Source organism: Sphingobium sp. RS1 (genome assembly GCF_056156825.1).
In genome coordinates this window covers 2,365,184-2,421,528 of record NZ_JBLZXE010000002.1, presented here as the reverse complement: position 1 = coordinate 2,421,528, position 56,345 = coordinate 2,365,184, and the positions used below count along the sequence as shown (strand labels likewise).

The window sequence follows — 56,345 nt, the reverse complement described above, 5'->3', positions numbered from 1 at the left end:
TCGGAACGAACCCAGAGCGGTTCGCTTGTCATGTCCAGCGTCAGCCCGGCCGCGCGCGCCACCGGGGCGAACTCCACCCGTAACGTGCCAAGCAGCATGTCGAGGCGGAAGTCGCTGATTTCCGGCTGGATCGCGCCGGCATCGAGGCGGCTGATCTCCAGCAGCGCCTCCAGCAGATCCTCGACCGAATCGAGCGCGGTCGATGTCTGGTTGACGAGCGCGCGGGTGGGCAGCGCCAGCCGCCGGTCGCCCAGCGCCGCGACGAAGAGACGGGCGGCGTTCAACGGTTGCAGCAGGTCGTGGCTGGCGGCGGCAAGGAAGCTGGTCTTCGACAGGTTTGCCTTTTCCGCGGCCGTCTTGGCGTCGCGCAATTGCCCCTCGATCTCGCGCCGCTCGGCGACTTCGGCGCGCAGTTCGGCGGTGCGTTCGGTTACGCGCCGTTCCAGCGTTTCGGCAGTTTCCTGCAAACCAGCCTGCGCGCGCAGCATGTCGGTGACGTCGGTGAAGCCGATCACCTGCCCGCCGCGATCCAGCGCGGTGCTGCGCAGTTCGAAATGGCGGTCGCCGGCCGCGACAAGGGCATGGGCCGGTTCGCCGGGCTGATCGCCGCGCCAGTCGAGACAGCCCTGATCGGCCATGCCCAGATGGTCGCGGCACCAGGTGAGCAGCGCGGCGTGGCTGGCGCCGTCCTGCACCCAGTCGTCGGGCAGGCCCAGAAGATGCTGCAACGCTTCGTTCCATGCGGCGATGCGGCCCTGCGGGTCGAACAGGCACACGCCTTCTGACAGGTTGTCCAATGTCGATTGCAGCACCAGATTGCGCTCGGCCAGTTCCAGCGCGCGGTTGCGGGCATCCTCCGCCTTGACTTCGGTAATGTCGGTATAGATGCCGACGATCCCGCCTTCGCTGGTGCGCAATTCGTTGATCTGGACCCAGCGCCCGTCCGCGAGCGCCTGAACATGCCCGCCATCGGCGATGCTGTGGCGCGCCAGTCGGTCGGATACCCAGCGATCGGGGGCCACTACTGATCCAAGCGGCTGATGATAGGCCGCAGCCAGGCGGGCCACTTCCTCGAAGGACAGGCCTTCGCGAACATGGTCGGCGATTTCCGGCCAGAAGCCGAGATAGGCGTCATTATACAGGACCAGCCGATCCTCGGCGTCGAACAGGACGAAGCCTTCGTTGATCGAATCGATCGCGTCGCGCAGCCGCCCCTGCGCCGCATCGGCGGTGGCATGGGCCTGCGCCAGGTCTGCATTGGCAGTGGCCAGTCGGCCCAGCGCATCCTCCAACTCCATGGTCCGGTCGCGCACCATGGCTTCCAGCGTGATCGCGGTTTCGAACATCGAAAAGGCATTGCCGGCCATGTCGCTCGACCGTTCTACCCGGTCGATCAATGCCGCATTGATCTTGCGCAACTTGCGGTTCTCTTCACGCAAGCCATCCAGTTCGTCGTCGCGTTCGGCCACGCTCATCGTCCGATCGCAAGCCCGCTGAACGTCTGGTTGACGTGCAGCGCATGATATTGCTCGCCATAGGTGTTGAACCCGATCACGCGGTGGCGGCCGTACAGTTCGGACACGGCACGCGTGATTTGCCGCTGCTGCGCGTCGATGCGGTTAAGCACGCAATCGAAGGCGATGATCCGGTCGACCTGTCCAACATGGGCGCCGATATCGGCGAACATCGATTCCATGCCGGCGATGCGGTCGATCGGTTCGCCCACGGTCAGCACGATGCCTTCGTCGATGGCGCAATAGAAGGTCAGGCTGCCGTCCGCATTGGCGCTCTGGATCGAGCGGACATGATAGTCGCCGCCGGCCCGCACCATAGGGGGATGCGCGGCGTAGAAGGCCAGCCCCAGCTCCTCGCCGGCATGCCCTGCCAGCCGCAGATATTCCTGTGCCGCTGGTTCGGCATTGATTTCGGTCACGATCCGGTCCTGCGGGATGGCGCCGGTGACGACCATCTTCGCGGCGCCGGGGCGATAATGCTGCGCCTTGAACACATGGATTGGCCGCGGCGTGGACAGGATGGCGATCACGGCCGCGCGCGTGTGAAAGCGGCCGCCCTCGAAAATCGCCGTCTCGCGAAAGGCGAGGCCGTCGCCGGACGACCCGCCGATCAGCGGAATGTCGCCCAGCGCATCCTGCATCGTCATCGTCAGCAATTCCTCGCGGTGGGACAGGCCATCGACTAGGAAGAGCGCGACATGATTGACCTTGTCCCCCAGATGGCGGCTGTCGCGATCGGCGATGGCGGCGAGTGCACGAATTTCCTCCCGTGCGGCGACGGGGTCGAAGGCGTCGATATCGTCGAAGATATGGGATGTCAGGTGAAAGGCGTCGGCCGGAAAGCCGATGACGCTCAGGCTGTCCTCGTCATAGCCGGCCTCGGTCAGTTCGCCCGAACTGGTGCAGCCGATCGCGACGACCTGCTCGCTGTGGCGGTTGACCGCGCGGGCCAGGGCATCACGATCGAAGCGATGGGAGCAGAACAGCAGCGTGCCCGCCAGCGGGGTGTCCCCCAGCTGCCGGGCAACCTCCGCCATCGCTATGGCAGGATCATGCGAATGGCTTGATGCAAAGCCGATCTCCGACGCCAGCATGGTCATGCTTCTCTCCCCATCGCCTCCCCCTTTTCCGGGGGTTATGCACTGTCCTGCGCCCCATTGTCATCCGGGGAAATTGCGTCATCTACCCGACGAAGGCGTTCCCTCTGGGCGGATCGCCGGCCGCTTCCAGTCGGGCATTTTCGTCGTCGTCGAATATGCGGGACCGGACGATGAAACGCACGCCTTCCGGGCTTTCCAGCGACATGCCTGCGCCGCGCCCCGGCACGACGTCGATCGTCACCTGGGTATGGCGCCAATATTCGAATTGCGCCGCGCCGATCCAGACAGGGATGTCGCCCGCGACATGGCCCAACAGCACATCCTGTCCGCCGACCTTGAACTCACCGCGGGGGAAACACATCGGCGCGGAGCCATCGCAGCAGCCGCCCGACTGATGGAACATCAGCGGGCCGTGCTTGTCCGTCAGCCGTTGCATCAGTGCCTCGGCGTCTGCCGTCGCCAATATCCGTGGTGGAAGTGCCGTCATGTCTGACCTCCGGTCCCTCGAAACAACGGTGCGGCGGACACCGGGGAAAGGGTGTCCGCCGCCGTCGAAGGCGTGTTGGAGAGGGAGAACGCCTTCTGACGAACCGTTCGCCGCTTTAGAAGAAGCCCAATGCCTTGGGACTGTAGCTGACCAGCAGATTCTTGGTTTGCTGATAATGATCCAACATCATCTTGTGGGTTTCGCGGCCGATGCCCGACTGCTTGTAGCCGCCAAAGGCTGCGTGGGCCGGATAGGCATGGTAGCAGTTGGTCCAGACGCGACCCGCCTGGATGGCGCGGCCCATGCGATAGGCGCGGCTGCCGTCGCGGGTCCAGACGCCCGCGCCCAGGCCGTAGAGCGTGTCGTTGGCGATGGCGAGCGCTTCGGCTTCATCCTTGAAGGTCGTGACCGACAGGACCGGCCCGAAAATCTCCTCCTGGAAGATGCGCATCTTGTTGTGGCCCTTCAGCACGGTCGGGGTCACATAATAGCCGTCGGCCAGTTCGCCATCAAGCGATGCGCGCTCGCCGCCGGTCAGCAGCTCGGCGCCTTCATTGAGGCCGATCTCGATATAGGATAGGATCTTTTCGAGCTGGTCGTTCGAGGCCTGCGCACCGATCATGGTGCCGGGGTCGAGCGGGCTGCCCTGCTTGATCGCCTTCACCCGGGCGATGGCGCGTTCGATGAACTTTTCGTAGATGGATTCCTGAATGAGCGCGCGGCTGGGGCAGGTGCAGACTTCACCCTGATTGAGGGCGAACATCGCGAAGCCCTCCAGGCACTTGTCGAAATAATCATCGTCGGCGTCCATGACGTCTTCGAAGAAGATGTTGGGCGACTTGCCGCCCAGTTCCAGCGTGACCGGGATCAGATTTTCCGAGGCGTACTGCATGATGAGGCGGCCGGTGGTGGTTTCACCGGTGAAGGCGATCTTGCTGATGCGCTTGTTGGTGGCGAGCGGCTTGCCCGCTTCGACGCCGAAGCCGTTGACGACGTTGAGCACGCCAGGCGGCAGCAGGTCGCCGATGATTTCCATCAGCACCAGGATCGACATCGGCGTCTGTTCGGCAGGCTTGAGCACGATGCAGTTGCCCGCGGCCAGCGCGGGGGCGAGCTTCCAAACCGCCATCAACAGCGGGAAGTTCCAGGGGATGATCTGGCCGACGACGCCGAGGGGCTCGTGGAAGTGATAGGCGATCGTGTCATGGTCGATTTCCGCGATCGAGCCTTCCTGTGCACGCACGCAGCCGGCGAAATAGCGGAAATGGTCGATCGCGAGAGGGACGTCTGCATGCGTCGTTTCGCGGATCGGTTTGCCGTTGTCGATCGTCTCGGCCATCGCGATGAGGTCCAGATTGGCCTCCATCCGGTCGGCCATCTTGAGCAGGATATTGCTGCGCTCGGTCGGCGAGGTCTTGCCCCAGGCGTCCTTCGCCTTGTGCGCGGCGTCCAGCGCCAGTTCGATATCGCCGGCGGTGCCGCGCGCAATCTTGCCGACGACCTGACCGGTGACGGGCGAGATATTGTCGAAATATTCGCCCTGCACCGGGGCGACCCACTGGCCGCCGATATAATTTTCATATTGTTCGCGGATCAGCGTCTTCCCCGCGAAACGCTCCATCACCTGCTGCAACATGGCTCTACTCCCGAATGATATGCGTCTGAATGAAAGGGCCGAAGCTCACTTCACCTTGGCGAGCGCGGCGGTCATGCGCTTCGCGGCGAAGGGCGGCAGCTTGACGGCCTTGGCAGCGGCGATGTCGGCCGGCGTCACCTTGCCCACCTGCACCAGCGCGACCATGCCCATCGAATAATGGGGCATGCACTTGATGCCGTAGAGGCCGCTCTTGCTGACGGTCAGCACCGCTTCCTTGTTCATCACGCCCTTCATCGGCGTGGCGCCGGCGGGCAGCATGTTGGCCATGGTTTCGGCATTATGGCTGGCGTCGGACGGCTGGAAACGGATCGTGTCGCCGGGCGCGGCCTTCACATAGCTGGGCTCGAACACCATGGCGCCGTCGGCCCCCTGATTCTTCATGTGGACGATGATGTCCTTGGCCGAGGCCGGCAGCGAAACAGCGAGGGCAGCAGCGGTCAGCAGGCAGGCCGGAATGCGCAGGTCAGTCAAATCACTCTCCATGGAATCGTACGGCTTGGTCCGCCGGATTGGGGAGAGAGTGCGACCACAGGAGGGCTGCGCACAATTGACCTTTGGTCCTATGGGGCGGTTCCGCCGTCGGGATCGACGCGGGAAAGTGGCCGGTTGAGGTCGGTCCAGCCCTCGACTCCTTCGGCCAGCCACCAGATATTGGCATAGCCCTGCGACCGCAGCCTTTTGGCCGCATTCCAGCCCATCCAGCAATCCGACCGGCAGAAGAGGATCAACATCCGGTCGCGCCGCCCCTCGGTCAATCGGGCGATGCCCTGCATGAACCAGTCGCCGATGCCGGGGGCCAGTTCGCCCCGCCCGGCTTCGGGGAACCAGTGGGCGCCGGGAATGGACGCATGCGCCGTTGCGAGCCGCCAGCGCCCGTCCGCTTCCCTGTGGCCGCCCTCGGCCGGCAGCACGTCGATGAAGAGGGCATCGCGGCCGGGGCGCAACTGGGCGGCGGCTTGTTGGGCAATGCGGCCGACGCCCGGTGGCGCCTGATGCACCGGCGCGCGATAATGGGCGATGCGATAGCCGTCCGCATTGAACAGCGCGTCCTGCGCCAGCGCGGGCGCGTGCAGTAGCAGGGCGGCGATAAGGACGCCGATATGGGCAGGGCGCATGTCTCTCTCCCGATACGACCAACGGCCAATGGTAACCTGCGACGCAGGAGAATAGACCCCACCATAAGGGAGAAGGATAATGCAAAGGCAGGCAAGCCTTTGGGTCGCGATCGCCCTGGTGTCGGTCGCGGCCGATGCCGGGGCGACTACGCCCGCTGATCCGCTGGGATCGCCGATGTGGGGCGCGCATGCCCGCACCCTGTTTGGCGATGATCCGGTGCGGTTCGATCCGCGGGTGAAGGTCGACTTTCCGATGATCGCGGAGAATCAGCGGTCCTTTCCGGTCGCGATCGACGCTCGCGCCATTCCCGGCGTCACTCGCATGGTGCTGCTGGTCGACCTGAACCCCATACCGATCGCGATCGATTATCGCCCGACCCGTGCCGCAGCCTATGTCGCGACCCGGATCAAGCTGGACCAGCGGACGCCGGTGCGGGGCGCGGTGCAACTGGCGAGCGGTGAATGGCTGGTGTCGGGCGGCTGGGTCGATGCGGCGGGCGGGGGATGTTCCGCGCCGCCGGTCAGCCGGGTAAAGGGCGACTGGGCCGATCATCTGGGCGAGATACGGGGCGAGGCCTGGCCGATGCCGAACCATGTCAGCCGGGTCAGGCTGAACTTCCGACATCCGATGGATACCGGGCTGGTCGACAACATCGCCACCTATCATCTGGAGGCGCTGAGCGTGAAGGCGGGGGAGCGGGTGCTGGGCGAGATGGCAATATGGGCGGCGGTAGCCGAAGACCCGGCGATCACGCTGATAGTCGATGGCGGCGCGGGGGAGGCGCTGCGCATCGAGGCGCGCGATACCAATGGGCGCGAATATCGGGCGGCGCTGAACGTGGCACGGCAATCGCCGATGCCGGGTGGCCGATGATCCTGTCGCGGCGATCATTGCTGGGGAGCATGGCGGCGCTGGCGACAGTGCCTGCGCAGGCGGCGGATTATGCGATCGTGCCGGAGCCGATCGGAGCGGGTCTGTGGCTGGTGCGCGGCGCTGACGAAGCGATTGAGGCGGGCAATGGCGGGGCGATCGCCAATATCGCGATCATCGCCACGCCGGCCGGGACGGTGCTGTGGGAATGCGGGCCGTCGGTGCGCTATGCCCGCGCGCTGCGGCAGGCAGCGGAGCAACTGACGGGCAAGCCGGTGGTGCGGGTCTATGTCAGCCATCTCCATCCCGATCATGGCATGGGGCTGGCGGCGTTCGACCCGGCCATCGTCGCGGCGCTGCCCGGCACGATCGACGCGCTGCGGGCGGAGGGGCAGGGCTATGCCGATGGCATGTACCGGCTGCTGGGCGACTGGATGCGGGGTACGGACCTGGTCCTGCCGGGAAGGGTGATCGGGCAGGGGGAAGAGGATTTTGGTGACCGGAAACTGCGGCTGCTGGCTTTGTCGGGGCATAGCCGGGCGGACCTTGCCCTGATCGATGCGCAGACCGGGTTGCTGCTGGGCGGCGACCTCGTCTTTCACGACCGGGCGCCGAGTACGCCGACCGCGGACCTCACCAAATGGCGCGCCAGTCTGGATCAGTTGAAGGCGTTGCCGCACAAGGGGGTGGTGCCGGGCCATGGGCCGTTCGACGCGGACGGGACGGCGGCGATCGACCAGACGCGCGACTGGATCGACTGGCTGGAAGCGACGCTGACGCAGGCGGTGCAGGGCGGGCTGGACATGGTGGAGGCAGGGGAACTGCCGATTCCCGAGCGCTTCGCGAATATGGCGGCGGCGCGCTACGAGTTGCAGCGCAGCGTGTCGCATCTCTATCCGGGGCTGGAAGCGATGCTGATGCCGCGGGTGGATGTGCCGTAAATGCGACAGCGAGTTGGACAGGTGTTTCGGTTTTTCTGAAATGCAAGCCGTTGTTAAACAAGGGCATTCAGGATGGCATGCGTTGGGGTTGTACGCATGCTATCCTATTTTTCTTTATAATCAATGACTTGAATTGCTTCAGAAGCGCGCCTTCATGCCGACCTGCCACCGGCGGGGTACGCCGGGGCCGTAGGCGCGGGGATTGGAGGCGTCGGGGGCTTCGTCCAGTTCGATCTCGTCCACCTCGCTGAAAGTGCCGAAGGTGGCGTAGCGCCGGTTGAAGGCATTGCTGAGCGTGCCGAACAGGCTGACGCCCTTGATGAGGTCCACGCTGGCGCGCAGGTTGACTACTGCATAGCCGCCCAGCCTTGCCTCGTCATTGCCTTCGTCGCCGATCAGATATTGGCCGGAGCGAGCGAGCAGATCGCCGCCGATGGCCCAACCCTTGCCTGCATAATCCAGGCTGAGCGTCGCGCTGTGGCGGGGGATGCCGGGCAGGCGGTCGCCGCGTTCCACCGCGATCAGGCCATCTTCGTCCGCCGACGGATTGGCGGGGCTGGAGAGGGTGAGCGGGGCGCGATAGCTGGCGTCGGTGAAGGCGTAGCTCAGGCCCGCTGTGAATCCGCCCCGGCTGGCGCGCAGGGTGGCTTCGATACCCTGCCGCCGGGTCATGCCGATATTGCGGAAATAGGCGCGGCCCCGGATTTCGGAGGCGACATATTGGATGTCGTTACGATTGTCGGTGCGATAGGCCGACAGCAGCCAGTCGAGGGCGAAGCCGCCGACCTGCCCCTTGCCACTGGCGCCTGCTTCCCAGCTTTTGGCGACGACCTGCTTCAGCGGCGGATCGGCGATGAAGAAGTTGGTGAGGCTGCATGGCGCATTTTCGTCGGCGCAGGAGAGTTCGGCCGGGGTCGGCACGCGGTTGCTTTCCGCATAGCCGGCGCGCAGGCTGACGCTGTCCGACAGGGCATAGTCGAATTCGATGCCGGGATTCAGCCGTTCGAACCGATGGCGGCCGTTCAAGGCCGTGCCGATCTGGTCCTGCATGACGATGCGGGCATTGTTGTAGCGCAGGGCGATTTCGGCGGAGAGGCGCGATGTGATCGGCAGGCGATCCTGCGCGAAGACGCCCCAATAATCGGTATGGGCGACAAGGCCGACCGGGGCGATGGCATTATCGTCCTGCACGATGATCGGGCCAAGACCATCAACGCTGCGGTCGTCGGTCAGGGCACCCAGTTCCGTGGAGGTGTCGAAACGGGTGCGGCTGCTGTCGTAGCTGAAGCCCAGGGCGAAGACATTTTCGCCTGCGCCGAGCGTGCGCTTGTCGATCAGTTGCACCAGCGCGCCCATGGCCCGCGTGGCGGTGCGGCCCCGGTTGAGCACGCCATAGCCTTCGCCATCCAGCGTATCGACAATGGGGTTGCCATCGGCGTCGGTCAGGACGGCCTGTTCCTCGTCATCATCGTCCGCGCTGACGGTTTCGAGGCAGACGAAGCCGGCATCATCGTCATCCTCGCACCCTCCGATATCGGCGGCATCGCCATTGACGGTGCGCAGGGTGAGTTTCTGGGCGTAGAGTGTGCCTTCGATCCGGGTGGTGTCGGACAGAGCGACCCAGGGGTGAAGGCTGACCCGGCCAAAGCGGCTGCGGCTGTTGTCGGGCCAGGTGAAGACGGCGCGGCGGTCAGCGGCCAGCAGTTCGACCGGGGAGACGCCATTGCCGGTCAGGTTGGTGTTGGCGCCGACGACTTTGAGATGCAGGCCGCCGGTCGCGGTGTCGAAGCCGAGGTCGGCATAGCCATTATAGAGGGTGGAGGGCGAATGATCGCGCCAGCCATCGTCATGCGTATATTGGAAGGCGCCGAAGGCGCTCCAGTCACCCCCCCAGCGTTCCATGCGGTGCCGCCCGCCACGCTGGCTTCCATCATGCCGAAGCGGCCGTGGGAGAGGCTGGCCTCCAGCCCCGGATCGCTGGCGCCGGTCTTGGTTTCCAGCGTCAGCGCGCCGCCAAGGGCATTGAGGCCGTAGACGGCACTCTTGTCGAGCAGGTTGACGCTGCGGATCGCGGCTTCGGGCAGCAGGTCGAACTGGACGGTGTCGCCAAAGGGCTGGTTGAAGCGGGCGCCGTCCAGATAGACGGCGATGCCCTGCGACTGGCCCTGAAGCGGGGAGGCGGTGAAGCCGCGATAAACGAGATTGGGTTGCCAGGGGTTATTCTGCGCGTCCTGCAACGTGACGCCGGCGAAATTGCGGGTCAGGGCGCCGAGGAAATCGGGGCTGCCGGTGCGGCTGATGTCGGCTGCGGTCAGGGTCAGCGCGTCGTCGATATCGACCGCGCCGCCCGGCGCGGTGACGATGATCGGCTGGCGGGGGCTGTCTGCCTCATCGGGGGTTTGCGCCCATGCCGCGCCGGCGGTGAGCGCCATCGCGCTGCCCGCCAGAAGCGTCACCAAAATCCGCATGCTCGTCCCTCTCCCCGTTCGTCTTTGGCGGGAAGGGTAGGGGCGGGCCAAGCGGCGCTCCATTATACCTTGGGTCGAGAGCCTCTTACGCCGCCTGCGCTTTCAACAGCTTGTCGATGGTCAGGGGATAATCCCTCAAGCGAAGACCGGTGGCGTTGTAGAGGGCGTTGGCCACCGCCGCGCCCGCGCCGCATATGCCGAGTTCGCCCACACCCTTGGCCTTCATCGGCGAGCTTTTGTCGTCCAGTTCGTCGATGAAGAGGACGTCCTGTTCGGGTATGTCGGCATGGACCGGCACCAGATATTCGGCCATGTCATGATTGACGAAGAAGCCGAAGCGGGTGTCGACGTCCAGTGCCTCCATCAGCGCCGATCCCGCGCCCATGGTCATGGCGCCGATCACCTGGCTGCGTGCCGATTTGGGGTTGAGAATGCGTCCGGCGGCAAAGGCCCCGCCCATGCGGCGGATACGGACTTCGGCCGTGTCGATATCAACGCCGACCTCGCAGAAATGCGCGCCGAAGGTCGCCTGCGCATAGCGTTTGTCGAGATCGCCGAAATCGATGCTGTCTTCGGCCCACAGGCCATCGCGTCCGGCCAGCGCGGCGAGCGTTTGCGATTTATTGTCCAGCTTGATGAGGCCATCCTCGAACAGCGCCTGATCGGCGGGGTAACCGGCCTGTTCCGCCAGTTTCGCACGCAGCGACATGGCGGCGGCATAGACGCCCGCCGTGCTGCTGTTGGCGCCCCACTGGCCGCCAGAGCCGGCCGAGACGGGGAAGCGGCTGTCGCCCAGGCGCACCGTCACCTGATCGAGCCGGACGCCCAGCATTTCCGCCGCCGTCTGGCCGATGATGGTGTAGCTGCCGGTCCCGATGTCGGTCATGTCGGTTTCGACGATGACCCGGCCCTGATGATCGACGCCGATCCGCGCGCCCGACTTGCCGACCAGATTGTTACGGAACGCCGCCGCCACGCCCATGCCGACCAGCCAGCGGCCGTCGCGCACCTGCCCCGGCTTGGGGTTGCGCTTGGCCCAGCCGAAACGGTCGGCGCCGGCGCGCAGGCATTCCACCAGCTTGCGGCTGGAAAAGGGGCGCTGCGGGCCGGCTTCGGGATCATATTGAACATCGTTTCGGATGCGCAACTCTACCGGATCGACGCTGCAGGCTTCGGCCAGTTCGTCCATCGCCACTTCCAGTGCGAGCAGGCCGACCGCTTCGCCGGGCGCGCGCATGGCGTTACCTTCGGGCAGGTTGAGCGTCACCAGCCGGTGCGCGGTCATCCGGTTCGGCCCGCGATAAAGGAGGCGGGTCTGCTGCGCCGCCGTTTCCGGCCCGCCGCCGGGCAGGTCGCCCGACCAGACTTCATGGCCGATCGCGTCGATCACCCCGTCCTTGTCCGCGCCGATGCGGATGCGCTGGATCGTGGCGGGGCGGTGGGTGGTATTGTTAGGAATCTGGTGCCGGGCGAGAGCGACCTTGACCGGGCGGCCGACCTGCTTGGCGCCCAGCGCGGCGAGCAGCGCATCGGCGCGCAGGAACAGCTTCGACCCGAAACCGCCACCGATATAGGGGGAGACGAGGCGGACCTTCTCCCTGGGGATGCCCAGGGTCTTGGCCACTTCGCCCACGCCCCAGGCGATCATCTGGTTGGAGGTCCAGAGCGTCAGCCTGTCGCCGTTCCAGGCGGCGGTGGTGGCGTGCGGTTCCATCATCGCATGGCTGTGGTCGGGCGTGGTGTAGCGCTGGTCGATCTTCACGGCCGCCTTTGCGAAGCCGGCATCGAAATCGCCTACCTTCGTGTCGGCGGGGGAGCCGAAACTGTCAGGCGGCATGGCGCCCTTCAGATGTTCGGCCGCGAGGTCGAACCGGCCATCTGCGCCGGCATAGTCGATCCGCACCAGCTTCGCCGCGTCGCGCGCATTTTCGAACGTGTCGGCGATGACCAGGGCGACCGCCTGCTCATAATGGTCGATCTGCGGCCCGCCGAGCAGGGGAGCGGTGTTCATCGATCCTTTGCCCAGCTTCCCGGCATTTGCGTGGGTGACGATGCCCAGTACGCCGGGCGCAGCCTCGGCGGCGCGCAGGTCCATGGCGGCGATCCGCCCCTTGGCGATGGCGGACCCGACGATCCAGCCATAGGCGGCGTTGGGCGCGGCATCGTGCCGTTCATAGGCATAGGGCGCGCTGCCCGTCACCTTGGCGGCGCCGTCGATGCGATCATGGGGGATGCCGATCACCCGGCCACGGTCGATCGGGTTGGGGCCGGCTGGCGTGTCGAACTTCATGCCCGTGCCTCCTGCTGGCGATAGAGGGACGCGAGCGTCCGTTCGACCAGCGTCTTCTTGAAATCATTATGATGGGTGGTGCGAGCGCCGGTCAGCGCGGCTTCCGCCACCGCCTTTGCGCCCTGCTTGCCGGCAGCGTCGGCCGCTGGCATGCGCCAGGGCTTTGCGCCGATGCCGCCAAAGGCGAAGCGGGTGGAGCCGTCCTTGCCGAACACCGCCGCCACCGACACGAGCGCGAAGGCGTAGGAGGCGCGGTCGCGGACCTTGCGATAGACATGGGTGCCGCCGACAGGTTTGGGCAGGGTGACGGAGGTGATGATCTCGCCAGCTTTCAGCGTGGTTTCCCTGTGCGGGGTGTCGCCGGGGAGCAGGTGGAAGTCCGCGATCGGGATCGAGCGGGCGACGCCGTCCGCGCCCATCGTGTCGACCTGTGCATCCAGCAGCCGCATCGCGACCGCCATGTCGCTGGGATGCTGGGCGATGCAGGCGTCGCTGGTGCCGAGAATGGCGAGGCTGCGGCTCATCCCCTGCATCGCGCCGCAGCCGCTGCCGGGCTGGCGCTTGTTGCAGGGCATGCGCGTGTCGTAGAAATAGGGGCATCGGGTGCGCTGGAGGAGGTTGCCCCCGGTCGTCGCCTTGTTGCGAAGCTGCCCCGATGCGCCGGCCAGCAACGCGCGGCTGAGCACGCCATAGTCACGGCGGACGATCTTGTCGGCGGCCAGATCGGTATTGCGGACCAGCGCGCCGATGCGCAGACCGCCCTCGTCGGTCTTCTCGATCCGGTCGAGGCCCAGATGATTGACGTCGATCAGATGGGTCGGGGTTTCGATCTGGAGCTTCATCAGGTCGAGCAGGTTGGTGCCGCCGGCGATGAAGCGGGCGCCCTGGAAAGAGGCCGCCGCTTTGGCCGCCGCCGCGACGCTGGTGGCGCGTTCATAGGTGAAGGGTCTCATGCCTTTGCCTCCGCTACGTCGCGCATGGCGGCGATGATGTTGGGATAGGCGGCGCAGCGGCAGATATTGCCGCTCATCCGCTCGCGCAGTTCGGCGTCGCTCAGCGCTACATCGTCCAGATCGTTAGTGACATGGCTGGGTACGCCCGCTTTGATCTCGTCCAGCACCGCGACCGCCGAGCAGATCTGGCCCGGCGTGCAATAGCCGCACTGATAGCCGTCATGGACGATGAACGCCTGCTGCATCGGGTGCAGCTTTTCGGGTGTACCGAGGCCCTCGATCGTAGTGATCTTTTCGCCATCGTGCATCACCGCCAGCGTCAGGCAACTGTTGATCCGTCGCCCCTCCACGATCACGGTGCAGGCGCCGCACTGGCCATGGTCGCAGCCCTTCTTGGTGCCGGTCAGGTGCAGATGTTCGCGCAGCGCATCGAGCAGGCTGGTGCGCGGGTCGAGTTGCAGATGGACCTCGCGGCCGTTGACGGTCAGTTCGACGGGCATCATCGCGCTTCCTCCCTTGGCGGCGGGCTTCGTGGCGGCGGTCGACAAGGTCGGCGCAGCGCCGGCAAGGACGGCGCTGCCCTGCAACAGGCCGCGGCGCGTCAGGTGATCGGACGACATGGTTGCATTTCCCTGCTGGTATGGCCTGTAGGCTTGTGATCAGTACGAAGGGCGGCGCCAAATGATCCCGCCGCGCCGGATAGGACAGAAGATTAGCAGATGAACGGCCTGCGCCAAGCGATGCTTTTGCGGGACGATTCGCCGGGCGGTGGTAAAGTGTCGGCCCGGCGGGCATTTTCGATGTTGCGCTAAACCGCAGAAAAGGCTGGTTTTCTGCGCCAGGGAAAGAGGATTTCATTTTTCTGCAATTCTGCCCCTTGCCGATTTGGGAAAGCCTTGCTAGTTGGCCGCCACCCGCCGAGAGGGGTACACTCTCCCGGCCGCCAAGAGCGGGCGTAGCTCAGGGGTAGAGCACAACCTTGCCAAGGTTGGGGTCGAGGGTTCGAATCCCTTCGCCCGCTCCAGATTTTCTGCCAGTTGGCCACATATGCTGAAAAGGCAACTTTTCGGCCGCCCGAGCGGGCGTAGCTCAGGGGTAGAGCACAACCTTGCCAAGGTTGGGGTCGAGGGTTCGAATCCCTTCGCCCGCTCCAGTTTTTCAGAATCGACAGACTATCGCCTTCGGGCGCGGCCCTGAATCCGCTAACCCTGCGGCTGGCCCAATATCTCGCGGGCACGGGGCGTGAGGCGCTCCACGGCGGCGGCATGGATGCCGGGTGCGGCGCAGAGCAGGCCGAAGGCGGTCGGCTGGGGGCGGTTGAACAGCAAGGGATCGCCCAGCGCATCGGTGACGGTGCCACCCGCTTCCTGCACGATCAGCGCGGCGGCGGCGACATCCCATTCATTGCCCCAGCGCACGGTGGCGACCAGATCGGCCTCGTCCGCAGCGACCATCGCCATGCGCAGCGCAATGCTGTTGGGTTTTTCCACCGTCACCAGATCGCGGTCGATGCGGGGCAGTTGATCGGCGGGGACGCGGGCGCCGGGCAGGCTGTCGCGCGATCCGGCATGCAGCGTCACGCCGTTGCGGGTCGCGCCCTGGCCCAGTTGCGCCACCCACAGTTCGTTGCGGGCAGGGGCGGCCAATATGCCGAGCGTCACTGCGCCCTGATCGACCAGCGCCACGGATACGGCCCAGCCCGGCCGGCCGCGCAGATAGTCGCGGGTGCCGTCGATCGGGTCGACCACCCAGACGCGCGGTACACCCAGGCGATGTACGGTATCGGCCGTCTCCTCCGACAGCCAGCCGGCCTGCGGATCGATCGCCGAGAGCCGCTCGCGCAGCATGGCGTCGACCGACAGATCGGCCTCGCACACCGGATGACCGGGTACTTTTTCCCACTGGCGCACGCGCGTTTCGCCATTGGCCCAGAGGGTCAGCGCATGATCGGCCGCATCCGCCACGGCGGACACGATCGCGCGCAGGGCGGGGTCAGCCGCCGGCAACGGTCATCCCGTCCACGCGCAGCGTCGGCACGTTCATGGCATAGCGGAAGCTGAGATCGCTGGCAGGCGTCAGGGCGCGGAACATGTCCTTCAGATTGCTGGCGATGGTGATTTCCGACACGGCATGGGCGACCGCGCCATTTTCGATCAGGAAGCCCGCCGCGCCGCGGCTGTAATCGCCGGTGACGCCGTTTACGCCCATGCCGATCAGTTCGGTGACGTAGATGCCGCGCTTCACATCCGCCATCAGGTCGCCCGGCGAGATGGTGCCGGCCTCCATATGCACGTTGGTGATGCTGGCGCCGGGCGCGCCGCTGCCGCCGCGGCTGGCATGGCCGGTGGGTTCGAGGCCCAGCTGGCGGGCCGAGGCGCTGTCCATCAGCCAGCCGGTCAGCACGCCCTTGTCGATCAGCGCGCGCCGCTCCACCGGTAGCCCTTCGCCATCGAACGGGCGCGAGCGCATGCCGCGCGGCAGCAGCGGATCGTCGATGATGGTGATGGCCGAATCGAACAAGGATTCGCCCAGCGAATCCAGCAGGAAGCTGGAGCGGCGGGCGATCGCCGGGCCGACCATGCCGCCGATCAGATGGCCAAGCAGGCTGGAGCCGATGCGCGGATCGAAGATGATGGGCATGACGCCGCTTTCGACCTTGACCGGGTTCAGCCGCGCCACCGCCCGCTGGCCGGCGCGGATGCCGACCGCTTCGGCATCGTCCAGATCTTCCAGATGGCGGACGCTGTGGCTGGCATGGTCGCGCTGCATGTCGGCGCCGGTGCCGGCCAGTACGCTGGCCCAGGTCGCATGGCTGGTGCCGGCATAGGCGCCGGCAAAACCATGGCTGGTGGCCAGCGCCACCTGGCTGCGGCCGTTGGATGCGCCGCCGCCTTCGCTGTTGGTGATGCCCGGCACGCTGCGCGCGGCTTCCTCCGCGATCAGCGCGCGTTCGCGCAGCGCGGCCGGCTCGGGTTCCTCGTCATCGGTCAGGTCGAGCGAGGGCGGGCGTTTCTTGAGCAACCGGTCTTCGGGCGCGAGGCCGGCATAGGGGTCTTCGGGGGCTTCGCGGGCCATGGCGATGCAGCGATCGACCAAGGTGGCGAGCGTCGCGGGGTTCATGTCCGACGCGGAAATGCTGGCGGAGCGCTGGCCGATGAAGACGCGCAGGCCGATCTCCTCACCCTCCGACCGTTCGACATCCTCCAGTGCGCCCAGGCGCACCGACACGTTGGTCGATGCTGTGCAGGCGTAGATGGCGTCGGCGGCATCCGCCCCGGCCTTGCGCGCGGCGCCGACCAGATCCTGCGCGCGCGACTGGGCTTCGTCTAGGCTGAGCATGGAGGGGAAATCGTCCTCGAATATAGGGATAGTTGCGGTCGGCCTTACGCGCTTGCCGGCAAAGGGGCAACGGCGGCCAGCCAGTGATCGAGCAGGTGCCAGGCGACGGCCATCTGCGGCGGGGCGAGGAAGGGCGCGTCGGGATCGCCGGCCAGTGCGGCGCGCACCTGATCGGCGTCGCACCAGAAGGCGTCCTCGATCTCGGTTTCGTCCAGCGTCAGCGCGTCGTCCTGCGCCTGACCGATGCAGGCGATCATCAGCGACGAGGGGAAGGGCCAGGGCTGGCTCATCACATAACGCACATCATGGACGCGGACGCCCGCTTCCTCGAACAATTCGCGGGCGACCGCTTCCTCGATCGTCTCGCCCGGCTCGACGAAGCCGGCGAGCGCGGAATAGCGGCCGGGCGGCCAGGCATGCTGGCGGCCGAGCAAGATGCGCCCGCGATGTTCGGCCAGCATGATGACGACCGGGTCGGTGCGGGGGAAATGTTCGGCGGCGCAGGCGTCGGCATCGCATTTGCGCGACCAGCCGGCCTTCACCGGGCGCGTGGTCGCGCCGCAGACCGAGCAATGGCGATGCCGGGCATGCCAGTGGACGAGGCTGCGCGCGGCGCCATAGAGCGCCACCTCTTCGGCGGGCACGAGGCCGGCGATGGCACGGCTGCGCGGCGTAGGGGTGAGATTGGGGCCAAGATCGGCGACCAGCCGGGCGAAGATCGGTCGGGCGGCGGGATCGACGCCCAGCAGGACATGATCCTCCGCGCGCGCATCGGGGGCGAGCGGTTCCAGCAGCAGATGGCCGTCCGCCTCCACCGGCTCCAGCCCTTCCAGCACCAGCAGGCGGGCGGCGGGATCGGCGAATGTTTCCGCCAGCAGGGCGGGATTGGTGCGGATGTGGTCGACACGGTCCAGCCGGCTGCCGACGAAGCCCGGCATGGTCCTTGCCGTCGGGTCAGTTCCGTGCATGCGTCTGCCTTTCCTTCCTCACCGCTTCGGCCGCGCGGGCGAACAATGTCGGCAATCCTGCCTCCCCGATCCGATCGACCGGCCACCATTCGCCGACGCCCGGCGGCGTCACATCCGCCCCCACATGGGCATGGTGGACGCGCAGCGCCAGTGAGAAATGGGTGAAGACATGCGCGACCGGCTCATCGATCGTCGTCCAGTGCGCCGGCAGCGGCGGGGTGGCGTCCGGCATATCGCTCCAGTCGGAACTGGGCAGCGCGCGCATGCCGCCCAGCAGCCCCTTGTCCGGGCGGCGGACCAGCCAGACATGGCCGTCCCGCTCGATCCACCAGCCATGGCCGGTGCGATGGGGGCGGGCCTTTTTGGGCGGCTTGACGGGATAGGCGGCGGGATCGGCGGTCAGTACGGCGGCGCAATCGTCGCGGATCGGGCAGATGCCGCAGGCGGGATTGCGAGCGGTGCAGATGGTGGCGCCCAGGTCCATCATCGCCTGGGCAAAGTCGCCGGCGCGAGCGTCCGGGGTGATGCGATCGGCGGCTTCGCGAATCTCTGTGCGGGCGGCGGGCAGGGGCGTGGTGATGGCGAAGAGGCGGGCGACCACCCGCTCGACATTGGCGTCCACCACCACCGCGCGCCGGCCAAAGGCGATGGCGGCGACGGCGGCGGCGGTATAGGCCCCCACGCCCGGCAGCGCGCGCAGCCCCTCCTCCGTATCGGGGAAGGCGCCGCCATGATCGTGCGCCACCGCCCGTGCGCAGGCGAGCAGGTTGCGGGCGCGGGCATAATAGCCAAGCCCTGCCCATGCGGCCATCAGGTCGGCGTCGTCGGCGGCGGCCAGATCCTGCACCGTGGGCCAGCGGCTCGTGAATTTCGCGAAATAGGGGCCGACGGCGGCCACCGTCGTCTGTTGCAGCATCACTTCGGACAGCCAGACGCGATAGGGATCGGCCGCGTTGCTGCCGGGCGGCGCGCGCCAGGGCAGGCGCCGGGCATGGACATCATAATGGGCCAGCAGGTCGCCCGCGATTTTTCTGTCTCTACCCTCGACGCGCATGCCGGCCCTATGCCATTAAGTGCGCCATGACGGAACGCCCGGTCCCCCCTAAATATAAGAGTCGTGCCAAGGCGCCGGCCGAGCGTCCGCGCACCGGCGCGCCGCGCGCCATCGCCGACCTGATGCCGGATATCGGCCGTGCCGCCTTCCGCAAGTTCGGTTTCGTGCAGTCCAGCATCGTCACCCGCTGGGCGGAGATTGTCGGCAGCCATTATGCGGAGATTTCCGTGCCCGAATCGATCCGTTTCCCGGTGGGGCAGAAGGCGGGCGGGACGTTGCAGCTGACGGTGATGAGCGGCCATGCGCCGATGATCCAGCATATGCTGCCTGACATTGTGGAGCGGGTGAACCGCTTTTTCGGCTATGCCGCCGTCGTCAAGGTCGCGATGCGGCAGGGCGAGGTCACGCCGATGCGGGCCGAGCGCCGCCCGCCGCCCCGGAACCTCAAGCCCATTCCGGTCGAGCTGGGCGATTCGCTGCGCGACATTGGCGACCCGGAATTGCGCGCGGTGCTCGAATCGCTGGCGCAGGGCCTTGCCAACAGCAGCGGATTGCCGAAAATTAACTAGAGCGATGATGGAGCGGATGGCAATCCGGTCCTTCGCCCACCACGACCCCTATTCGGCTCCGGTTCAGCGGAGCCTTTCTACGGACGCGCCTCATGAAGAAACTGCTCCTGCCGCTTGCCCTGCTCGCCGTTCCCGCCGCGCTGGTCGCCGCGCCCGCCGCCAACTGGGTGAGCCGGGTGGTGCTGTCGCCGATCGGCGGACACCTGATGGGCAATCCCGCCGCGCCGACCAAGCTGGTCGAATATGTGAGCTACACCTGTTCGCACTGCGCCCATTTCGTCGGCGAGGCGAGCGCGCCGCTCAAGAGCGGCTATGTGAAGGGCGGCAAGGTCAGCGTCGAGGTGCGCAATGCCGTGCGCGACAAATATGACCTGACCGCTGCGCTGCTCGCCCGTTGCGGCGGCCCGGCCCGTTTCATGGGCAATCATGAGGCGCTGTTCGCCAACCAGACGCCATGGATGGAGCAGATCCAGGCCTATGACGGGAGCGGCGACAAGCCGGCCGATCAGGTCGCCGCGCTCAGGGATATCGGGCAGAAGACCGGCCTTTATGCGCTGATGACCAAGCGCGGCTTCACCAATGCCCAGCTGGACGCCTGTATCGCCAATCCGGCGTCGATGAAGCAGGTGCTGGCGATGACCGACGAGGCGTGGAACAAGGTCAAGATCACCGGCACGCCCGGCTTCGTCGTCAACGGCACGAAGGTGGACGGATCGAGCTGGGCGATCCTCCAGGCCGCATTGCCCCCCGCCGCGCGCTGATCTAAACCGCTTTTCATCCTCTCTGCATTCGGAGCCTTGCCCGTCGTGAAAGCCTTTTCCGGTATAGCCCTCACCGCCCTCAGCGCCGCCCTCAGCCTGACCCTCGCCGCCTGCGGCAAGAATGAGGACGCCGCCAAGCCCGCCGGCGAACCGGTCGCCGCCGTTGCCGCGCCCGCCGGCACCAGCTGGTCGGAAACGATCGCGGAAACGCCGGACGGCTATTTCGTGATGGGCAATCCGTCGGCCAAGGTGAAGCTGGTCGAATATGGCTCCTACACATGCAGCCATTGCCGCGATTTTTCGGCCGAGGCATCGGAAGAGATCAAGAAGATTGTCGATACCGGCAAGATGAGCTTCGAATTCCGTACCTATCTGCGCGATCCGATCGACCTGACCACCGCGCTGCTCGCCCGCTGCGGCGGCAAGGACATCTTCTACCCGCTGTCGGAGCAGTTCTTCGCCAACCAGTCGGCGATGTTCGAGAAGGTGCAGGGCAAGGAAGCGGCCTTCCAGGGCGTCGACAAGCTGCCCCCGGCGCAGCGCCCCGGCGCGATCGCGCAGATTGCAGGGCTGGTCGAATATGCCCAGCAGCGCGGTATTTCCGCCGATCAGGCGAAACAGTGCCTGGCCGACACGGCGGTCGCCGAAAAGCTGGCCAAGAATGTCGAGAAGGCCAATAACGAATATCAGATTCAGGGCACGCCGAGCTTCCTCATCAACGGCGTGCTGCTGGACAATGTCGCCAGCTGGTCCGCGCTCCAGCCAAAGCTCAAGGAAGCGGGACTCTGATTGCGCCAGAGGGGGCTGACAGGCGCGGATACGCATAGCGGGACCGGGGCGGCAGGCTGCCCCGCTTTGCCGTCATGCAGATAAAGCGCCTCAAGCTCTCCGGCTTCAAAAGCTTCGTCGATGCGACGGAACTGCGGATCGAACCGGGGCTGACCGGCATCGTCGGCCCCAATGGTTGCGGCAAGTCCAACCTGCTGGAAGCGATCCGCTGGGTCATGGGCGAATCCAGCGCCAAATCCATGCGCGGCGGCGGCATGGAGGATGTCATTTTCGCGGGCACCGCCACGCGGCCGCAGCGCGACTTTGCCGAAGTGTCGCTGCTCACCATCCAGGAACAGGGCGAACTGTTTTCCGCCGTCGATGTCGGCGCGGACGGCGAACTGGAGGTCACGCGCCGGATCGAGCGCGGGGCGGGCAGCGCCTATCGCGCCAATGGCAAGGATGTGCGGGCGAAGGACGTGTCGCTGGTCTTTGCCGATGCCGCCACCGGGCCGCATAGCCCGGCGCTGGTCAGCCAGGGGCGGATCGCCGCCGTCATCGCTGCCCGGCCGCAGGAGCGACGCGCCATGCTGGAGGAAGCGGCGGGCATTGCCGGCCTGCATGTCCGGCGCAAGGATGCCGAGCAGAAATTGCGCGCGGCCGAAGCCAATCTGGCGCGGCTGGACGAGATCTTGCTGGATATGGACGCGCGCGCCAATGCGCTGCGGCGGCAGGCGAAGGCGGCGGAACGCTATATCTGCCTGTCCGATCAGATAAGGGTGGCCGAAGGGCGGGTGCTGTTCGCCCGCTGGCGCGAGGCCAATGCCAGCGCGGAAGCAGCACGGGCCGAGGCGAAACAGGCTGACGCTGCCGTGTCGGCTGCGCAGGAAGGGCAGATGGCCGCCGCCGCCCATGCGCAGGCGGCCGTGGCGGCGCTGGCCGAGCGGCGCGCGGCGGCGCAGAGCGCACGCGATGCCGCCAATGAGGCGGGGCACAGGCTGGCGGCGCTGCGCACCGAACGGGACTCGGTGGTCCGCCGTCTGGCTGACCTGACCCAGCAGGCAAGCCGGCTGGAGGAGGATCGTGCGCGCGAAGGGACGCTGGCCAATGATGCGGCCGATGCGATCGCCCGGTTGACGGCGGAAATCGCGACGCTCAAAGGCCGGGTGGCCGAGACGGAGAAATTGCGACCAGCCTTTGCCGCGCGGATTGCTGCCGCCGAGGATGCGGCGCGTGACACTGAACTGGACCTGGCCAGGGCGATGGCGACGCAGGCGGCCGAGCAGGCCGAATTGCGCGTGGCCGAAGCGGCGCTGGCCGCCGCCCGCAGCCGGCTGGACCGGGCCGAGCGGGAAGTGGCGCGGCTGACTGCCGAGGCGGACGCGTTGCCCGATGCCGCGCCGCTGGAGGCGCAGCGGGCGTCGGCGCTGGCCGATCAGGACAAGGCGAAGGGCGAGCGCGATGCCGCCGAAAGCGCGATCCAGTCGGCCGATGTGGATCGCCAGTCCGCCGCCGAGGCGCGGGCCGGGGCCGAGGCGGCGCTGGCGTCGGCGCGGGCCGGGCTGGCGGCGCTGGATAGCGAGGCGACGGCGCTGCGGCGCGCGGTCGATAGCGTCGGCGCGGGCAAGGCGCGGGCGCTCGACCGGCTGAAGGCCGCGCCGGGTTATGAGCGGGCGCTGGCCGCCGCGCTGGGTGACGATCTGGAGGCGCCGGTCGGGCCGGAGGGCAAGCGGCGCTGGGCGGGGGCCGATGCTTTGCCCGGCGATCCGGCCCTGCCCGCAGGGGCCACGCCCTTGGCGGCGCATGTCATGGCGCCCGCCGAACTGGCCCGCCGTCTGGCGCAGATTGCCGTGGTGGACCGGGATGAGGGGCAGGCGCTGGGCGTCGGGCAGAGGCTGGTCACGCGGAACGGGCAGTTGCGCCGCTGGGATGGCTATGTCGCGATGGAAGGCGGCGCTGCGGCGGCCGAGCGGCTGATCCGGCTCAACCGGCTGGATGCGATTGCGGCCGCGCGTCCGACTGCCGAGGCGGAGGTCGAAGCGGCCGGGGCTGCGCAGGACAGCGCGAAAGCGCGGGAGCAGGCGGCGGCTCAGGCTTTGGCGACGGGGCGGACCGCATTGTCACAGGCGGACCAGAAATTGCGTGCGGCGCTGCGAGCCGCCGACGAGGCGACGACGGCGCTGGAGCGGCTGGCGGGTCGGCGCGAAGCTGTGGAGGAACGGCGGGCCGAGGCACGGCGCGACCGGGATGGCGCGCAGGGCGAGCATGAGAAGGCAGAAGCGAATCGGGCCGCCGTGCCCGAGGGCGCGGAAACCCGCAATCTGGTCGCCACCCTGTCACAGGCGAGCGAGAAGGCACGCGGCGCCGTCAGCCAGTTGCAGGCCGAACAGGCGCTGGCCGACCGTGCGCTTTCCAGCGACCGGGAGCGGCAGGCGGCGGCTGATGCCGAGGTAAAGGGCTGGCGCGCCCGCGCCGGCGAAGCGACCAAGCGGATCGCGGCGATGGTCGCGCGGGCCGAGGAGATTGTCGGCGAGCGCGACCGGATCGCCAGCCAGCCGGAGACGCTGGCGCAGGCCATCACCGACCTGGGCGACCGGGGTACGGCGCTTGCCGACGCGGCGGATCAGGCACGTCGGTCCGAACTGGAAGCGGAAGCGACCTTGCGCAGCGCCGAAGGGCGCGCGGCGCAGGCGGGCGAGGCGCTGGCGGCCGCGCGCGAAGCCCGCGCCACCGCCGCCGCGCGGGCCGAGGCGGCCGATGAGCGGCGGATCGAAACCAACCGCCTTTCGGGCGAACGGTTCGAATGTCCGCCGCCGGTGCTGCCGGAGAAACTGGGCTTTGCCAGTGCCGAGATTCGCATCGCCCAGACCGAACTGGCCGATCATGACCGCTTCCATGCCGAGCGCGAGCGGATCGGCCCGGTCAATCTGGTCGCGGCGCAGGAACTGGAGGAACTGGAGGCCAGCCAGGCCACCAGCCGGGCGGAAAGTGCGGAACTCACCCAGGCGATCAACCAGCTGCGCGGGTCGATCGGCAGCCTCAATCGCGAGGGGCGGCAAAGGCTGCTGGCCGCGTTCGAGGCAGTGGACGGTCATTTCCGGCGGCTGTTCACGACCCTGTTCAATGGCGGGCAGGCGCATCTGGAACTGATCGACAGCGACGATCCACTGGAGGCCGGGCTGGAGATCATGGCGCAGCCGCCGGGCAAGAAGCTGGCGGCGCTGACCCTGTTGTCGGGCGGCGAGCAGGCGCTGACCGCCGTGGCGCTGATCTTCGGCCTGTTCCTGACCAATCCCGCGCCGATCTGCGTTCTGGACGAAGTCGATGCGCCGCTGGACGACGCCAATGTCGAGCGCTTCTGCGACCTGCTGGACGCGATGGTTGCGCAGACAAACACCCGTTACCTGATCGTTACCCATAATGCCGTCAGCATGGCGCGCATGCACCGGCTGTTCGGCGTGACCATGGTGGAGCGCGGGGTCAGCCGGCTGGTGTCGGTCAACCTGCAAAGCGCCGAGGCATTGCTGGCGGCGGAGTGATTTTGTAGTTACAAAAATACTTGACGATTTTTTGTAGTTATGAAAAATAGGGGATGCGTTTTTTCCACCCTGCACGCATCGGTATTTCCTTTGGCGGCGTGGAAATTGAAAATCAGTTTTGATCCTGCCAAGCGACAAATGGCGCTTGAGCAGCGCGGACTGGACTTCGCAGACGCTGCACAGATTTTTGATGGCCCTGTCTTCACGAGAGAGGATGACAGATTCGATTATCCTGAACCGCGTTTCCAGACTTTCGGCTTGGTGAGTGACCGCCTTGTTCTCCTCGTCTGGACGCCGACGGAGGATGGATTGCGGGTCATCTCGATGAGGAAATGCAATGACCGAGAGCAGAAAGCCTATGCCCGCCGATTGGGATGACGATGACATCCCGGAATGGACGGAAGAGATGTTCGATCAGGCCGAATTCCGGATCGGGGACAAGGTCATTCGGCCGGGCGTTGGCGCGCCTGCAAGGCCCGGCCGCCCCAAATCCGACGATCCCAAGCAGCAGGTGACGTTACGGCTCGACCGGGCTGTGCTGGATGCCCTTCGCGCCGGCGGACCCGGCTGGCAAAGCCGGATCAACGCCGAATTGCGCAAGCTGCTGGGATTGTAGTCAACCCCGCCCGAACCAGCCCTTCATTCGGCGGAACAGGCCGCGTTCGCTGACCGGTTCGAACATTTCCTCCGGGCCTTCGGGGTCGAGTACCTCATGGTCGGCGATCCATTGCTGCACGTCGTTCAGGTCCGGCGTTACATAGGGGCGCAGCGTGCGGCCGGGCTTCTGGCGCAGTTCCTCGATCGCGGCGACGAGGCCCCGTTCGGCGATCACGGCGGATACCCGCTCGGCGGGCAGGTCGAGATGTTCGGCGATCAGGTCGTCGCGAATCTTCACGATCGTCTGCTGCCGCCCTTCATTGCCCGGCAGCGCCGTGTCGATCGACACGTCGCATTCGGTGTCGAGGCGCATCGACCGGTTGTTCATGTTGGAGGAGCCGACGCGGATCAGCCGGTCGTCCACGATCAATATCTTGGCATGGACGTAAATCGGCACGCCGCGGCTGGTGAAGGGGTGATAGATGCGGAAACGGCCGTGCGGATGGCGGCTCTTGAGCGTTTCATAGAGGCGCGCGCGCGCCGTATCCATTGCCTGCTGTTCCAGCCAGCCATCGGCCTGTTCCGGATTGATGATGACGATTTCCGGCCCGTCCGCCTCGCTGAGCCGCCTGGCGATCGCCTCGGCAATGCGGCGGGAGGCGAAATATTGGCTTTCGGCATAGATATGGCGTTTCGCCGCCGCGATCTGATGCAGGTAAAGCTGCTCGATCTCGGTCAGTTCCTCCTGATCGTCCATCTTGGGCGCGGTGCGGGCGATGGCGATATCGACGCCTTCGAACATGACGGGCAGCTTGTCGGGCCAGCAATCCGAGACGCCGTCGACCGGCTCCAGCGGATCGCCGCCCGCGCCGACCCAGCGGTTGCGGGCATGTTCGCCCAGCGCGGCGGCGACCGGGCCGGCCAGCGCGGTGGTGGCATCATGCCAGGGGCCATAGGGCGATCCGTCGGGATGCAGGCGCCCCGGCTCCTCGTCGCGATGATGGCGCGTGTCCCAGCGGTCGCCAGTCATGTCGATGCCACCGCAGAAAGCGAAGCAATCGTCGATCACCACGATCTTCTGATGATGGGATGCCGCGGGCGGATGATGGCCGTCCAGCTTCACCGTGATGCGCGGATGGGCCATCCAGCGCAAAGTGGTGACGAGGTGCGACGGGCGCGCCATCGACTTGATCGCGCCGACATCCCAGCGGAGCAGGAAGATTTCCAGCTCCGGATTTTGCTCCACCAGCCAGGTGATGAAATCGCCGATGACGACCGGCGCGCCATCCTTTGCCTCATCCTCACGGATCAGGCTGATGGCAGGGTCGAAATCCCAGCCGATCAGCATGATGCGGCGCTTCGCCTTCATCATCGCGTCGCGGGCGATGCGGAAATAATTGTCGGCGTCGATGATGACGCTGGCCTTTTCGGCGCGGGCGATGCGCCAGCAGTCGGTGCCCAGTTGCGGCGTCATAGCGATGCACTTCCCACGACCAGACAGCCCAGGAACATCAGGAAACCGGAAAAGCGGTTGGACCGGAATTTACGCAGGGGATCGACTCCATCTTCCTTCAATGTGCCCGTTTGCCATAGCAGGTGGACGGCCATGGGCAGCAGGGCGGCCAGCGCCAGACCCTGTGGTCGTATCTGCCAGATTGCGCTGCCCCACAAGGCCAGAGCGAGCAGGTAACATAATGTCACGCCGCCGCGCACATGACGGCCCATGGACAAAGCGCTGGAGCCGATGCCGATCAGTGCGTCGTCTTCGCGGTCCTGCAAGGCATAGATGGTGTCATAGCCCACCACCCAGAATAGGCTGCCGGCATAGAGGAGCAGGCCGGGCAGGGTGAGCGCGCCCGCCACCTCGCTCCAGCCGACCAGCGCGGCCCAGGAGAAGACGAGGCCGAGCCAGACCTGCGGCCAGCCGGTGATCCGCTTCATGAAGGGATAGGCGGCGACCAGCGCCAGACTGCCCAGCGCCACGATCTGCGCATAGGGGCGCAGTTGCAGCAGGACGATGAGGCCGATCAGGCAGAGCGCCACCAGCCACAGCCATGCGGTCCTGACCGCCATCGCCCCGCTGGCGAGCGGCCGGGCGGCGGTGCGGGCGACCTTCCGGTCGAGATCGCGGTCGACGATATCGTTGAAGACGCAACCCGCGCCGCGCATGGCGATGCTGCCCAGCAACAGCCAGCCGATCAGCGGCCAGCGGGCAAAGCCGCCACCGGCCAGCGCCACGGCCCATGCGCCGGGCCAGAACAGCAACCACCAGCCGATCGGCCGGTCGAATCGCGCCAGTTGCGCGAGCGTACGGGGCGTATCCGGCAGGCGGGCGAGCAGGCCGCGCGCTTCGCTGTCGGGAACGATGGTCTGATTCAACGACGACTCCATTCACCCTGACGCTTGTCGAAGGGCCATGCTTCTCTTTAGGGAAGAACATGTATCCGGCAAGACAAGAGACGAAATGACCGCAACCCCCGCCTGGCCCCCGCAAAGCGCCCCGCGCCTGCATGTCGAAACCCAGCTGGGGGAAGGCGTGATGGTGCCGGTCGACGGCAATCCGGCCCATTATCTCATCAGCGTGATGCGAGTGAAGCCCGATGATATCGTACTGCTGTTCGACGGGCGATCGGGCGAATGGGCAGCGCGGGTGCGCGACATGCGCAAGCGTGACTTGGTGCTGGAATGTGTGCAGCAGATCAGGCCGCCCGAACATGTGCCCGATTTCTGGCTGTGCTGCACGCCGATCAAGAAGGGGCGGATCGACCTGATCGCGGAAAAGGCATGCGAACTGGGCGTGGCGCGGTTGCAGCCGGTGCTGACCCGGCGCGCGGTGGTGGACAGGCTGAATCTCGATCGGCTGCATGCCCATCTGGTCGAGGCGGCGGAGCAATGCGGGCGCACGGCCCTGCCGGAACTGGGCCAGATGGTGAAGCTGGATGCGCTGCTGAAGGGCTGGTCGCCCGACCGCCACCTCTTCTTCGCCGACGAAACGGGCGGCGGCCCGCTGGAGGCGACCTTGCGCACCCATCCGGGGCCGGCGGCCTTCCTGATCGGGCCGGAGGGGGGCTTTGACCCCGTAGAGCGCGAGGCGATCCGTGCGACGCCCGGCGCCGTGCCCGTGTCGCTCGGCCCGCGCATCCTGCGGGCGGAGACGGCGGCGATCGCTGCGACATCGGCCTGGATGACGATCAATGGCGACTGGAAATAGTTTCATTCCGCCATTGGATTGAAGCCGTCATAGGCAGGCCCTATGTGGTGATCGCCCGACTTTGTTTGACGGGCCAAGGGGAAGCACTAAGGGCGGGGCATGAGCACCAGAACCGACTCAGGGGGACATGATCCCGTCATCGAGAATCGCGATCAGCTGATCGCGGCCTTTTCCAAGGGCGAAAAGCCCAAGGACCGCTGGCGGATCGGGACCGAACATGAAAAATTCGTCTATAGCCGCAAGGATCATCACGCCCCGGCCTATGAGGAAAAGGGCGGCATCCACACGCTGCTGATCGGCCTCACCCGCTATGGCTGGAATCCGGTGTTCGAGGGCGAAAATATCATCGCCCTGTCCGGCGCCGACGGCACGATCAGCCTGGAGCCGGCGGGACAGCTGGAGCTGTCCGGCGCACCGCTCGACAACCTCCACCAGACCTGCGCCGAAACCGGCCGCCATCTGGAACAGGTGAAATATGTCGGCGACATGCTGGGCCTGGGGTTCCTGGGCCTTGGCATGTGGCCGGACAAGACCCGCGCCGAATTGCCGATCATGCCCAAAGGCCGGTACGACATCATGCTGCGGCACATGCCGCGCGTGGGGTCGCTGGGCCTCGACATGATGCTGCGCACCTGCACCATCCAGACCAATCTCGACTATGGCAGCGAGGCGGACATGGCGCAGAAGTTTCGCGTCTCCCTCGCCTTGCAACCGCTCGCGACGGCGCTGTTCGCCAATTCGCCGTTTACCGAAGGCAAGCCCAACGGCTTCCTGTCCTATCGCAGCCATATCTGGTCGGATACCGATCCGGGGCGCACCGGCATGCTGCCCTTCGTGTTCGAGGATGGCTTTGGCTATGAACGCTATGCCGACTATGCGCTCGATGTGCCGATGTACTTCGTCTACCGCGACGGGAAGTATATCGACGCGGCCGGGCATAGCTTCCGCGACTTCCTCGACGGCAGGCTGGCCGTGCTGCCGGGCGAAAAGCCGACCGAGAAGGATTGGGAGGATCACCTCTCCACCGCCTTCCCCGAAGTGCGGATGAAGAGCTTCCTTGAAATGCGCGGTGCCGATGGCGGCCCGTGGAACCGCATCTGCGCGCTGCCGGCCTTGTGGGTCGGCCTGCTCTATGACCAGGGCGCGCTGGACGCGGCGTGGGACGTGGTCAAGGACTGGACCATGGAAGAGCGGCAGCTGCTGCGCGATTCCGTGCCGAAGCTGGGCCTTGACGCGCCGATCGGTGGTGGCCGCACGCTGCGCGATATTGCGGGGCAGGTGGTCGATATCGCCCGCAGCGGCCTTACGGCGCGCGCGCGGCTCAACGGCGCGGGCGACAATGAGACGGGCTATCTGTCCTTCCTCGACGAGGTGGTCGCCAGCGGCAAGACCAATGCCGAACGCCTGCTGGAACGCTATCATGGCGACTGGCAGGGCGACCTCAGCAAGGTCTATGAGGAAGAAAGCTTCTAGGTTCTATTCCGCCGGTTGCGCGGTAGCGGCCATCGTCTCGCGCTTCTTCCCCGTCACCCAGGCGAAGAAGCGCGGCACGGGGGCGTTGCGCTCCATCCAGTCGCTATAGGCGCGATAGTCGGGATCGGCGGACAGATGCTGTTCCTCCGTCTTCGCGCGCCAGTAATAGACGGCGTTGGTGAGCGCCAGCATGGCGCAGTTGCGCACCATGTCGGTCAGGCTGCCCGACACCGCCAGAAAAGGCAGGGCGGAAAACCACCAGAAGAGATTTTTCGACAGATAGGCCGGGTGGCGGGTCCAGCGATAGGGACCGTGGGTCAATATGCCGCGATGGGTGAGGTTGGAAAAGCGCAGCCCGAACGCCACCGTCGCCCAGGCATATAGGCCCGTCAGCAGCACCAGCCAGCCGCCCAGCAGCCATTGCAGCGCTGGCATATCCTGCGTCCAGTAATCCCATTCCGCGCCGCCGGCATGATAATCGAGCGGCCCGCCGCCGCCCATCAGCACGAAGGGCGGGTAGCAGATCAGCGCCGCCAGCCAGCCGCTTAAATATGGGTTGGCGGTACGGATATGGGAATCCAATGGCTTGAAGGTCAGCATATAGCCGACCGTCGCCATGCAGACGTCGATCATGAACATGACCGCGATCAGGAAGCCGGCCATCGCGACCGGATGGGCCAGGGCATCCTCGATCCGCCAGTTGACCACGCTGGCGAAATTGCCCGGCACGATCGACACCATGAAGGCGAGGAAGAAGCCCTTCACCGCCCAGGCACGGGCATGATGGGCAACCTGTACCATGTCCGCCTGACCCGCGACGCCGCCGATCACCCATTGGCCAAAGCTTGTAGGAGGCATCCTTTGGCTCCACCAGCCGCCGGTCGATCCAGATCACATAGGGGATGGACAGCGCCAGCAGCCAGGGCGCGGCGCCCATGAACAGGTCCATGGAGAAGCGATAATTGCCGGCCCAGTACCAGCGGGCGATGCAATAGAAGATGGCGATGGCCAGCCAGGTCGCCCACAGGCCGGCAATCTTGACGATGCTGATATCCAGCACGGCGCGCACGGTGCGTGTCGGGGCATTCCAATCGATGCCGGTCGATGCGTTGCGATGCACCTTGTCGACGATCAGCGACCACAGCACCATCGGCAACCCGCAGGCAAGAACGGCGGTCAGCCCCGCATTAGGGCCATCCATGCCATAATGACGCGCCACCAGCGTCCACAGGCCCAGGCCGATAAGGCCGGCAATGCCGACGCCATGGCTGACGGCAGATTTGGGGGGGGATGAAACGCTATGATCGACCATATTCATGACCGCTGCCATTAGCAGATAATGGTAAGCAAGCGGTGAACCGCGGTATGGGGCAATGGTCTTCGGGGGAAGTTTGTGGTGCCGGGGACGACGTCGAACTCGAGGCTTAAGTATTTGAATAACAGTGAATTTATTGCACTTGACATTTGACGATACCATTAAAAATACCATCAAAATTCGTTCATTTTTAGTTCGACGTTTGTTCACGCTAAGTCGCAACTATTCTACGACGAAGCGTTTCTGCGGAGACGCTTCTGTCAATTTTGCGCAAAGAGACCCAGAAGAGTATCTCGGGCGTCGCCTAGGCGCTTGATTTCTTGATCAAATCGTAAACTTGAGAAGCGCCAGTGGCATCAATAGCATGATCTGGATTGGTAGAGAGAGTTGCACGTATATAGTCGGGAACGATTGAGACCTTGCGCTTAGCGATTCGCGTCTAGGCTTGGGACATTCTGCTCGTTCAGCTCTTGAGCAGCACACGGTTGATGACGCACATTCAGTAGGCGAACCGCCATGTCCGCTTTGCGCCCTCACATCGGTCATAGCTCGCCGCTTAACTGATCCTGAAACCAGACGTTCGTTCATCTCTCGATGATACCCAGGATTGGGCAGTCCGCCTCCGCATTGGACCGGGGCGACGCCTTCAACCGTGCTGTCCTCCACGGTTTAACGATCGCTTTGCGCACCATTTCGGTCGTTAAGCCGATGGCTGACTGTCTTAAAGCCGCTGTCGATCCGCAATGCCGAAAACCAATGGGGGACTCAGCGACCAAGTGACGGCAGAAAAATGCACGCCGCACTTCCCCGAGGATGCGTGACGTATCAATCCTGCATCGCATCTCCAAAAGGTGCACAGTCGCCATATATAATGTTGACATTTCGCGCAGAGAGGCCATCTTATGTTGGAAATTCGAACATGAGGTAATCATGGCGGCTACCAAAGAAGAGCTCAAAGCGATCTTCGCCTCGAAGGCGAAGGAACTCGTGTCTGAGTTGGAAGCATGGTTCGAGGAAGAAACGGAGTCGATCGATGGCTCGATTGCCGCGGCGGCGCCCTCGGGTAGCGGAGGTTCCATCATGGGAACCTGTCCGGCCATCGATTCAAAGCGGGTCGTGGACGCCACTGTTATCACCAAGAAGGTGCTCGACATCGAATTGCCGCCTGAAATCATCCAGCCTGGGGGCTATGCTAGCTGCGATGAGATGATTGCCGATCTCGTGCCGAAACTCGAGCGGGTCTTTATCGGCGACATTAAAGTGAAAAAAACGAAGCCGGTCAAATCATTAGAGCCGGCGTGAAGGGTCTGCAATGAGTGATGAATCCGACAAGTGGCGTGCAATCGGAGAGCGGTTGCGCCAAGCCCGCGAATATCTGGAGCTGAAGCAGGAGGAAGCTGCAGACGCGATTGGTATTTCTCGGTCGGCACTCTCGTTGGTTGAGAATGGCCGCCGAAAAGTCGATGCGGTCGAGTTGGGCCGGTTTGCTCAGGTTTACGGCCAATCTATCGAAGCCCTAACCGGCTCTGCCGAGACACCACCGCTTCCGGAGAGTGTTCAGGCCTTAGCGCGCGCAGCGACCGAGTTATCGTCGGACGATCGCGCGGAACTGCTTCGTTTCGCGGAATTCCTCCAGATGCGTGGACCTCGAGGAGAAGATCGTGGCTAGGTCGGCGGCAGCGGCTGTCCGTCTCGATGCTGTTGCGGCGGCCAAGCGAGTTCATCGCGAACTCGATCTCAAGGAACGCGTGACCGAGGGCGGCGGCCTCATCGATATCTTCGAAATAATCGGAGATCTCGGCATCCCGTTGGTATTTAAGCCGCTGAACTCCGCTTTGGGACTATGTCTGCCTGCCCCCTTGCGCGGCATCATGGTAACGACCCGCCGTGGATTGCATATCCAGCGTTTCACAGCCGCCCATGAGTTGGGCCACGTCATTTTGGAACATGCTGGCAGCGTTGATCGGGTGATCCTAGAGCGAGCGCCGCAGCCCGAAGACGATGGACGCGATCTTCAAGAGGTGGCGGCGGACGCGTTTGCCGCTGAAATGATGCTGCCGAGGTGGTTGTATCGGCACCATATTCGCGCTCAAGGTTGGACGGTAGCTTCCCACCTCCATGATCCAGATGTCGTCTATCAACTCGCTCTGCGGATGGGCGCAAGCTATGAAGCCGCCTGCTGGGGGCTCTTGAGCCACCAGATCCTGAACTATGCCGACGTCACCCGTCTACGGAACGCCCAGGTAGCCAAGCTAAAGCATCGCCTCGGCGAGGAGCATCGGCCGGAAAGTAGCTGGTCCAATGTTTGGCGGCTGACGCAACGGGACAACGGCGCGCGGCTGGTTGGCAACCCCGATGACCTACTGCGTATTGAGCTCGACGAAGCGGCGGGCAGCGGCCACCAGTGGCAGATCGAAGCCCTTCGCGAGGCAGGGTATTCTGTTCTTTCCGATCAATCAGACTTCTCCCGTGAACCACTGCATTATGGTGCGTCGTCTCGTCGAACCGTGATCGTCAGGCCACCCGAGAGCGGGATTGGCGACGTTACGATGCACGAGTCTCAGCCTTGGGCAGGGGCATTGCCGGATGACGCCACCTTTTCGATCGAGCTCGCGCTGGAAGGTCCAGAGGCGGGCGGAATGTCGCGTGCTGCCCGTCGCCGGTTTGGAGGGCAGTCTTGATCACTGCATCAATAGACTTGCGTTCCTTGTTGTTGCCCGTCCGTCAGCAAGGGCGGCGGCAGTCGTGCCTCGCATTTGCAAGCTCCGCTGCCCATGAGCACGGCGCGAACACCGGCGAGCATCTGTCGGTCGAATACCTGTTCTTCCATGCGGTAGCACGGACGCCGGGCCAGAACCCTGATGCTGGCACTACTATGGCAGCAACGGCCCAGGCGCTTGCTCATGAGGGGCAACCGGTCGAGCCAGCTTGGCCTTACTCGCCGATCCAGGCTCTCCCCTGGATGCCGCCCTCCTTCTCCAATCCGCTGTTCAAAACGACGATGGTGCCCGGCAAGCCGACGTTTGCCGATCTGGCAGCGACGCTTGACGAGAAGGTGCCGGTGATCCTGGGGCTGGTGATAACTGACGCATTCTTTCGGCCCGACGCGCTGGGGATCGTTCCCGATGTAATGCCGGACACCGAGCGTGGCGGGCATGCAGTTCTGGCTGTCGGCCATGGTCTCGATCCCGCCGGTCAGGAAGCCGTACTTATTCGCAACAGTTGGGGCCCCGGCTGGGGGCTTGATGGCTATGCATGGCTTTCACGGTCTTACATTGACCGCCAACTTCACGAGACCGCCAGCCTGATCTAGGAAAGCCCCATGGAATTGATCAAAGGTGAAACTTCTCCCGCAATCTGGCTCGCGGCTGCGGAGCATTTGAATGGCCTGAAGAAGTCCGAAGATTTCGACGTGATACTCCATATCGCGCAGCCGACCGTGCTTTCGATAGAGGACCGTCGGGTGCATGACGAGGTCGACAGGTTCCTCCGGTCGCATGGTGCTTTTGGAATTCACACCGTGGCTGAGACGATTTTCCCTTTTGACGAGTATCAGAGGGCAGGAAAGGCTGGCCTATTCGGGCCTTTCCCGGAGAAGCTGAAAGCAATCCAGAAAGCCCGAAGCGACGGGAATTGGGGATCCTATGCCTATCGGATCCTGCGCCAGCGCGATGCGAAGGGAAATATCTTCAACCCGCTCGAAGACATGCTTATCAAGATCAAAAAGCACGGAAAATACCGGGCATCGTTTGAGCTTGGCCCGGGTAGCCCCATGGAAGACGAGATCCAAATCTACGATCCGGCAACTGATCGTGGCCGTCTCTACGGGGGCCCATGCCTCAGCCATCTCAGCATCAAGGTTCACGATGGGCAGGTTCGATTCAACGCCACCTACCGATCACACTATTATGTGCGTCGGCTTCTCGGGAATCTTGTCGGACTGGGGCGGCTGCAGTTCTTCTTGGCCCATGAGGCCGGCTTGAAGGTTGGCCCCCTGACCGTCAACTCGACCTTCGCTCGCCTCGATACCGGGTCTGGTGAAGGGTCTGGCGGCCATTGGACGAAAGCAGAAGCGAAAGCTTTGATCGGCCGCTGCCGCGCAATCTACGACGAATCGGCCTTGGCGGCCTAACGAGGACGATGATGAGCGTATGCGATCACTTGCTGACCCTTCAGTGGGCTCAGCTTAAGCACGACGAAGCCTATCACAAAGATATTGTGATCCTTCCCCTCGCTCAGCGCATGAAGCACATGGCGCTGCATAACGCGAAATACACCGCGTACTTCCTTGCGGCCGTCGATGACGGTGATGAAGTGCGTTTCCAGCGAACGCTGACGGACGCTTTCATCATCTGCCTTGCCGTCGCCAATACGCTCAATCAGCATTTGGGTCATGAGCTCACGGCTTCGAATCCGGACCGTTCGCTGCTTGAGCTTGGAAACGCGCTGGCGGGAACGCTTGGTCGCGACGACGATCCACTCTGGATCATGCGGCAGTATTGCAAACATAGCGGGCAACTGGCGAAGCTGTGCGAAGCCTGGGACCATCTTGAGGATCTACAGTTTCGTAGCGGCATGCATCAGTGCAATCTCAGCCTCGTTTCCGCAGTGCTGGCGGAGGCAGCGGCGCGCGGCATAGACCTCGCTGCTGCTTATCGCGAACGCATCCGAGCAGTGGAAGCGCGGTCAATTTTCGACAGCTTCACGCGCGCAGGCGCAGGAGGGGAAGCCTAGTGTTCTGGGGCGGCGAACGGCTGAAGGATGAACTCGGAGCTCTGATCGACGACTATGATGTGAAGCGCGTCGACCGCGCTGCCTACCGGCTTCGTGTCGGCGGTGAGGTGTACGTGTCACCGACGGGTGAGCCGAACGATCCCCGCAACAAGCCCAAGAAGCCTTTGGGCGAAGGTGAGAGTTTCACGATCCCAGCAGGTCAGTTTGGTTTTATCTTGACCGAGGAGCGGATTCGCGTGCCGCAGCATGCGATTGCGTTCATTTCGATCCGAGCGACCTACAAGTTTCGCGGGCTGGTGAACGTGTCGGGATTCCATGTGGATCCCCGCTATGAGGGCAAACTGCTCTTTTCGGTGTTTAATGCTGGTCCCGGCGCGGTCCATCTCTCTCGTGGGGAGGAGTGCTTCTTGATCTGGTACGCCAGTCTCGACCGGCCCAGCGTCCTTCAGACGAAGATGGGATTCGAGGCAATCCCGTCTGATCTCCTCGGGCCCATAGCCACTGGCGTTGAATCCTTTGCCGGGCTGAAATCGAAGATCGACGAGAACGACAAGAAGCTGAGTGACCGAGTCACTACCGTCGAGCGTGAGCAGGCGGTCATGAAGTGGGCAAGCGCGCTCCTCATTGGCGCGATAATAACGTTCGGCTTGAAGGAGTGTTCTCTCTCACGGCCAGCGGCTGCCCCAGCTGCGGCGGTATCGAGCACGGTTCCATCGCCATCGCCGACCATTACTCCCTCGCCGAGCGCATCTCCATCGCCGGCTGTCACGCCAGCGCCAGCGGAAACACCGTCACCAAGTCCGGCGCCAACAACCCCATCTTCCGGTCCTTCGGGCAGGTAGCCAAAGAACGTCGTTTTCGGCTGCGCCGATCTGCTCTAGGCAGTGGAAAGACTCACAATCGGCGTCGGTGCGGCCGGACGGCATGCTATGCATGCGCCCGGCTAATCCACAGTCGCGCACGGAATGACATGGAAACAACGCTCGTTTTTGACACCTACTGGCGATTCGCCGCTGAGCGTCAGGCACTCTATTTTCGGCGCCTTGCCGATCCGATCGGCCCTTGGACCAGCGATCCGGTTCTCGCGGCACATAGGTTCACGAATGCATACCGCGCGAGCGACCGGGTCAGTCAGTACCTGATCCGTGAAGTCCAATACCGTGAGGATCGCCCGCGCACGCCGCGGGAAATCTTCTTCCGCACCCTCCTCTTCAAGCTTTTCAACCGTATAGAGACCTGGGAACTGCTGGAAAGCGTCCTCGGCCCCTTGACATGGGAAGGAAGCGATCTGAACGAGATTAAGCGTACGCTCGATCGCGCGATGGCCGCTGGGCTCAAGCTCTACTCGCCGGCCTACATCATGCCAGCGCCAAAGCTCGGGCACGCGCGCAAACACGCCAACCATCTCGCCCTGCTGGAGAAGATGATCGAGGACAGGCTGCCGGAGCGTGTACGCCAGGCGCCGAACCTTCGGGCGATCTATGAACTTTTGCTTGGCTATCCGGGGCTTGGTCCCTTCCTAGCGTTCCAATATGCCATCGATCTCAACTACTCTGAGATGCTCGACCATGATGAAGGTGATTTCGTCATCGCGGGGCCTGGGGCCCTTGATGGGATTGCTAAGTGCTTTGTCGACACGAAAAAGCATTCGGCAGAGGAAGTGATCTTCTGGGTCTGCGAGCAGCAGGATCGCGCGTTCGCTAAGGCTGATATCAAGTTCCAAAATCTGTTCGGGAGGAAGCTGCAGCCCATCGACTGTCAGAATCTCTTTTGCGAAATATCCAAGTATGCGCGTGTCGTCCATCCAGATGTCAAAGGCCTTTCGGGCCGAACACGCATCAAGCAGGTCTATCGCAAGAGCTTGGGACCGATGCCTCAGCCAACCTTCCCGCCCAAATGGAATCTCGAGGTGCCGACCATCGCTGCTCCGGTCGAGCAACGGCCGATCGGGGATTTGATGGGTCTTATGGGATGAGCGAAAGGCTGCGAGAGAGGATGGCGAAGACGCTGCGTACATCGAAGGTCGTCTACACCTGCGTAGCGGTTGCAAGCCTCATCGCGTCCATCGCATTGGGCTGGAAGTCCCTCTGCGTGTTAGGCGGATCGCAAAGCCCGCGAGCGCTGGTTGATCATGCGCCAGCATTGTTCGGCATGCCGTTTGCTATCACGGCAGCATTGACATTGGTTTGCTGCGCCCGCGCGCTTGACCCCCAAGCGCATATCGATTTTCTTGGATTGCGCGTAAGGGGGGCAGCCGCGACGATCGTGTGCTGGATTGTCGTCTTCGCCGTCCTGACGATCGCCATCCGAGCGCTTTGGTAGCGCCGGTTGCTCCTTGGAGTTGGCCTTGACCTTTGCAGGATCGCACCAATTCGGCGGTCCGTGAGCCGGCTCGGGAAACCTTGGCTGGACGAGATCTTCATCGAGGCCGAGCAGGCCGAGCTGGTGAGATCGACGGACTTGGCGGTGTCGGCTGCTCGAGGGTTTGCAGCGAAGGAGGCCAGCGCGAAAGCTTTGAGCACCGGGTTTGGAGATGGAGTGCATTGGCTGGATTTCGAAACTGGTCCAGCAGAAACCGCCAGACCGGTACGGCTTCACGGCGGCGCCCGTGATCATGCCCACGCGCTTCTGCCCGCCAAAATACTTATCGAATGCCAGACTTGGCTTAGTCGGGACTGCGGATGGGCGGTAGCGGTCGCGCTCATGTCGGATCGAAGTTCCAGCCTCGCTCAAACTATCATTTGGAGCACGATATCTGAGGCCGTCGTAAAGCGTTTATAATCATGCTTGCTGCGTTTGAATGGCACGCAGGTCTTTCATCGCACACGATATAGGGATTGAGAAGTCATTGCGAAACTCGCTCGCACACACCCTTTTGCAAACGCGGATCGGCGCCCTTTAATGTAGCGCTCGAACAGAATTTTTGACGCTTGAATCCCGTGAGCAAACCGGAAGGACAGCACGGCCCTAATCGAGAGGGCGCAAATTGCCCGATGAGCGGAAGCCGTACAGTAACTTTGCGCGGTGTATACACGGCAGCTCGCGGCCTCAGCGGTCATCCTGTGCTTCACCCGGGACGCGACCCTAGTTTGCCTGTGCCATGTTAAATTCAGCACCAAGGTCGGCGCGCACCGTCCCAACGCCGGGCCAGCCCCTCATCGATGAGTTGTTGACCTAAAGAACGACCGTCTCTCATCAATACCCGCAGCTGCCGCCCGTACCGGTCCTGCGCCCGACCATTTACGATCACCTCGAATGGGCCCGCGTTCATCAGTTCGGCCAAACGCTCAGTGGCCCGCTCGCCCAATCTGGCCTCCTCTTCACAACGGGGCGGATGCGTCTCGGGCGCGTCGATGTCGGCAATGCGAACTTTGACGCCAGTGATCCAAGCCGTGTCACCATCCACGACACAGTTCACCCCGCCACCGGTGTGGCAGATGGAAAAATTACTCGACGAGAATGCCACTTCGGGTTCGCCCGACTGGAGCGCCGGAAGAGGGGGCGCTGCGCTCGATGCGATTTGCGCCGTCCCATCGGTCACGATTGCCGCCTCTGCCTGATCAACCTGCCGTTCGACGGCCTTGGGGCGGATGATGTCGGTGTAGCTGAAAGTCACGGCGAATACCGCGACGAAAACCAGAGATACCACCACCAGCAGGATCCTTTCGACCGGTCCGATCCGTCCAGGTTCAGACCGCCTCTCTTCCGACCGTCGTCCGCGACGCCGGCCGCCTCCACGGCGCCCCACCCAATCAACCGCCAAAGATGCGCGCGAACCATCCACGCGGCAATTCGCCCGTCGATGCCGTCGGCGCGAGTGTAACGGTTTCATTCGAAACCGATAATGGCTGCGGAACATGTGTACGAGCCCTTTCGGCCCGTCGTTCCCTAGCTGCGACCGCCGCCTTTAGCGCGGTGAGATTCTGATCGAGCTGGTCCATCAGCGGCGAATCGACGGCGAGGCCTGTTGCGTCGAACGTCGCATCCGAATCTCGATGCGCCGCCGACGCTGATCGTCACCTCGTGCCGAACCGTCGGCCACCCGATCGACTGGCACGATCATCTGCGCACCCGAGAGCGGTAGGATCGCCACGTTTCGCAGGCGCGGATCAGACCGCAGCACATGGACTACTGCGACGGCACGCGCCATGGCTAGACCCGCGTTGTCGGTGGAACGCAGGCCGGAGATCGGAGAGCGCCCGACAGAGGCAGCGATGAGGGAGGAATCCAGATTGCTGTTCCCGGACATCGGCACCTCATCGGTATGGCCGATCACCTCGACCACATCGACATCGTAGTCGGCCACGCTCTTAGCTAACATGGGAATGACCTCCCCTCGCAGGTTCCGGTCAAACTCCGGACGTAGTGTCGCCTTGCCGCTGTCGAAGAAGTAGCCACCCGCCTCGCTCAGGCTGAAAAACGGCGGCCACTGCCCCTTTCGACCCTTAGATGAAGCGGCGACGATCTCCTTCACGAACTTCTCGGAATCTTTCACCCCGCTGGCGGCGGCAGCCTCGCGCACCTGTCGCCCAACTTCCGCATCGGCCATCAGGTTCTCGGCTCCGTCGTTGGCACCAGCTGCCTCAATCTGACGGCGGGCTTCGATCGCACGCGTCAGTTCCTTGAAGTATTCTTCAGAATTCTTCGCCTGGGGGTATGCGCGTTGGAGCTCTTCCACGAGCCGGGACGCTCCGCCGCTATCCAGCGCTTGAATACGCTCGTCGCGATTTTGGAGCGCTGCGGCCAATGCCATGAGCAGGACAAAGAGCAGAAGGATCATGATCTCGGCCATGGTGAGGCCCAAGACCAGTCCGCGGCGATAGGACTTATCCTGTCTTAGATCGAGTTGCGGATCGCTCACGCTTCGGTGGCCTGAACACGGTTGACCAGCGAACCCGTCATCTCGACGAGTGCGGTGTGGACCTTGCCGACGTTCTCACGGGAGCGACCCAAATCGTGCTCCAGCGCGGCGTTGTGCCGGTCGAGCATCGCAGCGCTTTCCTCGGCGCGCCGCGAGAGATCCTCGACGAAATTCTCCTGCGCGCGGGCGATGGTGGCGAACTGCTCCTCCATCGCCTCGGCCGCCTTCGCGAATGCCTCCGCGGTCCGCTTGGCGGTGTTCGCCGGTACCCCTTTGACCTCCTCCAGGCGCATGTTGACGTTGGTGTCGAAGCGGGTCGCCGTCTCGTCGAAACTTTTCACCTGCGCGGCCATGTCCGCGACAGCCTGTCGGAGATCACCTCCGGCCTGGACCAATGACGTCTGGGTGCCAGCCAGTTCCTCTGCGCGAGCAGACAGTTCGCCCAGATTCTTCTGCGTGCTTTCCGCCGCACCTTCCAAGGTGATCAAGCTCGCCCCGATGGCCTTGGTCGAACGCTCGATTCCGGACATCGCCTCGGAGTGTTTCTCAATTCCGGTGATGACCTTATCGGTGGCCGTCGAAAGACGCCGTGACCGTGCCACCGCCTCGTTCGCCTGCTGCGTGACGGTCGCCGTCGCCGCCGTGGACATGGTCGACAGCGCATCCGTGGCCGACGTCGCAACGGACCTGATCGCTTCGCTTGCCGTCGCAGCGGTTTCGCTCATCGACTTGGCGGCATCCCCCTGCACGGCGCCAAGCGCTTCAACCACCTGGCCACGCAGTTCCTCCAACGCCTGCCGGGTTTCCCGACCGTAGTCGCTCATGCTGACCGTGATTGCCTGGAGCTCGGACTTCAGCCGGCCCGCCGCGTCGGCAAGCTCGATGCGCGCAGTGTCTTCGGTCTGCACCAGATCAACCCGAGTCTGATTGAAGAAGACGCGAAGCACCAGACCCATGATCGTCGTGGCGAGCGCGATCCCGAAACCTTGAACGACGGTGGTGGCCGTCGTGGCGGGGTCGAAAAAGAAGATGGCATAGGCCAGGCTGATCAGCGTGTAGATCAGTCCAAGATAGTAGCAGTTGTCGCCAGCCTGATCGGCACGCAGCTTCCCGGTACCCGACGCTTGCACGATATAGGCGTACGCGACCATAGCGGCTGCCGCGAACGCCGCCACTGGAATAGCGGCTAACCCGATCGACTTGGCGACGAGAATCGCGGCACCGCCGCCAAAGGCGAACAGCAGGAAGCCCCACCTATCGATCCAGCTTCGATCCTCAAGTACATCCCGCTGAAATTCTGCCCCCTCGTTCATCGTCACCCACTCACATTGTAGATACGTCGCACATCGCCACCCTCGGCTCCTATGATGCGCTCCCAAAGATCGGCCAGCGAACGCGGCTGCGTCGTGGCTGCGTCCGACCGCTCCAGCATCCAGAGTTCCACCTCGACGCCGCGGAGATCGGTCCGAATGCGTCTGAAAACGGCACCATCGGTAAAGGACTTGGGTTCAGGAAGCCCGCGATAGAAGCTCACGTCGGCCGTGTTCTGAAGAAGGTCGGATGCCACGATCAAACGCTTCGGCAGCGTCTCCTGCCCCGGCTTCTGGAGTTCGGTCAGCGCCACTGACTGGATGCTCTCCAGGATCGGTGATTGGTTTGCACCTGTCGCGCCGCCGAGACGCGTGAAGGCCGCGGTCAGAGGGACGTTGAAGCCCTCGTCCCATTGTTTCTGGACCGACGCAGGATCACCGGTCGCCGAACTGACGTCATCCGCCGTCCCCGGATTACATCGCGTAATCACCGGAGCGAGCAACCTGTTCGCCGTCGCATCGACCTTCGCGACGACCAGCTTGCCGTAGCGAGGTATCGAGTTCTTCAGCTTTGTGAGCTGATTCTCGAAATCCTGACGCTGCGCCATGTTCATGGGATCGGTGACATCAACCAACAGCACGGTGATGCTGTCCGGCGTCGTAGGACAGAGCTGATCGTCAAGCGTCCGACGTGATGACGCCGCCCAGAAATAGATTCCACCAACCAAAAGCACGACGGCCACGACCAACGCAATCTTCATGGTCGCCTTGCGGTTTTCGGACGAAGCCCGCTGCGCGGCGGCGGAGCCACGACGGTCGCGCGAACGACCGCGATTGCGATCCCTAGCCATCTGCTATCCTTCTCTTCAGTTCGTCCAGCGGCTCGAAGCTATCAATGGCATCGTCAAAGGCACTTGAGATCTGGGATACGGTTGCCTCAAGGTCCTGCTCGGCGGCGTCGATCGCAGAACGAGGGATGTCCTCTCCCGGGGCGATCGGCAGCGGCTCGTGCGACAACTTCCAGGATTGGTTGAAGCGAGACGGAGCCACGGTCGAGCGGGCGGCCCGGTTCGCTGCCCGATATTCTTGCAGCAGCGCGTTCGCGGTGGATTCGAGCTGTTCAGCGTATTCCTCATAGCGGCGGCGGAACGTGTCGCGCGCCGACATGATCTGTTGGCGCTGGGTCAACTGTCGACTTAGCTCCATGCGGATATCTGTTGCCTCCCCTATGGCGTCGTCACGAATGTCCAGCAGTTCATCGGTCGCCGCCTTCACGTCTGCGACGTAGTCCTCGCAGCGCTTGGCATGACGGCGCCAGACGGGGCCATAGCCAGGATATGGATCATCCATTTTGTAGGCGGCGATCGCGGCCCCGAACGCGAATATAAGCCCAGCCAGCAGGAGACCGTAGGAATAGATGCTCTCCAGCCCGGAACCGAGCATGCCGAGCGCCGCTGCCTCCGGATTGGCCACACCGAGCGACTTCGCATCACGATAGTGACCCGCCATCAGGTTCCAGCCGACGGTCAGGACGAGCCAGGCGGCACTGCCGATCCAACCCAGCATCCGCACGCCAGCCTCGCGATGGTTGATCTTCGGCCAGACCTGTCGTCCTACGAAGGCGGCGAAGCCCACGTTAATCGCGCCGACTACGGCGGCGGCGATCACGCCGCCCAGCCACCCCATGCTGTCGCCAAGCCGGAGGAACATGGAGTTGGCGATCGTCTCTAGCAGCCAGAACACCATCATCGAGCCGACGGTCGCGCTAGTCGGGGGCACGTCATGGGCAGGACGCCGTAACCTGTTATCCTTGCGGAAATCACGCAATTCCTCGTAGCTGTCCCGAATCGCATCCCGGCTCGGGGTCAACTTTCCACGGCGATTTACGACTTCGGTCTTGAACTCGCCCACCGCGATGCTCGCTTGGGTCCTGATCGAACTGAGGTTGGCGATTAGCGCTAGCCCGCTCAGACGGGAATCGTACGTACGGATACTGTTGGCGGCATCGATCTGAGCCCGCTTAAAATGATCGCGGATTCTCGCCTCGACTTCAGCCTCGACAACATCGGGCGCCTGCATCGACGTGTCGGGAAGTTCGAGCGCTCCTTGTTCTGTACCACGCTCGCGTAGGCGCAGTTCGCTTGACAGTACGTCCCTATCCAACTGAATGAACGGGTCATCCATCGGCGCGCGCAACTGCTCACCCCGATCGAAAAATCCACGCATTTTAGACCATGCCCCCATGACCTGACCACTAGCCGGGGAAACGACGGGATTCCAAGCGACATTTGTCGGGCTCATGTAATTTTGATAATTGAATGGTCGGCAGGCAGGGTTTCGTATTGACGCGATCTCGCCTCGTCTCTCAGATGATTGTGTTGATCCTTTCCTTACACCGACAAGGCTCTGCTTGCTTGAATCCAGTTAAAATGCTTTTCTTGAATTTCGAGATCAGCAGCTTCCGTTGACAGCTTACCCGGTGAAGGGCATTTTTTTGGTCGACAGCCACAAACCGGACGGTCGGCAAACTGGGTAGCTAAAATTCGCGCCTGAACGTCTCATGGATCGTGATTAAGGGCCAAAATTCGTGCCGAAGCTTGGATCACCAGCCGAGCACGGATTGCATCTGCTGGATGATTAATGCAGCGTCATGGCTTCGGTAAAAATGGATCCTGCGGGTCCAGTTCTGCCGCCACATAAGCACAAGCTCGCAACTGTTCTACTGCGCTCGACGAGCCCTCGAGTTTGATAGCGGAGACCACTGCGCCCTGCGGAGTCAGTACCGCCATGAAGCCGGACCTGGCAAAATCGGCCAGGAAATCTTTGTAGGTGGGTGATGCGCTGAGAACACGTTGTGCGTCCACCTTATGAACATCGAACGGCATCACATGTTTGCTGGTAAAAGGCCGTCCAGGTTCGCTGCCAAATACAACAACCAGCGACTTCACCTCGCCCGCCCGAAGCGATGTGGCGTGCTTGTTGGTGATCATCACGCTGGTGCCGACGCGCGGTTTGTAGCCAATGGTGACATATTCGCCCGACGCCGTTGGAAATCCCAGGTCGCACATCTCCTCGTCTGGATAGGCGAATACGCGCCAGCCCTCTTCACCGGACCAATATGGCGTAAGGTCTGAATCGATCCGCGCAGTGCTGTCCTGCATAGCTGCAAGCAGAGAGATGGCGGCGATCGCTGTGAAAGCTGGCATGGTCGTCAGGTCCGTTTGAAATGTGAGACCATTGGCCGCTTAGCAGATGCTTTCACAAGGCACCCCATCGCCATCACCATCCAACCGACCAACGCCGCACTCGTTGAGATAATGATAGGCTTCCTCGCAGCTGTTCATCTGTCGGCATAGATGTTTGCTTCCACAGCTTGGTCCCTCATCGCGCGCGCCCAGTTCCTCCAAGGCGCTGCTTGAGGCCAATGCTGCCGGCTCGGGAGCGGGCTCGGGCAGTGCCTGGACAGGCGTATCCGAAGAATTGCTTTGAGAAGCGACAACATCGGATGACATCAACGCTACGGGAGCAGTGTCAGTGACGGGCTTAGGGCCTTCTGCGGAACATCGGCCGAGCGCAAACAGAAAGGCACCAATGGCGATGAAGCCGATCAGGCTGTCATTTTTCTTCCTCCGCATGGACCTGCCCTATGCCACGCAATCCTTTATACGCCGTATCGCTTGTTACCACTACGCGTGATGCAATAACGCCCTCCTCTTGGGCCGACGCAGACTTTGCCGCCGTTACATGGGCATTCGCCATCGTCTGTCGTGCCGCGACCAAATAAAGGCGTGGACGCGCCACTGCGGGTCCGGCGCCTTGTCTTGCGACTGCGGCGCTTGGCATCGCCATCGCTTTCAAGTCCAGTGATTGCTAGCGCAAAAATGCCAGCCAAAAACGCGCGTCGATGCATCTCGTCCCCCTCCCCATAACAAGATCAATCGACAGCAAAGTTGATAATAAGTCAAACAGGCTTGGATCGAAGATGCAGGTCATTGATCTTGGGAAAGAGATTGCTGCCTTGTACGGCTTTCATGTAGCAGTGGCGCTGCCCGGTAACATGATAATGGCTATGCAAACTCAGACAGCATGTCTTCCCGCGATCAGATCATCGAGCCGATGAGCCACCGCCTGCCATAGGGCAACGCCACCATCCTCGCCATGATGTGCCAATCTCGCGATCCGGCCGGCGACTTCGGATGACGCTTTATCGCCATGCTGCCGCAGCATCATGAGGGCCATGCCCCAAAGCTCTTCGTCTCGCGTCATGCGGGTTCGATTTTCTGCACAGCGAGCAAATCGAAGCCATCGCGGACGCCGACAACCCTCACGCGTGTGCCGAAAAGATGTTTGTGGCGCTTGGTGATGTCTAACCGCCATTCGCCACCGCCTGGCATACGCAGGATGGGGTAGAATCCTTTTTCGAGCAGGATCCCAGTCAGATCATGTTCGCTTCCCCGTGGCATCGAGCGTGATCATAATCCTGTTCGGTGCTGGAGATCCATGTCATTATGGCCATTCACTGTACTCAACTGCCATAAGCAACCGGCCTAGGGCTGGCATTTGGCTGGGCTGCGTTGTAGTTCGCTGTGGAATGAGGTGCGGGCAATGAGACTGTGAAGGGTGTCTTCGAGATCAGCGGGGCGTCGCGCTATGACGATCTCATTGCTGAGCGTTATCACTTCCCACGCATTTACCTGCGGGCCGCGCAAGCCTGTATCGGCGACTGGATCATTTACCGCGAGACGGGATCAGGTGGTGGTCGCAAAGCCTATGTCGCAGCAGGTCATGTCGACCGAATTGACGCCGACCCGACCGCACCTGGCCTCTATTATGCGCGGATCAGCCAGTTCGTCGAATTTGACCGCCCGGTTGCCTATCGCGACGCGACAGGTCGGTTCGCTGAACAAATGCTGCGGGATCTCTCGAATCCAGCTGAGGCAGGGCGTGCACTGCGCGGGCGGTCGGTGAGAGCATTGAGCGGCAGCGATTTCACTGCGATCGTCAGTGATGGGCTGACCGACACGCATTCGGAGCGGCTTGCTATTCGCCTGGAATTGGACGCCGCGCATCTTGATCCGATGACGCAGGCCTTGCTGCACGAGCCCCCATCTGAGCGTCGGATCGAACAGATCCTTATCAATAAGAAGATCCGGAGCGCAGCCTTTCGGGGGCATGTACTCGACGCGTATGACAATCGCTGTGCGGTGACGGGGCTCAGAATGATCAACGGCGGCGGCAAGGCAGAAGCGCAGGCAGCGCATATCTGGTCGGTCGCCGACGGGGGACCTGATGAGGTGCAGAATGGGATAGCCTTGTCGGCGGCGGCTCATTGGCTGTTCGACCGGCATCTCATCAGCCTGGATGAGCAGTTCGGTCTACTCGTGTCGCATAATAAGGTGCCGTCCGAGCTCAGCCGCCTCTTCCCGCCTTCCGGCATGCCTATTCACTTGCCTACCAATCCTAAATTCCGGCCCCGGCCTGAATATGTCGCGCGGCACCGGGCCCGCTTCATGGGTGACCTGCACTGACCTCTTACGCCCGCACGATCGCAGCCTATGATGCGGCAGCGGCAGATCTGGCTGCGCGATATGAGGCGTTGCCTGGCGGCGCTGCCTTTGTGCAGGCCCATGGCCTGTTGCCCAAAAAGGGATTGGCGCTCGATGTAGGGGCCGGATCTGGACGGGATGCTGCCTGGCTGCAGGCGCAGGGATATGATGTCGTCGCTGTAGAGCCTGCTGACAGATTTCGCCTGGAAGGCCGCGCGCGTCATAGCCCAGACATTCGTTGGCTCGACGACCAGCTGCCCAGTCTGGACCAGGTGCATCGACTCGGCTTGGCGTTCGATCTGATCGTGCTGTCAGCCGTTTGGCAGCATGTCGTGCCAACAGACCGGGCGCGCGCCTTTCGAAAATTGGTTACCCTGCTCCGTGCGGGTGGCGTTATGGTCCTCACTTTACGGTCCGGGCCGGCGCCTGAAGACCGGCCGATGTTCTCTACCTCGAGTGGCGAGATCGAAGGCCTGGCACGAACCTATGGCATGGAGATCCTCAAGGTCCATGCGTCTCACGATCTACAAGGACGCGACGGCGTCAGCTGGACCACTGTCTGTCTGCGTCTGCCTGATGATGGCACCAGTGCGCTGCCTCTGATCCGCGGCATTGTGCTGGGCGACGAAAAGTCATCCACCTACAAGCTCGGCCTATTGCGGGCAGTGGCCCGGATCGCAGAACAGACGCCAGCGGCCGCCACGCCTTCGCGGGAACTGGATGATGCCGTCGACCTTCCTCTTGGCCTCGTGGCACTGACCTGGGTTCGCCTCTATTTGCCTCTGATTCGCCTGGGCATGCCCCAGGCTCCGCGCAACAGCGGTCCTGACGGGTTGAGCTTTGCCAAAGCGGGGTTCCGGGCGCTTCTCGCTGATGGCACGGATGCTTCCGACCTGCGTGTGGGATCGGTCTTTGAAGCAGAGCGCGGCGCTGCGATCGCGGCAGCGATTACCGAGGCAGCGCGCACCATCACTGCAATGCCCGCCCATTTTACGCGCCTTCCCAATTCAGAGCAGCCCGTCTTCGCTGTGCAGCGTGGGCGATACGGCCGCCAGCAGGGTCTAGAACTTGGTGTTGATCAACTGCGATCATGGGGAACCCTCACCGTCCCTGGCAATATGTGGCGTGCGCTTTCTCGCTTTGGCCCATGGATCGAGCCGATGCTCGTGACGGAATGGGCAAGGCTCATTCGCCGATATGCTGATCATATCGGGTTCGCGGTCCCGGCCGGCAGTGCCGAGGCTGCACTCGAATGGCGCGAACCCGTGCGCAGCACGGCAACCGCTCGCTTTGCGGCGCAGAAGCTCGTGGCTGGAGGGCCGGGGCTATCCTGTGTCTGGACCGCCCGGAGACTGAGCGAGGCCAAATTGGATGTGGATCACTGCCTGCCTTGGTCGGCATGGCCATGTGGCGATCTTTGGAATCTTGCGCCCTGTGATTCTCGGATAAACCGCCACGAAAAGCGGGATCGGTTGCCCTCTGCTGCCATGTTCGCGGAGAGCCGCGAGCGGATTATCACATGGTGGCATGATGCTTACCTCGACGATGCGGCCCTGCGCCACCGATTCCTGCGCGAAGCAGCAGCCGCACTGCCTGTCCTCCAAGGGGAGGATCTGGGCGAGATTTTCACTGCCTTTGATTGGCGGCGCCTGAGGCTTTTGCAGGACCAGCGCGTGCCGGAATGGCATTGGTCGGCCTGATTGCTGCCTCAAGGCCTTTGGCGAATTGACCAGATGAGACCCGACAAGTACGTCCTCATGCTTCAGGAGATGGTCGGCCCCGCTCGACCGCGCCCGAATTGCCAGCTGATCCCATCCGTGCGCATGATGGTCGAAGCGGCCTTGCCGATGTTGCGTTCAAGCACGTCGCGCCACGGCACCAACGTGAAGTCCCGCGATCGCTCGACAACAGCGAAACTTCCACTTTCCAGATCGACCCGACGGGCGATCTTTCCCTCGATCCGCTCGCCGAGCCGCGCCGGTTCGAACCGTTTCCCGATATCGTCGCCGAGCCGCTCGCCGGCGTGCTGCAATTCACGCTGGCGCAGCGTGTCCAGCGCACCGTCCCGATATCGGAACCCGGGCCGCTCGTCGTCCGCCAATTGCTGCTCGACCAGCCACTGCCGCCGCACCACAAGCGCGTTACGAACCTCACGCCCGAAACCGATATCGCGCACTGCACTGCCGGATCCATCGACCAGTTCGCGATCGAGCCATGTCGGGGCATCCTTGGCCGCAAGCTCGGCAACCGGCGTTCGGGACAAGACTGATAGGACTATTGGCCGATCGCGTTGCTGACGCTGCGCATAGGCCGCGGCGCGGGAGAGATGATCGCCGGGGATCGTCCAGTTGCCGTCCGCCAATCGCTCCGGTCCAACGCCGGCGCGTCTCATAGCTTCAAGCCGACGAACATGACTCGCGGCATAGGCTTCGCTGGCTTGGGCGTCATGCGCCAGGTGAAGATCGACCGAATAGCGCCCACCGTTGGCGCGAGCGACGGCATCGACTGTATGATCCGCCTGTGTCACGTTCGCCCTCGTCGGCTCTATCCGTACAGTCGCATTCTCAGGGACCTGCGGCACAGCATCGCCCCGACCGATGTCTACATAATGGACCCGACCATCGACACCGTCGACCATCACATAATGACGGTCCCTATGCTCGTCGGAGAAGCCTCGCTGGATCAACCGACCAATAATCGGTTCGCGGACCTCTTGAACAGGCCCGCCACCCAGCGCACGAGATCGAGCCGACGATTACGCCAGAGCCGGAGGTCGCCGACCCCCTGGGCCTCGGCGAAGACGACACCGACCAGGCCGCTGAACGCCGCACGATGGACCGCGTCCAGGCGCTCGGCACCGCGCGGACGGTCTATGGCCTCGATGCTGCCTCCACCCGCCCTGATGACCTGCAGTTGGGGCTCTGACCATGGAGAAGATCCGCCACCAGCTTTTCCTGCCCCGGCCGCTCTCCGACCGGCTGGAGGCTCTCGCCGCCAAGCCTGGCGCCACCAAGTCGGCAATCCTTGTCGATGCGCTGACCGCCTGGCTCAATCGTCGGGGCGCCTCCGAACTTGAGGACCGGTTCTCGATCAGGCTGGACCGGATGACGCGGTCGATCGGAAGGGTGGAAGCCGACACGCATGTGATCCTGGAGACATTGGCGCTGTTCATCCGGTTTGAGCTCGCGATCCAGACGCCACTTGCAGAGAATGACCAGGCGGGGCGCGCGCTTGGGGCGAAGCGTTTCGAGGCCTTCGTGACCCAGGTTGGCCGCCATGTCGCCAGTGGACGACGGACGCTCGGGTCGGAGGACGGGAAATGAGTCCCCGCCAGCCTCTTTCGCTCTCCGCTGACCGCCGGCGTGCAATGCTTCGGACAGCCATGGGCGAGGATATCGCAGCCCTCCTTGCCGATCCCCTGACGCAGGAGATCATGGTCAATCCGGATGGGGCTCTGCGGGTGGATCGGCTTGGCGAGGGACGGGTCGACACGGGCATATCGATCGAACCTTCCCAGGTCGAAAGGATCATCCGGCTCGTCGCCGCCCATGGCAGCGCGGAAATCCATGCCGACAGGCCCATCATCTCTGCCGAGCTGCCGCCCCATGCCGAGGGTCATGCGGGCGAGCGGTTCGAGGGTGTCTTGCCGCCGGTCGCACCAGCACCCTGCTTCTCGATCCGGAAACCTGCCGAGCGGCTCTACACGCTCGACGACTATGTCGCCGACGGCCTCATGCCGCTGGCCATGGCAGATGCGCTGCGGGCCGCCGTAACGCAACGCCTCAACATTCTCATCGCCGGCGGCACCAGTTCGGGCAAGACGACGCTCGCCAATGCGCTGCTTGCCGAGATGGCCTGGGTCGACGCCAGGGTGATCCTCATTGAGGACACGCGCGAGCTCCAATGCCCGCTGCCCGATACGGTCGCGCTCCGCACCAAGGCCGGCGTCGCCTCCATGACCGATCTCGTGCGCTCGACGATGCGCTTGCGGCCCGACCGCATCGTCGTTGGCGAGGTCCGCGGCCCCGAGGCGCTCGACATGCTCAAGGCCTGGAACACCGGGCATCCCGGCGGAATCGCCACGGTCCACGCCAATGGTGCGCAGGCCGCGCTGACCCGGATCGAGCAACTGGTCCAGGAGGCGGTGGTCACCGTTCCACGCCAGCTCATCGCCGAGGCCATCGACCTCATCGTCTTCATTTCAGGACGTGGCAGCGCCCGGCGCATCGCCAGCATCGCCCGGATGGCCGGGCTCGATCCCGACACCGGCGCCTATCGCCTTGCCAACATTCTCAAATCCCAAACCCAAGGAGATGCTTCATGACGGCCCAAACTCGCTTCCTAACCTTCTCGGCCCGGCTTGCCGGCGCGGCGACAGGCCTCGCATTCGCCCTCGCAATCTCCATACAGGCGCGGGCGGCCGGTTCCGGCATGCCCTGGGAGGAGCCGCTCCAGCAGGTGCTGGAATCGGTACAGGGCCCGGTCGCGAAGATCATCGCGGTGATCGTCATCATCGTCACCGGTCTCAGCCTGGCATTCGGGGAGTCGTCCGGGGGCTTCCGGCGGCTGATCCAGATCGTCTTCGGCCTGTCGATCGCCTTTGCCGCCTCCAGCTTCTTCCTCAGCTTCTTCAGCTTTGGTGGCGGAGCGCTGATCGCATGACCGGGAACGGCGAGCATCTGGAGGGCTTCGAGGTGCCGATCCACGGCGCGCTCGGAAGTCCCATCCTCCTGGGCGGCGCACCGCGCATGCTCGCCATTGTCAACGGCACGCTGGCCGCCGCCGTTGGCCTTGGTCTCCAGCAATGGCTCGCCGGGGTGCTGCTCTGGGCTGCCGGTCACAGCCTCGCCGTACTCGCCGCGCGGCGTGATCCGAGCTTTGCCCCGGTGCTTCTTCGCCATCTTCGCCAGAAAGGGCATCTTTCGTGCTGAACCTTGCCGAATATCGGCGCCGCGCCGACCGTCTTGCCGATCACCTGCCCTGGGCCGCCCTCGTCGCCCCGGGTATCGTCCTCAACAAGGATGGCAGCTTCCAACGCACGCTCGCCTTTCGGGGACCGGATCTTGAATCGGCAACCGAGGCCGAACTCATTGCGGCCTGCGCCCGCGCCAACAATGTGCTGAAGCGCCTGGGCTCGGGCTGGGCGCTCTACTTCGATGCCGAGCGGCTCGAGAGCCAGGGCTATCCCGACAGCAATTTCCCCGATCCGGCGAGCGCCCTCGTCGATCGGGAAAGACGTGCCGCGTTCGAGGCTGCCGGCCTGCATTTCGAGAGCCGCTACCACCTGACGCTGCAATGGCTGCCGCCTGCCGACAGTATCGACAGCGCCGGCCGCGCGCTGGTCGAGCGACCGGATGCAGACAAGAGGCGAGACTGGCGCGGGACCGATGCTGTCCATGCCTCAGTCTATCACGATGCTGCGAGAAGTGCCGCTGCGGTCGGCATGCTCGCTCCCTTCGTTGAGAATCTGTTCACGGGCATTTTTCGAGGCATCGGAAAGTTGGGTGTCGACTCTTTAGGGCACGGCTCGGACTCTCCGCGCTCGGAGCGAGCAAAGGCACTTTTCTGGGATCCTCACCATTATTTTGGCGACGGCGAGGTCAAGAGCGACTTGATCCGTGGCATCGTGCAGCTGGCAGATTCAACCGAGTTGAGGCCGCATTTGCCGAGCGACTTGGAGCCGGTTCTGCAGGCGCTGCTGAGCTATCGAAATAACATCCTGCACAATGGTCTGGAGTGGCCCGTCGAGCGCCGGGAAAAGTTCGCGAACCAGGTCACCCGATGGCCAAAAGGATGGTTCCAGAAGGCAGAGAGCAACCACAAGCCATGGGTCTGGTATATGTCGGAGGCGTTCATTCAGCGCGTATTGGGGTTCATCGACGAGGTGCTCGACGCTGCCGGGCAGCATATCCGGCTGCATTACGTTCCGGTGGGCGCGGCGGATCATGAGGGTGCAGAGCCCGAATCCTTTAAGCCTTAATATTCTCGCGACTTGATCGGCCGCACCGGCATGACGCCCATAATTTCCTCAGCTTCGGCACCCGATATGGGATAGCCATGAGCAACACATGCGCCAAGATCGAGATCAATAGCGAGGTGTCGGAACGGAACACCATTTTGCTGACCAATCTCGAAGCAGGTGTCGAGAGCGATCCTAAAATTTCTGCCGCAACAAAAGGTATCCCACAATCCACTGACATCGAACGAAAAGTCGATCGGCCCCTCTCGCGATGGGATTTCGTTGACGCTCATAATGTCCGAAAACCAAGACCAGAACAGGTTCGATAGTGTACTCGATTTCCAATTTTTATTGAAATAGGAGATATTCCTGCTCGCCATTTTTGGGCCCGCGCTCGAAAAATGCTTTCCATGCTCTCCGGGGCTTAGGAAGTGCAACCTTCCAAGCCGTCCGACTCCCTTCAGGTAGAAATCTTCTGCAGCGGGCCTGCGCTCCTCGAGGTTTAACCGTGTACCTTCGTCAGGGATGTCGTAGACATCATTTTCAAATAAGACCGTCTCCACAAGCTTGAGCTCCTCGCTCGACACCGATACCCTCGCAATCGATCGCACCCACTCATAGTGGAGAAGTTCGAGGGCGTCGGGGCACTCATCTTCGAACCCGTCAATGGCTTCCCAGTCGACCGGGCATGCGCAGAGTGCCGGGATTTCCGGCGTCGGTTCGTTGATGTCATGCGGCATGCAAGAGACCTTCCGCGCGGCTATCAAAAACTGCCGATACGCGAGAGGGTCTCGCGAAAGCTGTCCTGCAGGCGGCCGATCTCGGTCGTGACGGTGTAGATATTTCGATAGTGCCCAATTGAATAATGCCCTGCGAGGGTGGGCTGCTGGGCTGGATGCGAGAGCGCTGGCTTGGGAAGTTGAAGCTCGCGCCGGCAGGCAGGACCGTGCCATCTCCCTGACGGAGTGAGACGCGCCAGAAGCGCGTCATGTGACGACGAACAGTATAGGCCAGCTTCATCAGGACCCAAGCCTCAAGTGCCTTGCCCTCGCCAGTGGGTACGGCCATGCCTCCATGGGCTGCGCGGAATGCCCTTAACATATTTCTCAGCTCTGTTTCGGCTGCACTGCTGAATGCCACGTCAGACGCCGTCGGCTTGAGGCGGCGCGATCATATTCGGCAGTCGCATCAGGAGCGCGTCGAGCGCGTCCGCGACACTGGTATCACCCACGTCCCGCGTGCTGATTGGCGATGTCGCAGCACGCTGTTCGGGATCGATGAATTCTATACGGACTTGACCATCACCGGCAATCTCATTGGCGATTTTCTCAGCCTCGACAAATGCTCTAACGGGGAGCACGAGACGTGCTCGCAGGATGTCTATGGCTGTACGTAGCTGATCGGTTTCCTCGATCGGCACGCGCGTGATTACTGTCTCGGCTAGATCGGCTTTGTCCGATTGGTTCTCGACATAGACCTCCTTCTCAATCTCGCGCCCGAGGCTGATCTCAGTGAGGAGCTCGCCCGCGAGTGCCCCGAAGCCCTCTTCTTCTAGGACGAAGATGATCTGCCGCACTTCTTCGCTTATTGCCAATTAACCGCCCCTGATTTGTTGAATTACCACAATGCATTAAACGAGTTTTACCTCAAGAGCGATATCGGCGTTCACCAACTTAAGGAAGATTGGAAAACCGTGCTCCCAGGCAAGCCAACTTTGATAGTAACGAAATTCGATGGCGCCGTTGGCCTTCTTGAGAAGGCGCCCGGCTAGACAGTTGTTGGTGAATGTGTTGAGCGGCGGGTGCGCTCTGCGCCGGCCCATCAGAAGATGTTCTCAATATCAGGCACAGATTTGCCGGACCTCTGATCAATGACCATCTCCAGATCGAGAGCGGCAAACAGCGCATAAATAGAGGATAAACGGGTGCCCGTCATCAGTGGGAATGGGTTCTTGGACACTGGGCGAAATAGGAGAATTCGATGGTGAAGATCACTGGTTTCGACAAGCTGACTAAGACGCTTGACGACGCATCCCGTGCGTTCAAGGAACTTGACGGCACGATCACGGAGGTCCGTTTTGACCCAAACGATCAAGCCAGCATCGATGAAGCGATCAGGGCGATGGAGAACGCGATCGATCAGAAAGTGGGTGCTTTTCGGAGTAATCCAATGGTGGCCCAACTGATCCCGCAAATGAAGGCCAGGTACCGGGATGGCATTCTCGCCCGCGCGGAAAACGCTCGGACCTGTTCGAACTAAGCGAGAACGCTTCGTCTGATTTGTGAAACGATTAGTTGAAATGTAGGAATTTGCCTTCTATCTTGAGCGCAATCGAACCCGCCAGGCCTCTACCCGAAAGGGCATGCACACTTGGCGGGTCTTTTATTTTCAGCACCACAGAAGCTAAGTAGCTTGGTGACTCGCCCTTTCAATAAACCCGCAACGACGATCGCCCAGCAGATTGCGCACCTGACAGCGCAAGGCATGGCGATCGCAGATGTTCCTCGTGCAGAGCATTGGCTCCGCCATGTCAGCTACTATCGCTTGAGCGCTTATTGGCTCCCATTCGAAAAGCCTAAGGGCCAGCCCGGTCCAAGATTCCTGCCCGGTACTGACTTCGATACAATTACCGCCCTTTACGAGTTTGACCGCCGCTTGAGGCTGTTGCTGTTGAATGCGATTGAAAGAATTGAAGTCGCAGTTAGAGGAAGCTGGGCTTATGCGCTGGCACAGCATGGCGGCCCGCACGGCTATCTGGATGCTGCGCTCTACACCGACCGTCGCCAGTTCCACGACAATCTTTCACGCCTTGCGCGCGAGGTCGGTACGTCCCCCGAAACCTATATCGATCATTACCGAAAGACATATGATGATCCGGCAATGCCCCCGGTATGGATGGTGGCTGAGATGATGTCTTTCGGCCAACTATCCCGCTGGTATTCCTC

General features: G+C 63.3%; 55 protein-coding genes, 2 tRNA genes and 3 pseudogenes (2 of these 60 running past the window's edge). 31 read left to right on the top strand and 29 right to left on the bottom strand.

All coding sequences use genetic code 11. The features are described 5' to 3' along the window. From ACNHGR_RS13510 to ACNHGR_RS13485, 6 genes are all read right to left on the bottom strand, one after another. On the bottom strand, positions 1-1,475 hold the 5' portion of the coding sequence (locus ACNHGR_RS13510) for a hybrid sensor histidine kinase/response regulator (RefSeq protein ID WP_475286737.1). Its footprint begins 739 nt before the window's first position; 1,475 of the gene's 2,214 nt are visible here — the first part of the coding sequence; the start codon lies at positions 1,473-1,475; its stop codon lies beyond the left edge, outside the window. Then, a complete protein-coding gene (locus ACNHGR_RS13505; protein ID WP_475286735.1) occupies positions 1,472-2,614 on the bottom strand; it encodes an FIST N-terminal domain-containing protein in 1,143 nt (380 codons plus the stop codon). The genes ACNHGR_RS13510 and ACNHGR_RS13505 overlap by 4 nt, the downstream gene beginning before the upstream one ends. 82 nt (positions 2,615-2,696) lie before the next feature. Continuing rightward, positions 2,697-3,101 carry a DUF779 domain-containing protein gene (locus tag ACNHGR_RS13500; RefSeq protein WP_475286733.1) on the bottom strand — a complete coding sequence of 135 codons (405 nt, stop codon included), beginning with the start codon at positions 3,099-3,101 and terminating at the stop codon, positions 2,697-2,699. Positions 3,102-3,216: 115 nt separating this feature from the next. After that, a complete protein-coding gene (gene adh, locus ACNHGR_RS13495) occupies positions 3,217-4,737 on the bottom strand; it encodes an aldehyde dehydrogenase (RefSeq protein ID WP_184268360.1) in 1,521 nt (506 codons plus the stop codon). A 45-nt stretch (positions 4,738-4,782) separates the two neighbouring features. Then, complete coding sequence (locus ACNHGR_RS13490) at positions 4,783-5,241, bottom strand: pseudoazurin (RefSeq protein ID WP_184268358.1); 459 nt, start codon at positions 5,239-5,241, stop codon at positions 4,783-4,785. A 77-nt stretch (positions 5,242-5,318) separates the two neighbouring features. Continuing rightward, positions 5,319-5,873, bottom strand: coding sequence for a rhodanese-like domain-containing protein (locus ACNHGR_RS13485; protein WP_475286730.1), 555 nt, complete (start codon positions 5,871-5,873; stop codon positions 5,319-5,321). A 79-nt stretch (positions 5,874-5,952) separates the two neighbouring features. Here ACNHGR_RS13485 and ACNHGR_RS13480 point away from each other — a divergent pair, with 79 nt between their 5' ends. Continuing rightward, complete coding sequence (locus ACNHGR_RS13480) at positions 5,953-6,747, top strand: quinoprotein dehydrogenase-associated SoxYZ-like carrier (RefSeq protein WP_475286728.1); 795 nt, start codon at positions 5,953-5,955, stop codon at positions 6,745-6,747. Further along, a complete protein-coding gene (locus tag ACNHGR_RS13475; protein WP_475286726.1) occupies positions 6,744-7,685 on the top strand; it encodes a quinoprotein relay system zinc metallohydrolase 1 in 942 nt (313 codons plus the stop codon). The genes ACNHGR_RS13480 and ACNHGR_RS13475 overlap by 4 nt, the downstream gene beginning before the upstream one ends. Before the next feature lie 138 nt (positions 7,686-7,823). Here the strand turns inward: ACNHGR_RS13475 and ACNHGR_RS13470 are convergent. The 4 genes and pseudogenes from ACNHGR_RS13470 to paoA all read right to left on the bottom strand — a co-directional run bounded on the left by ACNHGR_RS13470 (position 7,824) and on the right by paoA (position 14,016). Beyond that, positions 7,824-10,153: pseudogene (locus ACNHGR_RS13470) on the bottom strand (TonB-dependent receptor). Positions 10,154-10,238: 85 nt separating this feature from the next. Next, entirely contained in the window at positions 10,239-12,443 is a 2,205-nt protein-coding gene (gene paoC / locus ACNHGR_RS13465) for an aldehyde oxidoreductase molybdenum-binding subunit PaoC (protein ID WP_475286725.1), read from the bottom strand. Then, the gene (locus tag ACNHGR_RS13460; RefSeq protein WP_475286723.1) at positions 12,440-13,396 is read right to left on the bottom strand and encodes an FAD binding domain-containing protein; all 957 of its coding nucleotides are present in this window, start codon (positions 13,394-13,396) and stop codon (positions 12,440-12,442) included. Before ACNHGR_RS13460 ends, paoC begins: the two co-directional genes overlap by 4 nt. Continuing rightward, entirely contained in the window at positions 13,393-14,016 is a 624-nt protein-coding gene (paoA, locus tag ACNHGR_RS13455; protein ID WP_475286722.1) for an aldehyde dehydrogenase iron-sulfur subunit PaoA, read from the bottom strand. The genes ACNHGR_RS13460 and paoA overlap by 4 nt, the downstream gene beginning before the upstream one ends. Before the next feature lie 329 nt (positions 14,017-14,345). On the opposite strand from paoA, the gene ACNHGR_RS13450 reads away from it, so the two are divergent. Next, positions 14,346-14,420 (top strand) — tRNA-Gly (locus ACNHGR_RS13450). A gap of 54 nt (positions 14,421-14,474) precedes the next feature. Beyond that, a tRNA-Gly gene (locus ACNHGR_RS13445) sits at positions 14,475-14,549 on the top strand. 49 nt (positions 14,550-14,598) lie between these two features. Here the strand turns inward: ACNHGR_RS13445 and ACNHGR_RS13440 are convergent. Genes ACNHGR_RS13440 through mutY form a run of 4 tightly spaced genes read right to left on the bottom strand, consistent with a single transcriptional unit; the run spans position 14,599 to position 18,757 of the window. Further along, positions 14,599-15,402, bottom strand: coding sequence for a 3'(2'),5'-bisphosphate nucleotidase CysQ (locus tag ACNHGR_RS13440; RefSeq protein WP_184268342.1), 804 nt, complete (start codon positions 15,400-15,402; stop codon positions 14,599-14,601). Further along, on the bottom strand, positions 15,389-16,735 hold the full coding sequence (locus tag ACNHGR_RS13435; RefSeq protein ID WP_475286720.1) for a TldD/PmbA family protein: 1,347 nt from the start codon (positions 16,733-16,735) through the stop codon (positions 15,389-15,391). Before ACNHGR_RS13435 ends, ACNHGR_RS13440 begins: the two co-directional genes overlap by 14 nt. 44 nt (positions 16,736-16,779) lie before the next feature. Further along, complete coding sequence (gene nudC, locus ACNHGR_RS13430) at positions 16,780-17,703, bottom strand: NAD(+) diphosphatase (protein ID WP_475286718.1); 924 nt, start codon at positions 17,701-17,703, stop codon at positions 16,780-16,782. After that, a complete protein-coding gene (mutY, locus tag ACNHGR_RS13425) occupies positions 17,690-18,757 on the bottom strand; it encodes an A/G-specific adenine glycosylase (protein ID WP_475286716.1) in 1,068 nt (355 codons plus the stop codon). Before mutY ends, nudC begins: the two co-directional genes overlap by 14 nt. 26 nt (positions 18,758-18,783) lie before the next feature. Here mutY and ACNHGR_RS13420 point away from each other — a divergent pair, with 26 nt between their 5' ends. From ACNHGR_RS13420 to ACNHGR_RS13395, 6 genes are all read left to right on the top strand, one after another. Continuing rightward, positions 18,784-19,326 (top strand): DUF721 domain-containing protein, encoded by a 543-nt coding sequence (locus ACNHGR_RS13420; RefSeq protein WP_475286714.1) that lies wholly within the window; start codon positions 18,784-18,786, stop codon positions 19,324-19,326. Positions 19,327-19,418: 92 nt separating this feature from the next. Then, positions 19,419-20,087 carry a thioredoxin domain-containing protein gene (locus tag ACNHGR_RS13415; protein ID WP_475286712.1) on the top strand — a complete coding sequence of 223 codons (669 nt, stop codon included), beginning with the start codon at positions 19,419-19,421 and terminating at the stop codon, positions 20,085-20,087. Between the two features lie 45 nt (positions 20,088-20,132). Further along, a complete protein-coding gene (locus ACNHGR_RS13410; protein WP_475286710.1) occupies positions 20,133-20,876 on the top strand; it encodes a thioredoxin domain-containing protein in 744 nt (247 codons plus the stop codon). Between the two features lie 74 nt (positions 20,877-20,950). After that, entirely contained in the window at positions 20,951-24,394 is a 3,444-nt protein-coding gene (locus ACNHGR_RS13405; protein ID WP_475286708.1) for a chromosome segregation SMC family protein, read from the top strand. Positions 24,395-24,499: 105 nt separating this feature from the next. Further along, complete coding sequence (locus ACNHGR_RS13400) at positions 24,500-24,772, top strand: BrnT family toxin (RefSeq protein WP_475286706.1); 273 nt, start codon at positions 24,500-24,502, stop codon at positions 24,770-24,772. Continuing rightward, positions 24,753-25,010, top strand: a complete 258-nt coding sequence (locus ACNHGR_RS13395; RefSeq protein ID WP_475286704.1) for a BrnA antitoxin family protein — start codon at positions 24,753-24,755, stop codon at positions 25,008-25,010. The genes ACNHGR_RS13400 and ACNHGR_RS13395 overlap by 20 nt, the downstream gene beginning before the upstream one ends. On the opposite strand, the gene ACNHGR_RS13390 is transcribed toward ACNHGR_RS13395, so the two are convergent. Continuing rightward, complete coding sequence (locus ACNHGR_RS13390) at positions 25,011-26,465, bottom strand: phospholipase D-like domain-containing protein (RefSeq protein ID WP_475286702.1); 1,455 nt, start codon at positions 26,463-26,465, stop codon at positions 25,011-25,013. Then, positions 26,462-27,370, bottom strand: coding sequence for a 4-hydroxybenzoate octaprenyltransferase (ubiA, locus tag ACNHGR_RS13385; RefSeq protein ID WP_184268323.1), 909 nt, complete (start codon positions 27,368-27,370; stop codon positions 26,462-26,464). Before ubiA ends, ACNHGR_RS13390 begins: the two co-directional genes overlap by 4 nt. Before the next feature lie 85 nt (positions 27,371-27,455). Between ubiA and ACNHGR_RS13380 the strand changes: the two genes are divergently transcribed. Next, the gene (locus ACNHGR_RS13380; RefSeq protein ID WP_475286699.1) at positions 27,456-28,202 is read left to right on the top strand and encodes a 16S rRNA (uracil(1498)-N(3))-methyltransferase; all 747 of its coding nucleotides are present in this window, start codon (positions 27,456-27,458) and stop codon (positions 28,200-28,202) included. A gap of 99 nt (positions 28,203-28,301) precedes the next feature. After that, positions 28,302-29,675, top strand: coding sequence for a glutamate--cysteine ligase (locus ACNHGR_RS13375; protein WP_475286697.1), 1,374 nt, complete (start codon positions 28,302-28,304; stop codon positions 29,673-29,675). 3 nt (positions 29,676-29,678) lie between these two features. Here ACNHGR_RS13375 and ACNHGR_RS13370 read toward each other — a convergent pair. Further along, positions 29,679-30,987: pseudogene (locus tag ACNHGR_RS13370) on the bottom strand (methyltransferase family protein). A 933-nt stretch (positions 30,988-31,920) separates the two neighbouring features. Between ACNHGR_RS13370 and ACNHGR_RS13365 the strand changes: the two are divergent. From ACNHGR_RS13365 to ACNHGR_RS13320, 10 genes are all read left to right on the top strand, one after another. Continuing rightward, positions 31,921-32,292 (top strand): hypothetical protein, encoded by a 372-nt coding sequence (locus tag ACNHGR_RS13365; protein WP_475286695.1) that lies wholly within the window; start codon positions 31,921-31,923, stop codon positions 32,290-32,292. 10 nt (positions 32,293-32,302) lie between these two features. Further along, complete coding sequence (locus ACNHGR_RS13360) at positions 32,303-32,659, top strand: helix-turn-helix domain-containing protein (RefSeq protein ID WP_175310825.1); 357 nt, start codon at positions 32,303-32,305, stop codon at positions 32,657-32,659. Continuing rightward, positions 32,631-33,671 carry an ImmA/IrrE family metallo-endopeptidase gene (locus ACNHGR_RS13355; protein ID WP_475286693.1) on the top strand — a complete coding sequence of 347 codons (1,041 nt, stop codon included), beginning with the start codon at positions 32,631-32,633 and terminating at the stop codon, positions 33,669-33,671. Before ACNHGR_RS13360 ends, ACNHGR_RS13355 begins: the two co-directional genes overlap by 29 nt. Continuing rightward, the gene (locus tag ACNHGR_RS13350; protein ID WP_475286691.1) at positions 33,668-34,303 is read left to right on the top strand and encodes a C1 family peptidase; all 636 of its coding nucleotides are present in this window, start codon (positions 33,668-33,670) and stop codon (positions 34,301-34,303) included. The genes ACNHGR_RS13355 and ACNHGR_RS13350 overlap by 4 nt, the downstream gene beginning before the upstream one ends. A 9-nt stretch (positions 34,304-34,312) precedes the next feature. Further along, on the top strand, positions 34,313-35,122 hold the full coding sequence (locus ACNHGR_RS13345) for a hypothetical protein (RefSeq protein ID WP_475286689.1): 810 nt from the start codon (positions 34,313-34,315) through the stop codon (positions 35,120-35,122). Positions 35,123-35,133: 11 nt separating this feature from the next. Then, positions 35,134-35,724: a hypothetical protein gene (locus ACNHGR_RS13340; protein ID WP_475286687.1), complete on the top strand. Its 591-nt coding sequence runs from the start codon at positions 35,134-35,136 to the stop codon at positions 35,722-35,724. Continuing rightward, a complete protein-coding gene (locus tag ACNHGR_RS13335) occupies positions 35,724-36,566 on the top strand; it encodes a dCTP deaminase domain-containing protein (RefSeq protein ID WP_475286685.1) in 843 nt (280 codons plus the stop codon). The genes ACNHGR_RS13340 and ACNHGR_RS13335 overlap by 1 nt, the downstream gene beginning before the upstream one ends. Before the next feature lie 128 nt (positions 36,567-36,694). Further along, positions 36,695-37,699 carry a nucleotide kinase domain-containing protein gene (locus tag ACNHGR_RS13330; protein ID WP_475286683.1) on the top strand — a complete coding sequence of 335 codons (1,005 nt, stop codon included), beginning with the start codon at positions 36,695-36,697 and terminating at the stop codon, positions 37,697-37,699. A gap of 20 nt (positions 37,700-37,719) precedes the next feature. Continuing rightward, the gene (locus ACNHGR_RS13325) at positions 37,720-38,046 is read left to right on the top strand and encodes a hypothetical protein (protein ID WP_475286681.1); all 327 of its coding nucleotides are present in this window, start codon (positions 37,720-37,722) and stop codon (positions 38,044-38,046) included. A 6-nt stretch (positions 38,047-38,052) separates the two neighbouring features. Continuing rightward, positions 38,053-38,505, top strand: a complete 453-nt coding sequence (locus tag ACNHGR_RS13320) for a holo-ACP synthase (RefSeq protein ID WP_475286679.1) — start codon at positions 38,053-38,055, stop codon at positions 38,503-38,505. A gap of 328 nt (positions 38,506-38,833) precedes the next feature. On the opposite strand, the gene ACNHGR_RS13315 is transcribed toward ACNHGR_RS13320, so the two are convergent. The 9 genes from ACNHGR_RS13315 to ACNHGR_RS13275 form a co-directional block, all read right to left on the bottom strand. Next, a complete protein-coding gene (locus ACNHGR_RS13315; RefSeq protein WP_475286677.1) occupies positions 38,834-39,376 on the bottom strand; it encodes a thermonuclease family protein in 543 nt (180 codons plus the stop codon). A gap of 288 nt (positions 39,377-39,664) precedes the next feature. Next, positions 39,665-40,585, bottom strand: a complete 921-nt coding sequence (locus ACNHGR_RS13310; RefSeq protein ID WP_475286675.1) for a hypothetical protein — start codon at positions 40,583-40,585, stop codon at positions 39,665-39,667. Further along, the gene (locus tag ACNHGR_RS13305) at positions 40,582-41,898 is read right to left on the bottom strand and encodes a hypothetical protein (protein WP_475286673.1); all 1,317 of its coding nucleotides are present in this window, start codon (positions 41,896-41,898) and stop codon (positions 40,582-40,584) included. The genes ACNHGR_RS13310 and ACNHGR_RS13305 overlap by 4 nt, the downstream gene beginning before the upstream one ends. A 2-nt stretch (positions 41,899-41,900) precedes the next feature. Next, positions 41,901-42,746, bottom strand: coding sequence for a hypothetical protein (locus ACNHGR_RS13300; protein ID WP_475286671.1), 846 nt, complete (start codon positions 42,744-42,746; stop codon positions 41,901-41,903). Then, positions 42,739-44,121, bottom strand: a complete 1,383-nt coding sequence (locus ACNHGR_RS13295; protein WP_475286670.1) for a hypothetical protein — start codon at positions 44,119-44,121, stop codon at positions 42,739-42,741. The genes ACNHGR_RS13300 and ACNHGR_RS13295 overlap by 8 nt, the downstream gene beginning before the upstream one ends. A 422-nt stretch (positions 44,122-44,543) precedes the next feature. Beyond that, entirely contained in the window at positions 44,544-45,101 is a 558-nt protein-coding gene (locus ACNHGR_RS13290; RefSeq protein ID WP_475286668.1) for a hypothetical protein, read from the bottom strand. A gap of 39 nt (positions 45,102-45,140) precedes the next feature. Further along, positions 45,141-45,530, bottom strand: a complete 390-nt coding sequence (locus tag ACNHGR_RS13285; RefSeq protein ID WP_475286666.1) for an excalibur calcium-binding domain-containing protein — start codon at positions 45,528-45,530, stop codon at positions 45,141-45,143. A gap of 442 nt (positions 45,531-45,972) precedes the next feature. Beyond that, entirely contained in the window at positions 45,973-46,161 is a 189-nt protein-coding gene (locus ACNHGR_RS13280; protein WP_475286664.1) for a DUF6961 family protein, read from the bottom strand. After that, positions 46,158-46,289 carry a DUF5818 domain-containing protein gene (locus ACNHGR_RS13275; RefSeq protein WP_475288425.1) on the bottom strand — a complete coding sequence of 44 codons (132 nt, stop codon included), beginning with the start codon at positions 46,287-46,289 and terminating at the stop codon, positions 46,158-46,160. Before ACNHGR_RS13275 ends, ACNHGR_RS13280 begins: the two co-directional genes overlap by 4 nt. 219 nt (positions 46,290-46,508) lie before the next feature. Between ACNHGR_RS13275 and ACNHGR_RS13270 the strand changes: the two genes are divergently transcribed. Together ACNHGR_RS13270 and ACNHGR_RS13265 are read left to right on the top strand one after the other, a co-directional pair. Beyond that, complete coding sequence (locus tag ACNHGR_RS13270) at positions 46,509-47,423, top strand: HNH endonuclease (protein ID WP_475286662.1); 915 nt, start codon at positions 46,509-46,511, stop codon at positions 47,421-47,423. A gap of 89 nt (positions 47,424-47,512) precedes the next feature. Beyond that, the gene (locus ACNHGR_RS13265; protein ID WP_475286661.1) at positions 47,513-49,141 is read left to right on the top strand and encodes a class I SAM-dependent methyltransferase; all 1,629 of its coding nucleotides are present in this window, start codon (positions 47,513-47,515) and stop codon (positions 49,139-49,141) included. 62 nt (positions 49,142-49,203) lie between these two features. Here ACNHGR_RS13265 and ACNHGR_RS13260 read toward each other — a convergent pair whose 3' ends face one another. Next, positions 49,204-50,127: a DUF3363 domain-containing protein gene (locus ACNHGR_RS13260; protein WP_475286659.1), complete on the bottom strand. Its 924-nt coding sequence runs from the start codon at positions 50,125-50,127 to the stop codon at positions 49,204-49,206. A gap of 241 nt (positions 50,128-50,368) precedes the next feature. On the opposite strand from ACNHGR_RS13260, the gene ACNHGR_RS13255 reads away from it, so the two are divergent. The 5 genes and pseudogenes from ACNHGR_RS13255 to ACNHGR_RS13235 all read left to right on the top strand — a co-directional run. Beyond that, positions 50,369-50,764: a CopG family transcriptional regulator gene (locus ACNHGR_RS13255; protein ID WP_475286657.1), complete on the top strand. Its 396-nt coding sequence runs from the start codon at positions 50,369-50,371 to the stop codon at positions 50,762-50,764. Continuing rightward, the gene (gene trbB, locus ACNHGR_RS13250; RefSeq protein ID WP_475286655.1) at positions 50,761-51,765 is read left to right on the top strand and encodes a P-type conjugative transfer ATPase TrbB; all 1,005 of its coding nucleotides are present in this window, start codon (positions 50,761-50,763) and stop codon (positions 51,763-51,765) included. The genes ACNHGR_RS13255 and trbB overlap by 4 nt, the downstream gene beginning before the upstream one ends. After that, a complete protein-coding gene (locus ACNHGR_RS13245; RefSeq protein WP_475286653.1) occupies positions 51,762-52,103 on the top strand; it encodes a TrbC/VirB2 family type IV secretion system protein in 342 nt (113 codons plus the stop codon). The genes trbB and ACNHGR_RS13245 overlap by 4 nt, the downstream gene beginning before the upstream one ends. Continuing rightward, the gene (locus tag ACNHGR_RS13240) at positions 52,100-52,372 is read left to right on the top strand and encodes a VirB3 family type IV secretion system protein (protein ID WP_475286652.1); all 273 of its coding nucleotides are present in this window, start codon (positions 52,100-52,102) and stop codon (positions 52,370-52,372) included. Before ACNHGR_RS13245 ends, ACNHGR_RS13240 begins: the two co-directional genes overlap by 4 nt. Next, positions 52,366-52,821, top strand: a pseudogene (locus ACNHGR_RS13235) (conjugal transfer protein TrbE); the annotation flags it as partial. The gene ACNHGR_RS13240 and the pseudogene ACNHGR_RS13235, both read left to right, overlap by 7 nt. A gap of 596 nt (positions 52,822-53,417) precedes the next feature. On the opposite strand, the gene ACNHGR_RS13230 reads toward ACNHGR_RS13235, so the two are convergent. Further along, positions 53,418-54,140 carry a hypothetical protein gene (locus ACNHGR_RS13230; protein ID WP_475286650.1) on the bottom strand — a complete coding sequence of 241 codons (723 nt, stop codon included), beginning with the start codon at positions 54,138-54,140 and terminating at the stop codon, positions 53,418-53,420. Between the two features lie 401 nt (positions 54,141-54,541). Next, positions 54,542-54,994, bottom strand: a complete 453-nt coding sequence (locus ACNHGR_RS13225; RefSeq protein ID WP_065847205.1) for a hypothetical protein — start codon at positions 54,992-54,994, stop codon at positions 54,542-54,544. 386 nt (positions 54,995-55,380) lie between these two features. On the opposite strand from ACNHGR_RS13225, the gene ACNHGR_RS13220 reads away from it, so the two are divergent. Together ACNHGR_RS13220 and ACNHGR_RS13215 are read left to right on the top strand one after the other, a co-directional pair. Continuing rightward, positions 55,381-55,659 carry a type 1 periplasmic-binding domain-containing protein gene (locus ACNHGR_RS13220; RefSeq protein ID WP_065847219.1) on the top strand — a complete coding sequence of 93 codons (279 nt, stop codon included), beginning with the start codon at positions 55,381-55,383 and terminating at the stop codon, positions 55,657-55,659. 111 nt (positions 55,660-55,770) lie between these two features. Continuing rightward, positions 55,771-56,345 carry the 5' portion of an Abi family protein gene (locus ACNHGR_RS13215; protein ID WP_229742735.1) on the top strand. The gene runs 382 nt beyond the window's last position, so the window shows 575 of its 957 coding nt (coding positions 1-575); it begins with the start codon at positions 55,771-55,773; its stop codon lies off the right edge, out of view.

Coding starts and splice junctions, on each gene's coding strand:
- ACNHGR_RS13340 (WP_475286687.1), top strand. CDS start 35,134: ATGAGCGTATGCGATCACTTGCTGACCCTTCAGTGGGCTCAGCTTAAG.
- ACNHGR_RS13485 (WP_475286730.1), bottom strand. CDS start 5,873: ATGCGCCCTGCCCATATCGGCGTCCTTATCGCCGCCCTGCTACTGCAC.
- trbB (WP_475286655.1), top strand. CDS start 50,761: ATGAGTCCCCGCCAGCCTCTTTCGCTCTCCGCTGACCGCCGGCGTGCA.
- ACNHGR_RS13395 (WP_475286704.1), top strand. CDS start 24,753: ATGCCCGCCGATTGGGATGACGATGACATCCCGGAATGGACGGAAGAG.
- ACNHGR_RS13280 (WP_475286664.1), bottom strand. CDS start 46,161: ATGACGCGAGACGAAGAGCTTTGGGGCATGGCCCTCATGATGCTGCGG.
- ACNHGR_RS13500 (WP_475286733.1), bottom strand. CDS start 3,101: ATGACGGCACTTCCACCACGGATATTGGCGACGGCAGACGCCGAGGCA.
- ACNHGR_RS13405 (WP_475286708.1), top strand. CDS start 20,951: ATGCAGATAAAGCGCCTCAAGCTCTCCGGCTTCAAAAGCTTCGTCGAT.
- ACNHGR_RS13365 (WP_475286695.1), top strand. CDS start 31,921: ATGGCGGCTACCAAAGAAGAGCTCAAAGCGATCTTCGCCTCGAAGGCG.
- ACNHGR_RS13380 (WP_475286699.1), top strand. CDS start 27,456: ATGACCGCAACCCCCGCCTGGCCCCCGCAAAGCGCCCCGCGCCTGCAT.
- paoA (WP_475286722.1), bottom strand. CDS start 14,016: ATGTCGTCCGATCACCTGACGCGCCGCGGCCTGTTGCAGGGCAGCGCC.
- ACNHGR_RS13390 (WP_475286702.1), bottom strand. CDS start 26,465: ATGACGCCGCAACTGGGCACCGACTGCTGGCGCATCGCCCGCGCCGAA.
- nudC (WP_475286718.1), bottom strand. CDS start 17,703: ATGCACGGAACTGACCCGACGGCAAGGACCATGCCGGGCTTCGTCGGC.
- ACNHGR_RS13275 (WP_475288425.1), bottom strand. CDS start 46,289: ATGCCAGGCGGTGGCGAATGGCGGTTAGACATCACCAAGCGCCACAAA.
- ACNHGR_RS13255 (WP_475286657.1), top strand. CDS start 50,369: ATGGAGAAGATCCGCCACCAGCTTTTCCTGCCCCGGCCGCTCTCCGAC.
- ACNHGR_RS13475 (WP_475286726.1), top strand. CDS start 6,744: ATGATCCTGTCGCGGCGATCATTGCTGGGGAGCATGGCGGCGCTGGCG.
- ACNHGR_RS13220 (WP_065847219.1), top strand. CDS start 55,381: ATGGTGAAGATCACTGGTTTCGACAAGCTGACTAAGACGCTTGACGAC.
- mutY (WP_475286716.1), bottom strand. CDS start 18,757: ATGCGCGTCGAGGGTAGAGACAGAAAAATCGCGGGCGACCTGCTGGCC.
- ACNHGR_RS13460 (WP_475286723.1), bottom strand. CDS start 13,396: ATGAGACCCTTCACCTATGAACGCGCCACCAGCGTCGCGGCGGCGGCC.
- paoC (WP_475286725.1), bottom strand. CDS start 12,443: ATGAAGTTCGACACGCCAGCCGGCCCCAACCCGATCGACCGTGGCCGG.
- ACNHGR_RS13295 (WP_475286670.1), bottom strand. CDS start 44,121: ATGCGTGGATTTTTCGATCGGGGTGAGCAGTTGCGCGCGCCGATGGAT.
- ACNHGR_RS13420 (WP_475286714.1), top strand. CDS start 18,784: ATGACGGAACGCCCGGTCCCCCCTAAATATAAGAGTCGTGCCAAGGCG.
- ACNHGR_RS13375 (WP_475286697.1), top strand. CDS start 28,302: ATGAGCACCAGAACCGACTCAGGGGGACATGATCCCGTCATCGAGAAT.
- ACNHGR_RS13240 (WP_475286652.1), top strand. CDS start 52,100: ATGACCGGGAACGGCGAGCATCTGGAGGGCTTCGAGGTGCCGATCCAC.
- ACNHGR_RS13480 (WP_475286728.1), top strand. CDS start 5,953: ATGCAAAGGCAGGCAAGCCTTTGGGTCGCGATCGCCCTGGTGTCGGTC.
- ACNHGR_RS13290 (WP_475286668.1), bottom strand. CDS start 45,101: ATGCCAGCTTTCACAGCGATCGCCGCCATCTCTCTGCTTGCAGCTATG.
- ACNHGR_RS13415 (WP_475286712.1), top strand. CDS start 19,419: ATGAAGAAACTGCTCCTGCCGCTTGCCCTGCTCGCCGTTCCCGCCGCG.
- adh (WP_184268360.1), bottom strand. CDS start 4,737: ATGTTGCAGCAGGTGATGGAGCGTTTCGCGGGGAAGACGCTGATCCGC.
- ACNHGR_RS13300 (WP_475286671.1), bottom strand. CDS start 42,746: ATGGCTAGGGATCGCAATCGCGGTCGTTCGCGCGACCGTCGTGGCTCC.
- ACNHGR_RS13360 (WP_175310825.1), top strand. CDS start 32,303: ATGAGTGATGAATCCGACAAGTGGCGTGCAATCGGAGAGCGGTTGCGC.
- ACNHGR_RS13345 (WP_475286689.1), top strand. CDS start 34,313: ATGGAATTGATCAAAGGTGAAACTTCTCCCGCAATCTGGCTCGCGGCT.
- ACNHGR_RS13230 (WP_475286650.1), bottom strand. CDS start 54,140: ATGCCGCATGACATCAACGAACCGACGCCGGAAATCCCGGCACTCTGC.
- ACNHGR_RS13435 (WP_475286720.1), bottom strand. CDS start 16,735: ATGCTCAGCCTAGACGAAGCCCAGTCGCGCGCGCAGGATCTGGTCGGC.
- ACNHGR_RS13505 (WP_475286735.1), bottom strand. CDS start 2,614: ATGACCATGCTGGCGTCGGAGATCGGCTTTGCATCAAGCCATTCGCAT.
- ACNHGR_RS13490 (WP_184268358.1), bottom strand. CDS start 5,241: ATGGAGAGTGATTTGACTGACCTGCGCATTCCGGCCTGCCTGCTGACC.
- ACNHGR_RS13325 (WP_475286681.1), top strand. CDS start 37,720: ATGGCGAAGACGCTGCGTACATCGAAGGTCGTCTACACCTGCGTAGCG.
- ACNHGR_RS13305 (WP_475286673.1), bottom strand. CDS start 41,898: ATGAACGAGGGGGCAGAATTTCAGCGGGATGTACTTGAGGATCGAAGC.
- ACNHGR_RS13330 (WP_475286683.1), top strand. CDS start 36,695: ATGGAAACAACGCTCGTTTTTGACACCTACTGGCGATTCGCCGCTGAG.
- ACNHGR_RS13285 (WP_475286666.1), bottom strand. CDS start 45,530: ATGCGGAGGAAGAAAAATGACAGCCTGATCGGCTTCATCGCCATTGGT.
- ACNHGR_RS13245 (WP_475286653.1), top strand. CDS start 51,762: ATGACGGCCCAAACTCGCTTCCTAACCTTCTCGGCCCGGCTTGCCGGC.